This is a genomic window from Cellulophaga baltica, assembly GCF_900102165.1.
In the GTDB taxonomy this organism is placed as follows: Bacteria; Bacteroidota; Bacteroidia; order Flavobacteriales; family Flavobacteriaceae; genus Cellulophaga; species Cellulophaga baltica.
This window is the reverse complement of sequence record NZ_FNBD01000001.1, coordinates 1-57,671: the sequence shown is the minus strand read 5'-3', so window position 1 is coordinate 57,671 and position 57,671 is coordinate 1. Positions and strand designations below refer to the sequence as shown.

Sequence of the window (57,671 nt, the reverse complement as noted above, 5' to 3'; positions counted from 1 at the left end):
TGTTCCGGCTGCCATAAAAACAGACTCAACGGCTTTAGACAGCATAGCCACTACTTTACTAGATATCTTAAAGTAGAAGTGGTTACTCTCTATTTATATCAAAGATTTTACCGCTAGAATACATGGCGGTAATTTCTTGCTTAGAAAAGCCATAGACTACATCTGGGTAATTCTCAGGTTTATCTATTTTATAAATGCGTGAAGCTTTGCTGATTTCAAAATCGTTTAAAGCAATAAAGACGCTATCTGTATCTACTTCTATGACCTTCATGGTAGAAAATTGCTTGTTAGCAACTCTATATTCGTAAATGTCTCCTGCCATGGGTTGGTTTAGATATTCTTGTTCTAATTTCTTATTATTCTGACTAGCAAAGCCAGCAAAAACTAGAACGAAAAGTGCTATAAACATTCCAGAGAATTGCCAAATGGGACCTTTTACTTCCTTTTTTATTTTTTGATATTCGTGTTTTAAATGCTCTGGCATCTCACTAGAACGTAAGGCCTGCTTGCAATTTTTGCAATGCGAAGCTCCAGACTTCCCTAATGGGAAAATCGGAATCCAAAAAATGTGTGCGTGCTTTCTATATACACTGATGAGTAAAGATCCTTTTTCTTCGCAATTAGGACAAATAGGCGTTGTCTTTTGAACGGAATGTAAATGTGCAGAACGGGTACCGTAAATTATCATGATGAATAAATAAGAAGTTATTTACTTAATTTGATTGCTAGCTATTTCTTTCTGCTTAAAATATTTTAGATACTCATCTGTGGTAAATAGATTAGAAACCGTTTCTCTAATTTGAGCATCTTTTAAAGCGGAGTTTGCTGTTCTGTATTCTGGATTTAATAAGCGTGTAGTAGCAAGTGTATCGCAAAGTAATTCTTCACCTTTGTCATTGGTTACTTTTATAGTAGCGGTACTTTGTAAAAGGGATTTTCCGTTTATTAAAATGGTAAGGGTATCTGTATTATTCTGACCTGAGAATGGTTTTACGGCGCTGTTAGTTAACAGTAAATCTGATTTGATAATAGACGCTTGCTTTGACGTTTCTGTAGTTTTCTTATCGTTAGAGCAAGAGATAAATAAAGTAGTAAGTGCGATTAAAATAATAGAATGCTTCATAATTGTATTGTTGTTTGTTCAATACAAAGGTCAAGCGATTGCACTATCTTTTTTACACTTAAAAAAGTGAAATTGGCACCCCCTGTTTTCAGGGATGGCTAGATTATTGGCTTAAGAGCTGCTGTTATTTAATTAGATGTTATGCATCTAAAAGTCCCATTTTTAAAGCATGCTTGGTTAAACCGGCTAGGTTTTTTACGTTTAATTTGGAGATTAAGTTCTTTCGATAACTTTCTATCGTATGCTTGCTTAGAAATAATTTATCGGCAATTTCTTGAGTAGTATTTTCTTCGGCAATAAGTTTCAGTACTTCTTTCTCACGATCCGTCAATGAAATTTCTTCCATTTTTTTATTTTCGAACATCGCATCGGTATAGGCTTTCTTTATTTCTGGAGAGAAATATTTATCGCCTTTAATAATACTACGTATTGCAGTTAGTAATTCCTCTTTTTCTGCATTTTTAGGAACATAGCCATCTACATTATTTTTGATGAGTTTGTCTATCATCATCCCATCAATATGCATACTTACTACAAGCGTTTTTAAAGAAGGGTATTTGCTTTTAACGATCTTGTTTAACTCAATTCCATCCATTTCTGGCATCGTTAAATCTGTAATTAATAGATGAATATTATCAGCACCGTTTATACTCAAATATTTTTCAACTTGTGCACCGTTTTTTGCAGTAAGAATCACAGAAAATTCTGGAGCATCATTAAGAATACTGATAAGGCCATCAATGAACATTTTATGATCGTCGGCAATTATAAGATTATAGTTCATGTACTGTTTTTTTTAAATCAGGAATTTCTATGGCGATAACAGTTCCTCTATTTTCAGAAGAATCAATATGCAAGGTTCCTTTTAGTTTTTGAATTCTACTTGTAATGTTCTTTAAACCAATACCAGTTTCTTTTTCTAACGTATTAAATCCTATTCCATTATCCTCAAAGAGTAAAGATAGTTCGTCTCCTATAAGATTTAAATGAATATCTACATTTTTTGCTTTCGCATGCTTTAGGGTGTTGGTCATTAATTCTTGAAGAATTTTAAATAACTCTACCTGTATTTTTTCATCAATGTTATTAATAGTTTCTTTGGGATGAGGATAAAAAGCTACTTGAACAGCATTGGTCTTAGAAATTGAATTTGCAAATTGTTGGACCAAATCTGTAAATGCGTTTTGTTGAAATTTTTTAGGAATTAGTGTGTGAGATATGTCTCGCACTAATTGATACGTTTCATCTATTTGATTATTAATCGTTTTTAAAGCTTCAGAACCTTTAGCTAGACTAGAGAGCTGCAGCTTTATTCCAGCAAGGTTGCCGCCGATACTGTCATGTAGTTCTTGCGCAATACGTTTGCGCTCTTCATCTTGCCCTTCAATAGAAGCTTTTATTAGATTTAATTCTTGTTCCTGGATTAAGGATTTTACCTTCTGAGTATTTATTTCTTCTTGTTTTTTGGAAAGTTCACTTTGGGTTTGTAATTTCTGGTAGTATACAAATAGTAAGGCTATAATAGGAATTAAAATAATTAAGAAACCAATTAGAAAAGCATTCTTAATAGTTTTCTGTCTGCTTAATTGCGCCTCTTTTAAAAGCTTGTCTTCCTCTAGACTATTTATTTCCTTTTCTTTTTCTAAGGTTTCATATTGGACCTCAAGTTCCTTGATGATAGCTTGTTGTTGTTTTGTATTGATTTCGTTGATCACCCTAAAAAGTTGTGTCATCGAAGCATAGGCATTTTCAAAATCTCCTTGTTGTTGAAAGCTGCGTGATTGTAGAATTAAAGACTCTCTTTGAAATTGTAGATTGTCACTATCTATAGCGTTAATATATGCTGTAGTTAAACCCAATACTGCTATGTCATAAAAGCCTTGTTTGTAATATAGTCTTGCTACTAATAGAGAACCTTCAAAGTAAATGGCGTCAAAGCCTTTTTCCTTGGCTTCATTTCTTGTCTTTTCATATTCTGGAAAAGCCCCATCAAAATCGCCTTGAGCTTCTTTTAGTTTTGCGATTTCTAAACGAATCGTAAGTAATACTTCTTCGTCATCTAAGGATTTAGATAATTTTACCGCTTCATTACAATACACGTTAGCTTGCTCATAATTTTCATTAAAACGATAGGCTTTTCCTAGTAAAATATAATTTTGTGTTTTTAGAGAAGGGTGTTCAGGAGCAAATTCTGAAAGCGATTTTTCTAAAATGCCAATTGCTTTATCTGTATTGCCTTGAGAGATGTAACTTTTAGAGAGTCCAAGTTTATGTTTGTATTTGAATTCTGTAAAATTAGTTTCTTCAGCCTCCTTAAGACCTTCTAAAAACCATTTTATTGCGTTGTCATATAGCCCATTCATTAGGTTTCCTTTCCCTAAATAATAGTTGGCTTTTGAAGAGTATCTTTTTTTAATTTTTTCTGTTTGGCTCCAGTTATTTACTTCCTTCAAATATAGGTTAGCGTAATGTACAACAGAATCGGTATTTGTTTTTCGGATATGATATTCTAATAATTGGTCTATAATAGAAAACCGTTGTACACCATATTCGGCTGTTTTTAATTCCTTGTAGTAAGGCTCAAGAGATTTAGGAGTTGTTCTTTGTGACCATCCGAAGTATACCATCGGAGCAGTATTAGAGCTGTCTTTCTCTTTTCCTTGAGATAAACCTATCGCAGAAAATAAAAAGTATACATAGATAAATAATAGATAAGTCTTTTGGGTATAACTGAAATTCTGTAAATGCATATTTAAAAATTACTATTAAAAACCGAAATGAAATTTTCGACTTTTATAGACTATAAAATTACTACCTTTCTTTAAGACGTTGCTCCCTGAATTCCGTGATTCGCAACTAGTTAGTGGGCTCTTATTTTTTTAAGATAGTATCCATAATCATTTTTGCATGAATTCTAGAGTTTTCTATGAACCATTTATGGGTTTCCATACCACCGCAAATTACGCCAGCTAAAAATAAATTAGGAACATTGGTTTCCATAGTTTCTTGATCATAATTTGGCAACCTTTTTTCATCATTGGATAATGAAACACCAAGCTGTTCAAGAAATTCAAAATTAGGCTTGTAACCGGTAAGTGCTAGAACAAAATCGTTTTCAATAGTAGTAACTCCCTCAGGGGTGTCAATGACTAATTCCGTATGTTTTATTTCTTTTAGCGTAGCGTTGTAGAATACTTTTATACTGCCTTCTTCAATTCTATTTATGATATCAGGACGCACCCAGTACTTTACACGCTGACCAACTTCAGAACCTCTAATGATTAAGGTTACTTCAGCCCCTTTTCGGTAGCATTCTAAAGCTGCATCTATGGCGGAGTTACTAGCGCCAATTACGGCAACTTTTTGTTGTGCATAGTAATGGGGATTGTCATAATAGTGTTTTACTTTTTCCAAATCTTCCCCAGGAATATTTAGGGTATTCGGTAAATCATAAAATCCTGTGGCAATAACAACGTTTGTAGCAGTGTAGCTTTTTTTATTCGTGGTGATTTCAAAAGTAGAATCAGATTTGATCACACTTTGGACTTTTTCAAAAAGATGAATATTAAGGTGATTGCTCGTTACAATTCTACGGTAATATTCTAAGGCTTCATCTCTTTTTGGTTTTGGTTCTTTACTGATAAATGGAATTTCGTCTATTTCTAATTTTTCTGACGAAGAGAAAAATTGCATATTGCTAGGGTAGTGAAAGAGCGAGTTTACAATTGGGCCTTTCTCAATAATTAAATAGCTAAGACCTTTTTTTTTAGCTTCTAATCCACAGGCTATTCCTATAGGGCCTCCACCAACAATAACAACATCAAATTTTTTCATTATCCAGCAATATCTTTAAGTTCTTGAATACTTTCAACAGGGTTTTCGCTGTTAAAAACAAAGCTCCCGGCAACGAGTACATCTGCTCCGGCATCTTTCAACGCTTTTGCATTTGTTGCCGTAACACCGCCATCAATTTCTATAAGTGTACTGGCACCTTTACGCTCAATTAAAGCCTTCAAAGCTCTAATTTTGTCATAGGTGTTCTCAATGAAAGATTGTCCTCCAAAGCCAGGGTTTACGCTCATCATACAGACAACATCAATATCTTTGATGGTATCTTCAAGGAGCATAATATTGGTGTGTGGGTTTAAAGCTACTCCGGTTTTCATGCCTTCTGCTTTAATAGCTTGTAATGTGCGGTGCAAATGCGTACAAGCTTCATAGTGTACAGAGAGGTTGGTGGCGCCTAGCGCTGCAAATGTTTTAATATAACGGTCAGGGTCTACAATCATCAAATGCACATCAAGTGGTTTTGTTGCGTATTTTGCAATAGCTTTTACTACAGGCATTCCGTAAGAGATATTAGGAACAAAAACACCATCCATAACATCTATATGATGCCAATCTGCGTTGCTATTGTTTATCATTTCTACATCGCGCTGTAAGTTTCCAAAATCTGCCGCCAAAAGTGAGGGTGCAATCATTATATTTCCCATTTGAAATCTGTCCTTTTCTGTTTCTACAAAAATAGTGAATTTGGAGGGGAACTATAAAGTCAATCCTGTTTATAAACGATATGAGTTAATAGGTTTTGCAATTGTAACAATCTACAGGCTAAGTTGCCTAAGACCTTCATAGACAACAATGCTTACGGCATTTGCTAAATTAAGACTTCTAATATGATCACTGTGTAAAGGTATTTTGTACAAACTGTTGGTATTCTGTGCGGTTACTTCTTGTGGTAAGCCCTTAGATTCTTTTCCGAAAATTAGAAATAAATTGTCTTTAAAATTGATGTCCCAATGGGTTTTGGTTCCGTGACTAGAGAAATAGGCAAATTCTTTGTCAGAATTCTTTGAATAAAAGTCTTCAATGCTCTCGTAAATAGTCAAAGAAATGTGCTGCCAATAATCTAATCCTGCTCTTTTTACGCGTTTATCACTAAGTTCAAACCCAAAAGGTTTTACGAGGTGTAAATGACTCCCAGAGGCTAAACTAAGGCGGCCGATATTTCCTGTGTTATTAGGAATTTCTGGTTCAAATAAAACAATATGTAATGGCATTATTTTTTAATTGATTTTAAATATAAGTGCTCTACTTTTTCTCTAGCCCAAGGTGTTTTTCGTAAGAAGTTTAAACTAGATTTTATGGTTTGATTGCTTTTAAAACAATTAATATTTATTTGTAAAGACATTTCTTTCCAGCCATATTTTTCTACTAAAAACTCAAGGATATCTTTAAGCTTTACACCATGAAGTGGATTGTTGGGTTGTTCTTGCTTGTTTTCTGGTTGCATTAAAAAATTGAATATCAGTTAAGTGAAAACGTATTAAAATTAAAAACTCCGGTAATCAGCCGGAGTTTATTCATCAATCAAAAAACGAACAGTCATGATAACTGTTGTTATAATTCACAAATTACAATTTTTGTACCAAATTTCCAATTTAGGAAAACTTTTACGGCAATTTGTGCTCGGAGTATTATCCAAGATATGTTTTTAATATTTTACTTCTAGACGTATGCTTTAATCTACGAATTGCTTTTTCTTTAATTTGACGCACACGTTCTCTGGTAAGATCAAAAGTTTCACCAATTTCTTCAAGTGTCATAGAATGCTGACCTGCAAGTCCAAAATACAAACGAATAACATCTGCTTCTCTTGGCGTTAAGGTTTCTAAGGCTCTTTCTATTTCCGTACGTAAAGATTCATGCAATAATTCTCTATCAGGATTAGGAGACTCCCCACTACGCAATACATCGTAAAGGTTAGAATCTTCTCCATCAATTAAAGGGGCGTCCATAGAGACGTGACGACCAGAGTTTTTCAATGATTGCTTTACATCCTCAACAGTCATATCTAATTCTTTTGCAATTTCTTCAGGTGAAGGCTGGCGCTCATGCGCTTGCTCTAAAAATGCAAAGGTCTTATTAATCTTGTTTATAGATCCAATCTTGTTTAAAGGTAAACGAACAATACGAGACTGTTCTGCTAATGCTTGTAAGATAGATTGACGAATCCACCATACAGCGTAAGAGATAAATTTGAAACCACGTGTTTCATCAAAACGTTGTGCAGCTTTAATTAGACCAAGATTTCCTTCGTTAATTAAATCTGGAAGCGTAAGCCCTTGGTTTTGATATTGTTTTGCAACAGATACCACGAACCTTAAGTTTGCTTTGGTTAATTTTTCCAAAGCTACTTGATCACCTTTTTTAATTCGTTGTGCCAATTCTACTTCTTCATCGGCGGTAATTAAATCTACCTTACCAATTTCTTGTAAATATTTGTCTAACGAAGCGGTCTCCCTGTTGGTTACCTGTTTTGTAATCTTTAGCTGTCTCATCTAAATATTCCTTTCTAATATTATATTGTTATGCATTAGCTGCATTAGATTATACGTTGAAAAATAAAAAATGTTACAAACAATAGCTCTTATTTTACGTTTTTTGGTTAAAACACTGTTTTTTTAGGTTGAATTCTTTAAAATTATACATTTAGTTGGTAGTAAAGGATTGTAATTCCTTACCTCAAAGTTGACAAATATTGGTATATATTAGTGCGTTTATAAAAAAGGAGTGAACGTATGAAAGTACTATTACTTATTTGTGCAGTTTTTGTTTCTTTTTTGGGTTTGGCGCAACCCAGAAAGTTTAGAGCTCCCTTGTGGACCACGCATGATGCTAATGTGGATATTGTAGGAGCATCAATTGGGTTTATTCCAAGAGATTTTACATCTGATACCTCTTTGATTAGAACCTATGGGGTAAGGATAGAAGCTTTTCCATTATCCTTTATCTATTTTATGTCTCCTAAAAGTCCTCTGTCTAGCTCCAATGCGGCATATTTTGATAATTTAAAAGGTAATGCTTCACAGCTTATTAATGGTCTTAATATAGCTACGGGTTCATTTGAAGCTATAGATGTAAACGGAATTTCTACCACCATTTTTATGCATTACAGTAGAAAACATAATGGAATAGCACTTGCTGGAATTACGAATACTATTGAAAGAGGAAATGGATTAATGATTGCGTATGGGGGTAATGAAGTCTACCATGGCAATGGAATTATGGTAGGGACACTTTTTGGAAATTCAACCAATACATTTAACGGATTACAAATTAGTGCGGCTAATTTTATTTCCGAGAAGGGTAGTGGCTTGCAGATTGGTATATTTAATTCGGCTACTAATTTTAGAGGATTGCAATTAGGCCTTTGGAATAAAAATTCTAAAAGATCTTTACCAATACTTAATTGGCAGTTTAAAGGTTGAGCATGTGAAGTATTCTAAAAATCAACAGTCCAATATATGGTGTAATGGACTGTTGCTTTTGAATCAGGGTTCTACAATTTCATGCAGTGCTAGTGTTGGCTACATTATATTTTAGAGGTTATAAATGTTCCGTTGTTTTCTTGAGCTAAGGTTCTCATAAAATCTAAATCGGCATCATCTCCAAACGCAATGGTGTGAATGATAATGTTATTAGTATTTACTTTACGTATTTCATCAAGTACGGCTTCTGGACCGCTATTAGGCAAACCGTCACTCATTAATACAATTTCTTCTACCTCGTAAGTAGATAAGGCTTCTAAAAGCCCTTCAAGCGTATTTGTGCCTCCATTGGCTTTTAAATTCTTTACAAATATATTAGATGAGGTTCTAGTGGTGTTGTCTGCTATTCTAAAAGATGTAGCTTGTTTAGTTACCCCATTGTTAAAAGAAAAGACGACAAATTTTTTGCCGTCAGGAAGTCCCTTTATAGCAGGTATTAATTTGCGTTTCACAGCGCCTAATTTGGTAGCCTCTTTAGAAACTTGAGATCCTAAAATACTTCCTATTTTCCCGCCAATAGCTCTAGAGACTTGACTGCCTGCCGTGTCACCAACTTCTCTCATAACCTGATCTTTTACAGAGCCTTCATCTATACCTTCCATACTACCAGAAACATCAATAAGGTATAAGGTGTTGCGCGTAGATGTTTCGATACCGAAAAAGTCGTCAGATTTTTTAACTACATAACAAGAGTTAAGGAGTGCGCAAAAAAGTAATAGCGTTAAGCTTCTTAATGATTTTTTCATTTTGTTTGTGATTAGCGTTTAATGTTCGTGTTTTTTTATAACTAACAGCTCTAGTTCTCAATTGGTATGCGTTAGTTATGTTTAATTTTTATACTGATGTACGTTGAAGTGTAAAATGTAATTGCTATTTCTAGAATTTAAAATTAGACCTAATAGCGAAAACTATTTTCGACAATGAGAATTTGAGGGTGGTTATTTAGTAATACCCCTTAGTCAATGAGAAATTGTTTTGATGCGGTACATCGTATTACTGAAAATAGCTTTTTAAAAAAGTTTATCAATATAGCTAAGCAAGCTCTTCTTTTTGCTTTGAGCTACAGGAATAGCATGATGCTCATTTAAAATAACTTCTTCATTGCGTTTGTCAAAAGAGGTTATGTACGTTAAGTTAATTAAAAAGCTCTGATGTACTCGAAAAAAATTGTAATGGCTAAGTTTTTCGTCAAATGATTTAAGAGGCTTAGAAATTAGAATACTTTTTCCGTTCCTAAGGAGAAAAGAGGTGTAATTATTATCAGATTTAGCAAACAAGATATCTTCTATGGTAATAACATGGATAGCATCTGTATTTTTTAATACTAATTTTTTTGATTGGTCATTATGAGAAAAATTGTGGAGTAGGGTAGTTAGTTGCGATTGGTAATTAGTTTTACGGATGTCTGTAATTACTTTATCTACCGCTAAAATTAAATCTTTTTCTTCATAAGGTTTTAAGAGGTAGTCTATAGCACTAAATTTAAATGCTTCTATGGCATATTTAGCAAAGGAGGTGGTAAATATAATTTTGAAATTTATAGCATCAAACAATCTAAGAAATTCAAAAGCATTACCATCGGTAAGAAATACATCTAATAGTATAAAATCAGGTTTCAATTTTTTTATTAAAATAGAAGCTTCTTGGATACTATCAGAATGGCCAATTAGCGCTATATTTTTGTAGCTTTTCATAATAGACGAAGCATAGGCAAATGCTTGTGGGTCATCTTCTACAATAAAACAAGAGATAGCGCTCATAGGAGTTCAAATATACTGTATTTAAGTGGTAGTAAAGCCTAAAGTAACTTTTGTTCCTTTAGAAGAACTATCAATAGCTACAACTCCTTTAAAATTTTTAGAAGTTTTATTTAGGCTTCTTAATTGCTCTTGAATAATTTCCATACTCATAGATTTATGCAATCGTTTGGCATCTTCCTTTTTTATTTCAAAACCTTTTCCATTGTCGGTAATGGTTACCGATAAGGTGTCATTCTTTTTAAAATAGGTTACATTGATGCGCCCGTTTATACTGTCTTTCAATCCGTGTAGAATAGCGTTCTCTACAAAAGGTTGGGTAATTAATGTAGGAAGTACATCAAAATCTTCGGTGACAGAATCATCAATGCTTATCGTGTATGCAAATTTGTTATCATAGTTTAAGAGCTGTAAATTTAAGTAAGATTCTAAAGCTGTGGCGTCATCTTGAACCGAACTAAAGTCCTCATCAGATTTTTCTAAAACGAATCGGATCAATTTAGAATAACTTGTAAGGTATGCGCTAGATTTTTCTTTGTCATTTTGATGTATAAAGTTTTGTATGCTTTGTAATGCATTGAATAAGAAATGCGGATTTAACTGTGTTTTCCTTAAGCGTTGCTGCAGTAATACTTTATCTAATTGTTGCTGTATTTTATAATTCTTGAATCCAAAATACCCTAAAATAATAATAAGTAAAGAAAAAATAGCTATACCTAGAAGCAGATAATTCTGCTGTTGAATGGTAAGGGCTTGTAATTTATTCTTAGTGTCTAGTATGCTAATACGTTGTTCTTTTTTTTCAGATTCATATTTTTCCGTCAGTTCAGCAACGCTTTCCTTCTGTTGTTCGTTGGTAATAGAATCTTTGATGGCATCTTTTAAATCGGCATAATACAATGCTGTTTTATAATCCGCTGAACCTACATAAGATTCTTTAAGGTTGTAATAGATGTACGATTTTACAATTCCTTGTGCTCCAATTCTTGCGCTATCTAGGTAGCTAATGGCCTTGAGATATTCCTTTTTTTTAAGATATGCATGTCCTACATTATTATAAGTAATGTTAAGTGTATTCGTAGTGCTAAGTTCTTTTCTTAAGGCGATAGCTTTTTTGCCATACGTAGCCGCTAGGTCAAAATCAGAACCTTCATCGGTATAGTACATTGCTAAATTAGTATAGATGGTAGAAAGAGTGTTCTTAGAATCATGTTTTAACGCAATTTCTTCTGCTAGAAAAATAGATGAGGTATATTTTTCAAAAAGTTTTTGACTGAAATAAATGTTGGACAGGTTTACCAGGATTTGAAGCTTTATTACCTCGTTAAAATCGCTAAGTGCTAATGCTCTTTCTAAATAGAGCTGGGCATTTTTGTAATTTTTTAAAGAAGCATTTATCGCTCCAATATTAGAGTAGGTACTTACTAATTGTTGGTTGTTTTCTGTCTGCTCCAAAATTTTTGCAGCTTGTAAATAAAGGGTTAACGCTTTTTTAAAATCTTGTTTGTAATACTGTATAGTGCCAAGGTTGTGAAGTGTTAAGCCTTTTAGGTGTCTAGGTAGTTCTTTCTCTAAGTTTTCTTGTAAAAGAGCATCTGATTTATCGAACTCTTTTTTGAAAATATGGAGGTTACTTTTCTGTATGTTAGCTTTTGCTAGTAAAGTATCATTGTTAATTAATTTAGACGTTTGAATTGCTTTTTCAGCATAAAAGAAAGAACTGTCTAAGGCTGTTTGAGCTAATTTTTTAGATTTTTCTAATAAAATTTCTACCTGTTTGTGTTCAGCTCTTTCTTTTTGAGCCTGTGCTGTAAGGAGGTTGAGCCCTACTGTAAAGAACAAAAATAGATGGCGCAGTATACTGTTTATTAGTATTTTAAACGAGTGGTGGTGCATTGGTATGGTTATGAAATTAGTGCAATATAGAAAAAGCCTATGAAATCAAATTAGGAGATGCTACTATTTCTAAGGTAATTCTATTATAAAGAAATAAAGGTCTTTACTTTTCGTTGTGGTATGGTGCTAGGATTGTTAAAATTTAGCCCTATAATAATCATAAATTTTATATCGTATGAAATCCTTAAATTTTTCGTTTAAATCGCTATTTGCTATTTTGTTTGTTGCGTTTTTTAATTATTCATGCAGTAGTGATGAAAACACTACAATGGAGGAACCGATAGTGCAAGAGGAAGTAGAGGCAGAGGGTGGTGACACCACTACTGAGGATGATGATGTAGATGATACTGAGGCTATTTTTTTAACAGATAATCTTATTGTTGATGCTAGCAAAGCATTTGTAAATTATACGCTTCCGGCGGTAGACTATCAGAAATATATTAATGAAGAAGGCGATGTTCGGGATATTACTAAAGAGATTTATAATCATTTTAATGATGATTATGATTTAATTGTTATTCTAGCGGTAGAAACTCTAAAGCCAGAAGGTACCGCGTATGGTATTACTACTCCTGCTAAAAATAGTATTCAAGGACTAGGAGGCAGTGTATTTGATGCTACGTCTAGTTTTGGGTCTGATGGCAGGTTAAACGGGGTTGTTTTTATGCCTAGAACAGAATTTGTTCAATCTGGACCTTTCTTGCATGAAATTGCTCATTTATGGGCCAATAAAGGTTTTATAGGGACTACGGTTGGTGGTCATTGGGGTTATGCGAGTACTGGTGGTCAGTTAGGCGGTTTTGATACGCTTGAAGATTTAGGAAGCAATACGTATAAAGGAACTGTTGCAGGAAGAACATCTTTTGGAACTTTTGCTAATGGTGGTAATAGTATTCCTTATAGTAATGTAGAATTATATGTGATGGGATTAATTCCTGAAAGTGAGTTAGCGGCTATTCAAGTGGCTATTAATCCGGTTGCAGGAAATAGTGAGGGAGAATTTACAGCAGATGAGATTAAAACATATACAGCACAAGAATTAATAGCGGCAAATGGTAAGAGGATACCTTCCTATGAAGTTGCTCAAAAAGAATTTACTGCACTAACGGTAATTATTAGTCCAGAAAATGCTATAGAGGATACTAAAAAAGAGGCGATTGTAACCTCTCTAGAAGACTTTTTTAAGCAAGGTCCTAGCTCAGAAAGTACGTATAACTTTTGGACGGCTACAGGCGAAAGAGCACACTTTAGTAATGGGATTAATGCGTCGTCTATTCAATAACTTTAATAAATAGCGATTATAAAAAAACCTCATAGCTTTTAAGGCTATGAGGTTTTGTAATTATAGAGGTTAAAAAGAATTAATCTTCTTTTTTATCTTCTCTTGGTTTTCTATCATCGCGTCCACGATTGTCTCTACCTCTGTTATCACGTCCACCAGAACGTTTGTCATCTCTTGGTGGTCTAGCAACATAACCTTCAGGTTTTGGTAATAAAGCCTTACGAGATACTTTCTCTTTACGAGTTTTAGGATCTATACCAAAGTACTTCACTTCAAAAACATCACCCATATTAACAACATCAGAAACATTTTCTGTACGTTCCCAAGCTAGTTCAGATACATGTAATAAAACCTCGTTTCCTGGAGCAGCAGCATATTCTACAACAGCGCCAAAATCTAACATTTTAATTACTTTTACTTCGTAAGATTTACCAAGTTCAGGCTTAAATAAGATAGCATCTATTTTAGCTAAAACAGCATCAATACCTTCTTGTCCTACACCTAAGATCTCAACAATACCTTCTTCTGTAACAGGATCTTCGTTGATAACGATAGTTGTTCCAGTTTCCTTTTGCATTTCTTGAATAACTTTTCCACCAGGACCAATTAAAGCACCAATGAATTCGTTAGGAATACGTCTAGTTACCATTTTTGGAGCGTGAGATTTAACATCTTCAGCTGGAGCAGAAATAGTATCTGTAATTTTACCTAAAATATGTAAACGACCTTCACGTGCTTGTTTTAGTGCATTCACTAAAATCTCGTATGATAATCCTTTAATTTTAATATCCATTTGGCAAGCAGTAATTCCTTCAGAAGTACCAGTTACTTTAAAGTCCATATCTCCTAAGTGATCTTCATCACCTAATATATCAGACAATACAGCATAACGGTCACCGTCAGAAATTAGTCCCATGGCAATACCAGAAACAGGACGCTTCATTTTAACACCAGCATCCATTAAAGCCATTGTACCAGCACAAACAGTTGCCATAGAAGAAGAACCGTTAGATTCTAATACTTCAGAAACTACACGGACTGTATAAGGGCAATCTGCAGGAATCATTCCTTTTAAACCACGTTGCGCTAAGTTACCATGACCAACTTCTCTTCTAGAAGTTCCTCTAAGTGGTCTAGCTTCACCTGTACAAAAAGGAGGGAAGTTATAATGTAAATAGAAATTTTCTTCGCCTTCATAAGATGGCATATCTATTTTGTTAGCATCTCTAGAAGTACCTAAAGTTACAGTTGCTAATGCTTGTGTTTCTCCACGCGTAAAAATAGAAGAACCGTGTGTAGATGGTAAGTAATCTACCTCACACCAGATTGGTCTAATTTCATCAGTCTTACGACCATCTAAACGTAAGCCTTCGCTTAATGTTAATTCACGAACGGCTTCTTTTTCAGCTTTGCTGTAGTATCCGCTAACAAGATGGCCAAATTCTTCCATCTCTTCTTCTGTAAAAGAAGCTTTTACCTCTTCTTTTACTTCTGCAAATGCAGCAGTACGTTCTGCTTTGGAAGTTCCCTTTTTAGCAATAGCGTAACATTTATCGTAAGCTAAATCGTGTATTCTTTTTTGTAAATCTTCATTTACTTCGGCAGTTGTGTATTCACGAACTTCTTTTTTACCAAAAGCTTCAGCTAAACGCAACTGTGCAGCAATTTGTACTTTAATAGCTTCGTGAGCAAATTTTATAGCGTCAGCCATTTCTTCTTCAGAAATTTCATCCATCTCACCTTCAACCATCATTACAGAATCTGCAGAAGCACCAATCATCATCTCTAAGTCAGATTCTTCTAATTGTGCTCTTGTAGGGTTGATTACGAATTCGCCATTAATACGACCAACTCTTGCTTCAGAGATAGCGCATTCAAATGGGAAATCTGATAATTGGATAGCAGCAGAAGCAGCTAAACCAGCCATAGCTTCAGGCATAACATCATCATCATGAGACATTAACTGAATCATAACTTGTGTTTCTGCGTGATAATCTTTTGGGAATAATGGGCGTAAAACACGGTCTACTAAACGCATGGTTAATACCTCACCATCACTAGGTCTTGCTTCTCTTTTAAAGAAACCACCTGGGTAACGACCTGCAGCAGCAAATTTTTCTCTGTAATCTACAGTAAGTGGAAGAAAGTCCACATCGCTTTGTTTGTAATTGGAAACTACTGTACATAATAACATACAGTTTCCTGATTGAACAACAACCGAACCATGTGCCTGTTTTGCTAATTTTCCGGTTTCGATAGAAATTTCTCTACCGTCCCCAAGGTCTATAACCTCTCTAAATACTTTTGGAATCATAAAATTGATTTGCAACTTGTCTATGCAAGTTAGTTAAACTTTGATCTTTTTGTCTTTATTCAAGACGGACAGTTGTTGTGCTGTTGTAGTTAATAGGACCAATGAAAAACTATATGCAAGCTTTTTGTCTGCTGCCTCAAACGTAAATCTAAGGACTTTTTGTAAAAATACACTAAAAAGTAATGTAGTGTATAAAAAAAGGGGAGAGCTAAGCTTTCCCCTTTCGAAAATTATTTTCTAATACCTAATTCTTTAATTATTTCACGATATCTTACAATATCTTTCTTAATTAAGTAATCAAGTAAGCTTCTTCTTTTACCTACCAATTTTACTAATGAACGCTCTGTGTTGAAATCTTTACGATTTTTCTTCAAATGCTCAGTTAAGTGATTGATACGGTGTGTAAACAATGCTATTTGCCCTTCAGCAGAACCAGTGTTTTTTTCTTCACCACCGTGTTTTTTAAAAATGTCAGCCTTTACTTCTTTTGTTAAATACATTCCAATATTATTTAATGATTTTTATGTATATGATTGATTTTCAATCAGCGTGCAAATATATAACTATTTTATGATAATCATATTCTAGAAAACAGAAAATTTAAAGCTTCTATTTATTGTTAGATATAGATCATGTAAAAACAATTTTTAAGCAGATTTAGCTGCTTCTACACGTACAGGATTGTTTTCTATTAAATCAATGTATAAATTAATCTTCTTTTTTAAGTTTTTTCTATGCACGATAAAATCTAAAAAGCCATGTTCCATTACAAATTCTGCCGTTTGGAACCCTTCAGGTAATTCTTTTCCTGTAGCTTCTTTAACAACTCTAGGACCTGCAAAACCAATTAAAGCCCCTGGCTCAGAAATATTAATATCACCAAGCATAGCATAAGAAGCAGTAGTTCCTCCAGTAGTTGGGTCTGTACATAATGAAATGTAAGGTAAACCAGCTTCTGCTAACTGTGCTAATTTTGCAGATGTTTTTGCCAATTGCATTAAAGAAAGGGCTGCTTCCATCATACGTGCACCACCAGATTTTGAAATCATTACGAATGGTACTTTCTTTTTGATAGCATAATCAATACCACGAGCAATTTTTTCACCAACAACACTACCCATAGAACCTCCGATAAAAGCAAAATCCATACAAGAAACGACCATGTCTTTTCCGTAAGACTTACCTATTGCAGTTCGTACAGCATCATGTAAACCTGTTTTAGCTTGAGCAGCTTTTAAACGGTCCGCATATTTTTTAGTGTCTTCAAACTTTAAAGGATCTTTAGAAGTTAGCTTAATATCTAATTCTTTGAATTTATTATCATCAAATAGAATTTCAAAATATTCTTTACTTCCTATCCTTACATGGTAATCATCTTCAGGACTTACGTAAAAGTTTTTAGCTAATTCATCAGCTTCCACTATTTTACCTGTAGGTGATTTGTACCACAACCCTTTTGGGGTGTCTTTTTTTTGCTCCGTTGCGGTTTGTATTCCTTTTTCTTTTCTTTTAAACCAAGACGACATACATTGAATATTTAGTTAAACGGATATTTTTTGAGTTAGTTAGGCTGTGAAATTACAGTGTATTTACGTTGTTTAAATCAGCAAATGCTTTTTTCAAACGCTCAACAAATGTTTTTTCGCCTTCACGTAACCATACTCTTGGATCGTAAAATTTCTTGTTAGGCTCGTCAGCTCCATTAGGATTTCCTATTTGTGCTTGTAAGAACTCTTTTTTGTCTTGGATGTAATCACGAATACCTTCTAGGAAAGCATATTGTAAATCAGTATCAATATTCATTTTGATAACTCCGTAACTAATACCTTCTCTAATTTCTTCTACGGTAGATCCAGATCCACCATGGAAAACAAAATCAATATGATTTTTTTCTACATTGTATTTTTTGGTGATGAACTCCTGAGAGTTTTTCAAAATTTTCGGAGTTAATTTTACATTTCCAGGCTTGTAAACACCATGAACATTACCAAAGGCAGCTGCAATAGTAAATCTTGGACTTACCTTAGATAGTTCCTCATAAGCATAAGCAACTTCTTCTGGTTGTGTGTATAATTTAGAATCATCTACATCAGAGTTATCTACACCATCTTCTTCACCACCTGTAATCCCTAATTCAATCTCTAAAGTCATATCCATTTTTGCCATTCTAGCAAGGTATTCTTTACAGATTGCAATATTCTCTTCAAGAGGTTCTTCAGATAAATCAATCATATGAGAACTAAAAAGAGATTTTCCTGTTTCTTTATAATGTTGCTCACTAGCATCTAAAAGGCCATCAATCCAAGGTAATAATTTCTTAGCACAGTGGTCTGTATGTAAAATAACACTTGCACCATAAGCTTCTGCTAATTGGTGAATGTGTTTAGCTCCTGCAATTGCACCTTGTATAGCTGCCTTTTGACCATCGTTAGATAGACCTTTTCCTGCATTAAACTGTGCACCTCCATTTGAAAATTGAATGATTACGGGTGCGTTTAAACTTGCTGCCGTTTCAAGAACCGCATTAATAGTATCCGAACCAATAACATTTACTGCTGGTAAAGCAAATCCTTTTTCTTTTGCGTAGTTGAAAATTTCTTGTACTTGGTCTCCAGTTGCAACTCCTGGTTTAATATTATGAGCCATAATTATTATTTTCTTGAATTAGTAATTGAAATATTGAATAACAAAAGTAATAAATTATTTAAGAGAGTGTAGTGTTTTTAATTTCAAACAACTTACCGATACGCTTATTCGTTAGCGATAACGTTTTAGTTGTTATACACGTATTTTAAAAAGGATAATTAATACCGATTTGTAACACGGAGTTGGCAAAATTATAGTCTCTAAACCATCTTTTAGACATTTCTTCAGCAGGATTATAGGTTTTAAATCCTAAATCTACTCTAAAAACAAAGTAGGTGAAATCATATCTTATTCCAAAACCGGTTCCTAATGCGATGTCTTGCAAAGAGCTAATGCCGTTAAAGGTAGCATCGGTATTTTCTACATTGTCAAAAACATTCCAGATATTTCCTGCATCGGCAAAAAGTCCTCCTTTAATATTTCCAGCTATCGGGAAACGATATTCTAGATTAAAAGCTAGTTTAAGGTTTGCTTCATTAAAATCATTTAAATTATCGGTTCTTCCCGGACCTAAAGAGTATGGACTCCAAGCTCTGTTGTCATAAGATCCACCAGCAAAATAACTACGAGAAAACGGAATGCTATTAGAATTGCCGTAGGGAATAGCAATCCCCATAAAACTTCTAAAAGCTAATACTTTAGATTCGGATAAATCCCAGTGCTTAATATAGTCAAATTCTGTTTTTAAATATTGTGAGTAAGGAACGCTAAATACAAGTTTATTACCATCTTCATCTTCGTTAAAAGGAATACCAGTTGCGGCAAGTGACAATAAATTACCAGCGCCTTCTATTTTAAATTTAAATTGATGAAAGCTATTGTCTGTTAAACTCGTTTGATTATTTTTAGAAAAGGTATAATTAGTAGCAAAGATTAAGTTGTTTTGTGTTAAACGTTCGCGTCTTTCTTCAATACTACGTACTTCTTCAAAATCATCACTAGATGAGCTCACTTCACCGTCTAAAATAGCTTTAGTAAAACCTGTAGTTCCTTGCGGGATGGTCAGTCTAAAATCTCCATCTTCTCCAACAGGCTCATAGTTCTGCGATAAATTAGCATCTGTTTCGTAGATGTCTTGATCTGCAATTGTATTTAATCTAGAAAAAGAGCTTTGGTATACATAAAAATACCGGTCAATATTTACGTTTTTTACATATTGAATATTAAGGAGTTCAATGTTGTGCTTAAGTTGGGTGTTTGGTGACCAGCTATATCCTAAAACGCTATTTAATGTTTGCTTATCTAAACCAATATTCTGCTGAAAACTAGTTCCTATAGAGATTCTGGTTTTGGGGAGCATATAATAAGGTATGATTTTTTTAGTATCGATAAATGGGAACCAGATTCGTGGAAAATCTAAAGCAATATCACCCCCAAAGTCTTGTACGTTAAAAAAGGACTTGTCTAAGACATTTGGATCGCTAGATGCACCAATATTTGCGGTCGCGGAAATACTTAGATTCTCAGTACCTTTAAATATGTTTCTAATATTTAAAGCAGGAGTAAATGATAGACCAAAGAACTGAATGTTAGATCTACTTACATCCGTGTCAAAACTCAAGGAATATTTATCACGCGCTGTTAAATAAATGTTTGAAGTTAAGGATGCGTTGGTGCTATCGGCTATTATTTCAATATTAGGGTACTTAAAATTGTTCAGGTTGTTAATTTGCCGGTAGGTACGTAACCTATTTATATCTCTGTAAACGCTATCTTTTTCCATGAAAATAGCATCCGTAAGGGCTTTTGGTTTGTAATTAAGCTTATCCTTATAGTAAATGGTGAAACCTTTGAAATTTACAGAGTCTAATTCTTCCGGATTGTTAGCAAAAAGGTGGTCGGCAAAAATGTTCACTTTGCTAAATTTAAAAACCTTATAGGCTGTTTTAGTAGAATCTCCTCTTGTCTTTAAATTATCAATATTCAAAGCAACAATCATTTCTTGATCATCTTTAGCTGCTATGGTATCTGTAATGATGTCATAGCTAATAGAACTTTCTTGAAAATTGTATACACCTTGGTTTCTAAACAATTCTGTTAATCGTTCTCTTTCTTCCGTAAAGTTAGAAAGGTCAAATTGTTCTTTGTCTTTTACAGCAGTAGTTGTTGTGTTAAGTTGGTAGATAGAATCAATGGCTGGTGATGTAATGACGCTATATGTAGAGTCGATCATAAAGGGCTTACCTAGTTGTAAATCATAAGTTATGCCTGCTTTTTTCTTTCTTTTGGTACTGTCTATAGTGAAATTTCCAGTGGCATTGAAATAACCTCTATTCCCGTAATAAGCTTTTATTCTTTTTAGAGATTTAGAAGTCTTTGCAGTGTCTATAATAACAGGAGCTTCTCCTATTTTTTTAAACCACTCGCTGTATCCTTTGACGATGAAAGATTCGCCAAGGCTATCTAATTGTTTTTGTGAAATAAGTTTGCGCAATCTTTCTTCTCGCTTGTCTTTTTTATGAAGCCAAGCTTGGTAAGAGGAATCCGGATTTTGTTTGGCTAAGTTGTACAAGTTTAAGCGCAAAGGATAACCTGCCAAAGAACTGTTAGGTTTTTGAATAACAAGGCTTTTAACATTCTCGTCTTTAATTTTATCACCATCTGCCAAAATCGTGTTATCTATCAGTAAAAGCTCATCGTCTTCTACTCTTTTTAACGCATTACAAGACACGATGATTAAACCTAAAAATAATAAGACTATTTTTGTACTGTTATTTTTCAAACTTAATTCAGATTCTAAGAAAATCAAAAATACGTTATTTGTATGGTTGGTAAAAGCCAAATAAAACTTATAAAAAGTCTTCAGCTTAAAAAAAATAGAATTCAGCACCAATTGTTTGTCGTAGAAGGTTTAAAAACGATTCAGGAGCTTTTGAAATCTTCTTTTGAAGTCTATAAAGTGTTGAGTACAGATGAGGATTTTGTTACTGATCATGAGGAGGTTTCAGAATTAATCTCGTCGGCAGACCTAAAGAAAATAAGTTCCTTGAATACCCCCAATGGATATCTAGGGGTTTTTAAAATGGCAAAATTAGGTACTATTCAGCTCAATGATTGGATAGTTGCGGTAGATACGGTTCAGGACCCTGGTAATTTAGGGACCATCATAAGGTTGTGTGATTGGTTTGGAATTAAAAATTTAGTGTGTAGTACTACCACTGTAGATTGTTATAATCCAAAAGTCATTCAGGCAACTATGGGTTCTATAACGCGAGTGAATATTACGTATTTGAATTTAAGTGAGTTTTTACAAGCTTCAGAATTGCCTATTTATGGAGCCTTTATGGAGGGTGAAAAGGTATACAATTCAGCTATTTCTTCAAAAGGGATACTTGTGATGGGGAATGAAGCAAATGGAATTTCATCTGAGATAGCAGCCTTTATTACAAAAAAAATTAGCATACCACAATTTGGCGATCAAACCGCAGAGAGTTTAAATGTAGCAACGGCGACTGCTATTTTATTAAATGAAATAAGGAGAGCGTAACGCTTTTTTTATTCAAACGTAAAATTCACGAAAATTCCTCTTGTTCTTAACCCGGAAAGATTTCCAGTCCATGGGCTATCTGGGTCGTTATCAGGAATTAATTCATTATTCATAGCAAAAACACCACGAATAGACGGAGAGAATTTAAAATATTCGGTGTAGAAATCTATTCCAAAACCTACTTCCCAATTGTAATTGTTTTTGGTCATTCTAAAAGTACCGGTACTATTATCATCTAAGCTATCTTCATTACTTCCTAAATTTAAAGAGTAAGAAACACCGCCAATGACAAAAGGTTTCCAGTTTCCTATTCGTTTTGTACTTGCTTTAAGTAAAATAGGAAAACTTATATAGGTAGATTTTACATCTCTTAAGGCTTCATTTTCTGTAGTGAAACCTCTAAAGCCAATAGTTCTTTGGGTATAAAATAATCCAGGTTCAAATCTAAGGTCAAAAAATTGATTTAAACGTAATTCACTAATAAGACCAACGTTAAATCCTGTGCTTGTAGAAACTAGATGGTCGCCATCTTCAGGAACGTCAATGTAATCAAATTTAAAATCTAATGAGTTGAATCCCAAAAAATAGCCCCAATTCAAGAGTGCTTTATCTTCATTTTGAAGATTTAGTACAGGTCTTTCATTAAACTGAGCTTGCGTTGTTAGGCATATAAATAAACCTAAAAACAGAAAAAAAATATTTTTCATACCTTACTTTGTAGCTACATATATAGATGCTACCCCAAGTGTTTGGGGTTTGTCCTCTATATCTATAAACCCAATTTTCTGCAAAATATTGTTGAACTTTTTGCCATAAGGGAAAACTGCGGCAGATTCCGATAAATATTCGTAGGCAGAATTATCTTTTGAGAATAGTTTTCCAATCTTAGGCATGATTTGTTTTGTATAGAAATTATAGCCTTGTTTGAACGGAGTTTTTGTTGGTACAGATGTTTCTAAAATGGCCAAAGTGCCCCCTTTTTTAAGTACACGATATATTTCTGCAAGGCCCACCTCTAAATTTTCAAAATTTCGTACACCAAAAGCAACAGTGATGGCATCAAATGTATTTGCTTCAAAAGGTAAGTTCTCACTATCACCAACAATCATTTCAATTGTTTTGTCTAAATGTTTTTGTGTGACTTTCTTTTTTCCCACTGCTAACATGCCAGGGGAAATATCTAAACCTACTATTTTGGTAGCGCCAGTCTCTACAAGGTTAATGGCTAAATCTCCTGTGCCTGTAGCGATATCTAAGATAGAAGAAGGATTCTTTTTTTTAAGAATGGCAACAACCCTTTTTCGCCATTTTATATCTATTCCAAAAGATATTACTCTATTTAAACCATCATAATTGGTAGAGATCGTATCGAACATTTGGGTGACTTGTTCTTTTTTACCTAAATCAGAATCTTTATAAGGAGTAACTTTTTTACTCATGGCTGCAATTTTCTTGCAAAGATACAATTTCGAATTTGCTTTATCATAGCTAAATTGTACAATAAACTAGGTGTTATTCAGTTTTTTACTTAGATATTTTTAATTCCAACAAAATAAAATTATGTAATTTTGTACTTCGAATTTTGCGAACTTTTCAAAACATGGGCTATAAGAGTAATATTGCTTTTGTAGTATATTCCAAGACAGATAAATCCAACCGTAGCCAGGACTTGGGCCAAATTAATGGAAAATAACTTTTTTAATTCATGAAAATTATTATTGCAGGGGCTGGTGAAGTAGGATTTCATTTAGCAAAATTATTATCCTACGAATCTCAAGATATTACCCTAATAGATTCTGTAAAAGAAAGTTTGTCTTATGCAGATACGCATCTAGATATCCGTGTGCTAAAAGGGGATGCTACTTCTATTTCTGTATTGCAAGATGCGCAAGTAGGAAGATCGGATTTGGTGATTGGTGTTACTTCCTCGGAAACCACAAATATTACCTTGTGTTTAATGGCCAAGCAAATGGGGTGTAAAAGAACTATTGCTAGAATATCTAATACAGAATTTAAAAAATTTAGAGATGTTGTCGATTTTAAGAGGTTAGGAATAGACGAATTAATCTCTCCTGAAGAACTTGCAGCACAAGAGATTCAGTTATTATTAAATAAGTCAGCATTCAACGACACCTATGAGTTTGAGAATGGCGCTTTAATTATGGTAGGTGTTTCGCTGCCAAAAGCAGCTCCATTTGTAGGCAAGTCTGTAAAAGAGGCTGCTCAAATATTTCCAGAACTCCATTTTATGCCGATCGCCTTACAGCGTACAGGTACTCAGTACACATTAATACCTCGTGGTGATACGGTGTTTAAAGAAGGTGATCAAGTCTATTTTATTACCTGTAAAGATGGTGTAGATGAGCTTTATAAGCTTACGGGAATGGTTAAGCGTGACATAAAGAATGTAATGATTCTTGGTGGTAGTAAAGTGGGTTATAAAACAGCAAGGGATCTTTGTAGTAAAAAGTTTAATGTAAAGCTTATCGAGAAAAATAAAGATAAAGCTTTTGATCTCGCAGATGAATTACCAGATGCATTGATAATTAATGGAGACGGACGTAATGTGGAACTTTTGGAAGAAGAAAGTTTGGAGTCTATGGATGCTTTTATTGCTGTAACGGGCAACTCTGAAACGAATATTATGTCTTGTTTGGTGGCGAAATCAAAAAACATAAAAAAGACGATTGCTTTAGTAGAAAATATGGATTATTTTCAATTATCTCATTCTATCGGTATTGATACTTTGATTAATAAAAAATTACTTGCTGCTAATAATATATTTAGACATATTAGAAAAGGAGAAGTAGTAGCGCTTACCCGTCTGAACAATCTAAACGCAGAAATTTTAGAATTTATAGTTAAACCAGAATCTCTTGTAAATGGTAGAATTATTAAAGAATTAGACTTCCCTAGAGAAGCTACTATTGGTGGTGTGATAAAAAATGGAGAAGGAATTATTGCTTTAGGAGATTTTAAAATTCAACAAGGAGATAGGGTAGTGGTATGTTGTTTGCCAAGTTCTATTCCTAAAATTGAAAAAATGTTTCTTTAATGGGACTTAACTACAGGATTATTTTTCATCTAATGGGGCTTCTATTACTTTGTAATGGAGGGTTTATGATTATTGCTGCAGTTTTTAGCGGTATTTATGATGATGGGGCTACGTTAGATATCACTCTAGCGGCAATCGTTACTATGATCATTGGAACGTTGTCTATGTTTCTAACCCGTGGTCATAAAAAAGAAGTAAAGAAAAAAGAGGGGTATATAATTGTCACGGGTGGTTGGTTAGTCATGTCGCTCTCAGGAGTATTGCCGTATTTGTTTTCTGGTGCTATTCCTGATTTTACGAATGCTTTTTTTGAAACTATCTCAGGGTATACGACTACTGGAGCATCCATTCTTGATGATATAGAAGCTTTGCCAGAAGGTATTCTTTTTTGGAGGAGTCTTACTCATTGGATTGGGGGAATGGGGATTATCGTTTTAGCTATTGCAATTTTACCCCTTTTAGGAATTGGTGGAATGCAATTGTTTGCAGCGGAAGCTCCAGGGCCAAGTAGTGATAAATTGCATCCGCGTATTACAGATACAGCAAAAAGGTTATGGTTAATCTATTTTGGGTATACCGTGGCAGAAACAATCTTATTGAAACTGGCAGGGATGTCATTTTTTGATGCGATTAATCATTCTTTAGCAACCTTATCTACAGGTGGTTTTTCTACAAAGAACTTGAGCACGGCGTATTGGAATGACCAGCCTTTGATTCAGTATATTATCATCTTATTTATGTTCCTTGCTGGGAGTAACTTTGTATTAAGTTACTATGCTTTTAAAGGAAAAGTACAGAAGATTTTGTTTGATGAAGAATTTAAATTTTATACCATATTCGTAGTAGGTTTTACTATTGTCTCTGCTTTAGTGGTGTACTTTAAAGCGAATGTTTCTCTATCAGAATATCATCCAATGATATGGGGGGAGGCAGAAAGTGCTTTTAGACATTCTTTATTTCAGGTGTTATCGGTAATAACTACTACTGGTTTTGTTACGGCAGATTTTACAAATTGGACACACTTCTTAACCATCTTTTATTTTGGTTTATTCTTTCTTGGAGGATGTGCAGGTTCTACCTCTGGAGGTATAAAAGTGATGCGCCATTTGTTAATTATTAAAAACGGACTTTTAGAATTTAAACGTACGCTACATAGTAATGCTGTGATTCCTGTGCGTTATAATAATAAAACGGTACGCGAGCATATTGTATATAATATCATTGCATTCTTTGTGCTGTATATGCTAATGTTTATCATTGGCTCTTTAGTATTGGGAGCGCTAGGCTTAGATTTTGAATCTGCCGTTGGTGGTGCTGCGTCATCATTAGGAAATGTAGGTCCTGGTTTAGGGAGCTTAAATCCGTTAAGTAACTTTAATGATTTGCCTAACTTAGGAAAATGGTGGTGTGGATTTTTAATGCTATTAGGGCGTCTAGAACTCTTCACTGTTTTAATTCTCTTTACGCCATATTTCTGGAAAAAAATATAAAGCGCTACTAGTAAGGCTATTTCAATACATTCGATGCTTAACTTTCAAACGAAGTTGTAATGCCTCTGCTAAATGCGGTCTATATTAATTTGGCATATAAGATCATAAAAAAAGCGCCTCAATTTTCATTGAGGCGCTTTAACAATAAATAAAGGGTTTTATTAAGACACGGCTTTTTTAATTCTAGCTAGTGCTTCTGTAATTTGTGCTTCACTTGCTGCGTAAGAGATACGAATGCAATTATTGTTTCCAAAAGCATCACCTGCTACCGTAGCAACATTTGCAGTTTCTAATAAGTACATAGAGAAGTCAGATGAGTTATTGATTTTTACTCCGTTCAAAGTTTTTCCGAAATATGCAGTTACATCAGGGAAAACATAAAATGCCCCCTCTGGTTCGTTACATTTAAATCCAGGAATATCTTGTAATAAGCTTAAGATTAATTTTCTACGCTCTTTAAACTTGTCTACCATATATTGAATACGGCTTACAGGTTCAAGTAATGCGGTAATGACTGCTCTTTGTGCAATACAGCTAGCACCGCTAGTAACTTGTCCTTGCAGTTTGTTACAAGCTCTTGCGATATATGCCGGAGCTCCAATATAACCAATTCTCCATCCTGTCATGGCAAAAGCTTTAGCTACACCATTAACAGTCACGGTACGGTCAAACATATCAGGAAACTCAGCCATTGAAGCGTGAGCAGTAACTCCGTAATTGATGTGTTCGTAAATTTCATCACTTACCACAACAATTTGAGGGTGTTTTTGTAACACATCTGCCAAGGCTCTTAATTCTTCTTTACTGTATATAGAACCTGTTGGGTTACAAGGAGAACTATACCATAACATTTTTGTTTTTGGTGTAATCGCCGCTTCCAATTGCTCAGGCGTCATTTTAAAGTCTGTGTCTATAGATGTAGGAACTTCTACAGGTACTCCGTCTGCTAACTTAACGATATCACTATAGCTCACCCAGTAAGGGCAAGGTAATATTACTTCATCACCTTTGTTTAAACAAGCTTGAGCAACATTATATAAAGATTGCTTAGCTCCTGTAGAAACTACGATTTGTGGTAGTGTATAAGTAAGATTGTTATCTCTTTTGAACTTCGTGATAACTGCTTCTTTCAAATCTACATATCCATCTACTGGAGAGTAAGAATTGTAATTATCGTTTACAGCTTGTATCGCCGCATCCTTAATGTAATCAGGGGTGTTAAAATCTGGTTCTCCCAAACTAAGACCAATAATGTCTTTTCCCGCGGCTTTAAGTTCTCTTGCTTTTGCAGCCATTTCTAAAGTGGCTGATATTGCTAAGTTGTTAACTCTTTCAGATAAATGGTTACTCATTTTATATAATTTTCTAATACTGTATCGAAGGCTTTTTGCCTAGTTCTTTTAAATGACTAAAGTGCGAAATTATAGCTTTTCTCGTCGTCTTGTATTCGTTGTAAGGCAAATTAAACTCATTTGCAGTCTCTTTAACAATTTTAGCAATTTTTGTGTAATGAACATGACTAATATTAGGGAAAATATGATGTTCAACTTGGTGGTTTAGACCTCCTGTGAACCAATTTACTATTCTGTTTTTAGTTCCAAAATTAACCGTAGTGAACAGTTGGTGAATCGCCCATGTGTTTTTCATATTGCCATTTTCATCTGGTAATGGAGTGTCAGCATCTTCAACAACATGCGCTAATTGAAAGGTGACACTTAAGATTACACCAGCAACATAATGCATGATAAAGAATCCTATTAGAATTTTCCACCAAGCAATGCTTAAAATAAGCATCGGAAGAACAATCCAAATAGTTAAGTATATAATTTTTGTGATAACCAGTTTACTCCAGTTTACAAAAGGATTTGGTAATTCACCATAAGATAGCTTACGTTTTGTATAGCGGTACATTTGTTGAAAATCGGTAGTAATGGCCCAGTTAAACGTTAATAATCCGTATAAAAATACAGAATAGAAATGCTGAAATTTATGGTGTTTTCTCCATTCTGCATGCTTAGAGAATCTAAGAATTCTTCCGGCTTCTAAATCTTCATCGTGTTCATGAATATTGGTATATGTATGGTGTAGTACATTGTGTTGTACTTGCCAATTAAATACGTTACCTGCAAGAATGTAAATGCTACCACCCATTATTTTGTTTACCCATTTTTTGTTAGAGTAAGAACCATGATTTCCATCATGCATTACATTCATACCAACACCTGCCATACCTATTCCGATAAGAATGGTAAGTAATAAGTTAGCCCAGTTAGGTAGGTTTAAAGTAAGTATTAGAAAATAGGGTGCTAAAAATAAAGCGAACATTACAGCTGTTTTTAAGTGTAATCTCCAATCTCCTGTTTTTTTTATTTTATTCTCTTTGAAGTAATCGTTTACCCTCTTATTTAATGTTTTAAAGAATTGGGTAGAATCCTTTCTAGAAAATCGAACGGTTTCTTTAGTCATGATATTGTTTTTAACAAAGATAAGTTAATTCATTTTTGGTAATTCAAAATACCTTCTTAAAAATGAAATAATTATGATTTTTAAAGTGTTATTTTTGCATTAAAATTACTTTTTTATGGATGTTAATATATTAGTTAATCACTTTCCAGATTTAACTGAAGATCAGAAAAGACAGTTTGTGTTACTAGCAGATCTGTATAAGGACTGGAATATGAAGATTAATGTGGTTTCTAGGAAAGATATTGATGAATTGTATTTAAGGCACGTTTTACATTCTTTAGGTATTGCTAAAGTGCATCAGTTTCTACCAGGATCATCAGTAATTGATGTGGGTACCGGTGGCGGTTTCCCTGGAGTGCCTTTAGCTATTTTATTTCCAGAAACACATTTTACGCTTGTAGATGCTATAGGAAAAAAAATTAAAGTGGTAGATGAGGTTGTTGCGGGATTAGGTATCAAGAATGTAATTACTATAAATGACCGTGTAGAGAACGTTAAAGGAAAGTTTGACTTTATAGTGAGTAGGGCAGTAGCCGCTATGCCTACCTTTGTGCACTGGACAAAAGGAAAAATAAAGAAAGAATCTTTGCATGAACGCAAAAACGGAATCTTATATTTAAAAGGAGGAGATCTTTCTGAAGAGTTGCAGGGATATAAAACAGTAGAGCTCTTTGATTTGTCTGATTTCTATGATTATGAATTCTTTGAAACAAAAAAGGTGGTCTATCTTCCTTTAAAATACAGAGGATAAAAAAAGCTCGATTTATATACATATAAATCGAGCTTTTTTATTTAGCATTGGTGTAGTAGTGCTAAATACTTAATAGACTTAGATATGATTGTCTGCAAGTTTTAGCATAATTTTTCACGTATTCTGCAATACTTTCAAACGTAAATGTTTTTGATTTTTTTTGATTTTTTGAACTTCTATCTTTCATAATCCGCCGTTTTAAGAAGTGTAAAGGTACTATTTACACTGTTTGTTTACAATTAATTAACGTTAAATTTACATAGTTAGTATATGGAATGTCAATTATTTTAGCTGATTTTCAGGTTTTTACCACTTTTTTAATAGTTCATTGTTTAATTGAGTCTATGTATTTATATAAAAATAGCCGCTAACATTTGGTGTTAGCGGCTAGGTATTTTGAATGTATAGTGTTTTAGTTTAAGCTCCAAGGTGGTGTAACATTGTTAGATCTAGCGTAAGCAATCAACTGTCCTTTGTGTTCTCCATTGTGTTCCATGATGGCAAGAAGGCCTGCTAAGGTGCTCATTTTTGCGAATCCAAAATCTACTTCATCCGTTAGATTGTCATTTTTAACCATCAAAATAGAGGCAAGAACAAATTCATTAGATTTTTTTAGTGCAGCTATGATATTTTCTTTTCCTGTAATTTTAGTTAAGCCCATTACATCTACATCTTCTGGTGGAGCAAAGCCCATTTTTGAGGCTAAAAAGTAATTTCCGCCAGCGACGTGTAAAAGTGCTTCGCTAACAGAATTCACTCCATCCATAGGTCTCCAAGCATATTGTGCTTCTGAAAATGCTTCTGCCAATTGAATCACTTGTTTTTGATTTCCAATTAACACATCATGGATGGTAGTTTGTGTTAAATTTTCTATTGGACTTTCAAGGTTCTGTATTTTGGATGCTTTCTGCGCGTGAGAAAATGTTGCCATAAAAAATACTCCGAGTAGTGTTGCTAATTTAAGTGTCATCTGTTTTTTGTTTAAAGGGTTGGTTTCGAGTTTATTATTTGTAAAAATAAGGTTTTTTACAGCCACTATTTTGAAAATCTTATTGGACGCTCCCAACGTTTGTTTGTTCTGTTAAGTTTGGTGCAAAAAAAATCCCGAAAAATGCTTTCTTCGGGATTTAATACTGTTTACTATATTATTATCCTAAAAACGGATATCTGTAATCTACAGGAGTAACAAATGTTTCTTTAATTAGTCTAGGAGATACCCAGCGTAATAAATTTTGAGCAGATCCCGCTTTATCATTGGTGCCAGAAGCTCTTGCACCACCAAATGGTTGTTGTCCTACAACAGCACCAGTTGGCTTGTCATTAATATAAAAGTTACCTGCGCAATTTTGTAATGCTTTGGTTGCTTCTTCTATAACATAACGATCTGTAGCTAATACAGCTCCAGTAAGTGCATATTCAGAGGTGCTGTCTACTAATTTTAACGTTTCAGCCCAGTTTTCATCCTCATATATATATATGGTTACTACAGGTCCGAATAATTCCGTTTCCATAGTAGTGTATTTAGGATCTGTAGTTACGATAACAGTAGGCTCAATGAAGTACCCTTTAGACTTGTCGTAATTACCACCAGCAATAACTTCTGCGTTGTCATCTTTCTTAGCTTGGTCAATATACTTCGCTAATTTATCAAATGAACCTTCGTGAATAACAGCGGTCACAAAATTAGACATGTCTTCAGGAGAACCAGGTTTGTTAATCGATTTTAAATCAGCCTTAACGTTTTCTAATACTTCGTTAGCGATAGATTTAGGAAGGTATACTCTAGAAGCTGCGCTACATTTCTGACCTTGGAATTCAAAAGAGCCTCTTACAATTGCAGTAGAAACTTGACTAGGATTTGCAGTTTTGTGAGCTACAATAAAATCTTTACCTCCTGTTTCTCCAACAATTTTTGGATATGTTTTGTAAGTATGGATGTTGTTTCCAATTTGTTTCCATAATTCTTTGAAAACATGTGTAGATCCTGTGAAGTGGATTCCTGCAAAATCAGGACTATCTAAAACAGTTTCAGTGATCATTACTGGATCTCCGTAAACAACATTGATTACACCGTCTGGTAAACCTGCCTCTTTGAAAACATCAACAATAACTTTAGCTGAGAAGATTTGGCTGTCACTTGGTTTCCAAACAACAACATTTCCCATCATTGCTGCACTTGCTGGTAAATTACCTGCAATAGCTGTAAAGTTAAATGGTGTAATGGCATAAATGAAACCTTCTAAAGGTCTAAATTCAACACGGTTCCAAATACCAGGCGCAGATGCTGGCTGCTCTTGGTAAATTTCAGTCATGTACTGTACGTTAAAACGTAAAAAGTCAATAAACTCACAAGCAGCATCAATCTCTGCTTGATGTATAGTCTTAGATTGCGCTATCATTGTAGCGGCATTAATTTTTGCTCTATAAGGTCCTGCAAGTAATTCTGCAGCCTTTAAAAATATAGCAGCTCTTTGTTCCCAAGGAAGATTAGCCCAGGCGGTTCTAGAGGCTAAAGCATTATCTATAGCTTGGGTAACATGTTTTTTTTCTGCAACATGGTATGTTCCTACAATATGTTTATGGTCGTGAGGAGGAGACATTGTTCTTGTGTTTCCTGTTTTTATTTCTTCACTTCCAATATATAAAGGAACATCAACACTGCCGTTGAAATATGATTTGTATTGTTTTAAAACTTCTTCGCGCTCAGGAGATCCTGGTACGTATCCTTTTATAGGTTCGTTGATAGCTGTCGGAACTTTGAAAAATCCTTTACCCATTTGTCTTTATTTTTAAATTAAAATAGTGATGGTAAAGGTACTAAAAGTTGAGAGCTATAAAAAAAAGATAATGGTATTAGTTCAAGGTAAAAGGAGTACTAAATTTAAAAGTAGGTATGTATACTCTAAATTTTTCATTAGTGTTAAAATTAACCATATTGTAGTGACCTTTCATGGCACCTATTGTAGAGGTTAGTAAACAGCCAGAACTGTAGGTGTGAGATTCTCCAGGTAAAATAACTGGTTTTTTTCCAATCACTCCTTCGCCGTCAAGAACTTCTAACTCATTTAGAGAATCATATATTTTCCAATGACGAGAAGTTAGCTGTACAGAATCCTTGCTTTGGTTTTCTATGGTAATAGTGTATCCAAAGGCGTAGTGCGTTTTATAATTTTTAAAAAACGTACCTTCAAAACTTGTGCTTACAGAAATTTTTATCCCTTTTGTTATCTGAGTTGTCATTGCTTTCAAATGCTAAATTTGCTATTAGGATTACAGATTACTTTAGTCTTAAAATTAAGAAATAACTAACATAGAAACGAAACTTTAATAAAATTTTGACATTTCAAAAGATGTCGAAATTAGCTCAAAACCATGTTTTACGTCTTAATAATAAGCAAGGTATGAAAGTTTTTATTTTTTTTATAGTCTTAGCAAGGAACTTCGATGTAATTATGCTTTCGAAGGACATGAAGGACTTTTTTAATTGCTAATGTTTGCAGCGCTAGCTGATCCAATACCGATAATACTATCATATAAGTCTCCGAAATTTCTATAGTAGACTAAGACCAAATAATGATTTTCTGTGTTGTGAAAGTTTCCTGATATTTTGTTTAAATCTATCGTATCTCCTTGTTTGGTAGCATACTTGTAGTTGTAAAATCCTTGCTTCATTAAAATAGTAGCTTCTAAAAGTCCATTTTCAGCATTGAAAATCATTTTATTTTCATCTGTCAATGCGTAGTTGTTAAATTTTCCAAACACATAAACATCGTCCATATCAATCTGTGCTTTATAAGGAAGGCTAAAATGAATTTTGGTGTATTCTGCTTCTCTTGAAGAATCATCACCTTGTAATGTTCTTACGACAAAATCTCCATTAATATCGGGGAAATAGGTATAGGGTCTGTCATTTCTAAAGATATCCGTGAAAAGGTAATGGTTGTAAAGATCGGTGAGTTCTATAGAGGAGATGGCGGCTGTCGCGGATCTTAAATCCTTAGTGTCAAAATTTAAAAATTCATTTCCGGCATAAAAACTCGTTTCGCTATCATATTTGTAGACGAGTTCTGTGCCTAGTGTAAATTGGGGTTTAATGTTCTGTAAAGAAGTGGGCCAATAATAATTTTGAATAATTGCGAGTTTAACTTCTTTTTTAGGATTTACTAAGGAGAAGTTGCTGTAGTTGATGTTTATTTGAGTGATTTGCTTCTCAGTGATAAATTCAAAATCACGAGTTCTTTTCGGGGTAACTCCAACCGTGACTAAATCTTGATAGACCACAAACCTTCTTGAAAATACAATTTCGTAATTACTGTCATAAACTTCTAACATATAATTACCGCTAATTTTTAGCCTTACATTGTCATTGGGAATGGTGAGTTTGTAATTAGAATAGGGCTGTAAGGTATTATAGCTATTGTTGTAGTCTGTAATTCTTTGATCATCAATTCCGTTGAGGTATTGAGATTTTAGTAAGTCTGAAGGAGTCCAATCGTAGTTGCAGTGTGTAATTTTGTAATAGTAGTCATATTCACCTGCGGTGATATCATCAAATTCTAAATAAATAGGGTCTCCTAATAGCGCAATCGGGAATTGATCTTCGGTTTCTCCTTTAAAAACAATAGTTTTAATGTTTTCGGGAGCGTTTATTTCTTCTTGAATCTGAGCGCTAGCGCTTAAAAAACTAGCAAGTAGGAGTGATAATAAAAAGTATTTTTTCATTGTAAGCGGTTGTTTGGCAAAGATAAGCAAAAGTTGTGCCTAAAAAACGAGTAGTATTTTTGACTTCAGTATTATTTAGAATAAATATAAATAGTATATTCTTGGCGATTTTAGTAGCGAAATGTACTCTTAAAATTTTAAATTTGCATCAAATTTTGTTAACCTAAGGTCTACATTAATATGTCTAAAGACATCAGAATTAAGAAAGGCTTAAACATTAATTTAGTTGGTAAGGCTGAAACCGTTACGGTTAAAGCGCCAGATAGTAATGTTTATGTTATAAATTTACAGGATTTTCATGGGATTGCCCCTAAAATGCTTGTAAAAGAAGGCGCAGAAGTAAAAGCAGGTGAAGCGCTCTTCTACAACAAAAATCATGAGTCTATGCTTTTTGTTTCTCCTGTGAGTGGTCAATTGGCTGAAATTAAGCGAGGGGAAAGAAGAAAAATCCTATCACTTAAAATTACAGCTGGTAAAACTCAAGAATCTATAGAACATCAAGTTCCAAATCTAGGTAGTTCATCAGCTGCAGATATTAAAGCATTATTGCTTAAGTCTGGTAGTTGGCCGTTTATCAAACAACGACCTTATGATGTGATTGCAGATCCTGAAACGACACCAAAAGCAATTTTTGTGTCAGGATATGTAACCGCTCCCTTGGCAGCAGAACTGAACTATACTTTAAAAGGTAAAGAAAAAGAATTGCAAGCAGCTATTTCTGCAGTCTCTAAACTTACACCAGGTAAAGTACACGTTTCTTATGGTGATTCTAGTTCTCCATTGGCGGGACTTAAAGATGCAGAAATGCATCAAGTTTCTGGTCCGCATCCTGCGGGTCTTGTGGGTACACAAATCAATAAATTAGATCCTATTAATAAAGGAGAATTGGTTTGGGTAATAACCCCTCAAGATTTAGTAATTATCGGAGAGTTATTGTTGACGGGGAAATTTAATGCAGAGCGTATTGTTGCATTAGGAGGTTCATCTGTTAAAAAACCACAATATTATACGACTAAAATTGGATCTGAGATTGCTACTTTTCTTTATGCGAGTGGTGTTAATGGAGAAAAATTTAGAGTAATAAATGGTGATGTTTTAACAGGGTCTAAGTCTAGTCAAGATGGTTATTTAGGTTTTTATAACAACACGGTTACTGCTATTCCAGAAGGAGATGATTATGAATTTTTCGGTTGGAATAAACCAATTTTCAATAAGATTTCTACGACTAGAGCATTGACGTTCTCATGGTTAAGTCCTAAGAAAAAATATGATCTAACAACAAATACGAATGGCGAGCATAGAGCATTCGTAGTTACTGGTCAATATGAAGAGGTGTTTCCATTAGATATTTTTCCAATGCAATTACTTAAAGCGTGCATGGTCAAAGATTTAGATGAAATGGAACAACTAGGATTGTATGAAGTTGCCCCGGAAGATTTTTCATTGACAGAGTTTATCTGTATTTCTAAGCAGCCTCATCAGCAAATTATTCGTGAAGGATTAGATTTATTACAAAAAGAAATAGGATAACTATGAGCCTTAAAAATAAATTACACAATTTAAAAGAAGAGTATAAGGGCAAGAAAATGGCACCAGCCTTTAATGCAATACATACTTTTCTATATGCTCCTAATGAGACTACACATTCAGGTAGTCATGTTAGAGGTGCAGATGATTTAAAACGTACCATGAATACAGTAATCATGGCGCTTATACCAGTTTTATTATTCTCTATGTTTAATGCGGGTTATCAGCATTTTGCAGCCATAGATGCTGCTAATGGTGTGGTTCGTGAAGTTTCTGTATTTGGAAACTTTTTAACATGGGAAAATTTCTGGATTGGAATAATTAAAGTACTTCCGTTAGTAGTGGTTTCTTATGGTGTTGGACTTATAGTTGAATTCATATTTGCTGTTATTAAAGGACATGAAGTAGAAGAAGGGTACTTGGTGACAGGGATGTTAGTGCCACTTATCGTACCAATTGATACTCCACTTTGGATGTTGTCTATCGCCGTAATATTTGGTGTAGTTATTGGTAAGGAAGTTTTTGGTGGTACAGGAATGAATATCTTAAATCCTGCATTAACTATTAGGGCCTTTTTATTCTTTGCATATCCAACATGGATGAGTGGTGATAAAGTTTGGGTCTATGATGCTGTTAATTTAGCAGGTACGCCAGATGCTATATCAGGAGAAACAATTCTTGGTTACTTAGCACAAAATAAGGCTGCGGAAATGACCTATTCAATCTCGGACATGTTCTTTGGTTTTATACCAGGATCTGTAGGAGAAACTTCTACATTCTTAATTCTTTTAGGAGGCTTATTTTTGATTTTCAGTAAAATAGCAAGCTGGAGAATTATGTTGAGTGCCGTTCTTGGTGCTTTGGTAATGGGCTTAATGTTCAATGGAGTGGTAAGTTCTGGTTGGATTGGTGAGACTAGTAAATTTTATGGTCTTATGAGTTTTACTTTTTGGAAGCATCTAATCGTTGGTGGTCTTGCATTTGGTATTGTTTATATGGCTACTGATCCTGTTACAGGGTCTCAAACAAATAAAGGGAAATGGTTTTACGGTTTCTTTATCGGTTTTATTTCGGTAATGATTCGTGTATTCAACCCAGCGTATCCAGAAGGTGTTTTCTTAGCAATATTGTTAATGAATGTATTTGCACCTACAATAGATCATTACGTGATTCGTGGTAATGTTAAGAAGCGTTTAAAAAGATTAAAAAACGCAACCATCTTACCAAACGATAGCGCTAGTAAATCAGAAAAATTAAAAGCCGAAACAGTTTAATTATGGCAGTTAACACAGACAAAAATCTTTATACCGTTGTTTTTGCGGCTATAATGGTAGTAGTAGTTGGTTCTGTTTTAGCACTTACAGCTTCTGGCTTAAGTGATAAGATTAAGGAAAACGAACGATTCGAAAAACAACAGAATATTCTTTACGCTATGGGTGTAAATGAAAATGTTGATGAAGGAAGTGTAAATTTTATTCCTGCAGATAAGGTAGAAGAAGAATTTACAAAATATATTAAAGAGCAATTAGTTATTGTTGATGGGGAAGTGTCCAAAGATGATAATGCATATTTAATTGATGTTAAGAAGCAAATCGCTTTAGCAAAAAAAGGTGAAAAAGCTAAACTTCCATTGTTTATTGGGGAAAAAGATGGCAAGAAGTTCTATATCATACCTATGTATGGAAAAGGGCTTTGGGATGCTATTTGGGGTTTTATAGCCTTAGATGCTAATATGGTAGTTCAGGGAGTATACTTTGATCATAAAGGAGAAACTCCGGGATTAGGTGCGAACATTAAACAGCGTTATTTTATGGATGATTTCACAGGAGAAACCATTATGGCTGGTACGCGTTACAGTGGTATAAATGTAGCAAAAGGAAATAATGATCCTACGAACTTAACCAAAGATGATAACGAAGTTGATGCACTTGCGGGGGCAACAATTACAGGTAACGGCGTTTCTGCAATGATTTCAGAAACGATGAAGCTTTACGAAGATTATTTAAAAACTATTAGAGCTAATTAATTATGGGATTACTTTCAAAAAAAGATAGTGGACTGATTTTAGATCCTCTAGCAGATAATAACCCAATTACAATACAGGTACTAGGTATCTGTTCTGCATTGGCAATTACGGCAGAATTAAAAGCTTCCATAGTAATGGCAGTTTCAGTAATGTTTGTTTTAGGTATGGGTAACGTAGTTATTTCTTTAATGAGAAATATCATTCCTTCTAAAATTAGAATTATTGTGCAGCTTGTAGTGGTAGCCGCTTTAGTAATTATAGTAGATCAAGTGTTGAAAGCTTTTGCTTATGAATTGAGTAAAACACTTTCTGTATTCGTGGGACTTATTATTACAAACTGTATCATTATGGGGCGTTTTGAAGCTTTTGCTTTGGCAAACGGGCCTTGGAGATCATTCTTAGATGGTATAGGAAACTCTTTAGGATATGGTTTAATATTAATTATAATAGGCTTCTTTAGAGAGCTTTTAGGATCTGGTACGTTATTAGGTTTTAAAGTTTTAGGAGATCCAATTGCTAAGACTGGTTTGTATGCACTAGGATATGAGAACAACGGTTTTATGTTGCTTTCGCCAATGGCTTTAATTGTTGTTGGTATTATCATTTGGGTACAACGTTCAAGAAACCCAGCTTTAGTAGAAGAAAATTAAGTAGTCATTCCAAGAAAATAGTATTATGTTAGAAAATGTAGAATTATTCTTTAAATCCATATTTATTGACAATATGGTATTTGCCACATTCTTGGGGATGTGTTCTTATCTAGCGGTATCTAAAAAGGTTGCTACCGCGGTAGGACTAGGTGCTGCTGTAATTTTTGTATTAGCGGTGACAGTACCTTTAAACTGGTTGTTAGATCAGTATCTATTAAGAGATGGTGCTTTAGCTTGGTTAGGTCCAGAATACGCAGATTACAATCTAAGTTTTTTATCTTTTATTTTATTCATTGCTACCATTGCAACAATGGTACAATTAGTAGAAATAGTAGTAGAGAAATTTTCGCCTTCTTTATATAACTCATTGGGTATATTTTTACCATTAATTGCTGTAAACTGTGCAATTTTAGGAGGGTCTTTATTTATGCAATCTAGAGATATTCAAACCTTAGGTTTGGCTTTTAATTATGGTTTAGCTTCCGGTATTGGATGGTTTTTAGCCATTTTAGCGATTGCAGCAATTAGAGAGAAAATTAGGTATTCAAATGTGCCTGCACCATTAAGAGGTTTAGGAATTACATTTATTATTACAGGTTTAATGGCCATTGGCTTTATGAGTTTTGGTGGTATGCTTACTGGTGGTGGAGATGAAGCAGCTGCAGAAGAGCCAATACAAACAGCTGTAAAAGACGATAAGAAATTAAATAAGGAAATTTCAGAAAAAGAAGTTTCTTATAACGAAGTTTTAAATAAATAAGAATGATTTTAGCTACAAGTACAGGTGGAACAATAGCAATTACGGTGATTGCTTTTATGATTCTTTTATTAGTATTGGTTGCATTACTTTTATTTACAAAAGAAAAATTATCACCTTCAGGTCCCGTAACAATTACCATTAATGGTGAGAAGACAATTGAAGTTGGTTCAGGTGGATCGTTATTGTCTACATTAGGAAATCAAAAAATATTTTTACCATCTGCATGTGGTGGTGGTGGAACTTGTATTCAATGTGAATGTCACGTTCTTTCTGGTGGTGGTGAAGCTTTGCCAACAGAAACACCTCACTTCTCAAAAAAAGAACTTTTACATGGTGCTCGTTTAGCGTGTCAAGTAAAGGTAAAGCAGAATATGGATATTACTATTCCGGAAGAAGTATTCGGAATTAAGAAGTGGCCAGCAAAAGTGGTGCGTAATTATAACGTTGCTTCTTTTATTAAGGAATTTGTAGTAGAGATTCCTGAAGATATGAATTACAAAGCAGGGGGGTATATTCAAATTGAAATTCCTGAATGTGAAGTAAAATATGCTGACATTGATATTACAGCACACCCAGAAGAGCATGAAACGCCAGATAAGTTTCAAGCAGAATGGGATAAGTTTAATTTATGGCCTTTGGTAATGAAAAATCCAGAGACTGTAGAAAGAGCATATTCTATGGCTTCTTATCCTGCAGAAGGAAGAGAAATTATGCTTAACGTTCGTATTGCCACCCCGCCATGGGATAGAGCTAAAAACGGATGGATGGATGTAAATCCAGGTGTAGCTTCTTCTTACATTTTTAATTTAAAGCCAGGAGATGATGTAGTAATTTCAGGACCTTATGGAGAATTCTTTATTAATGAGTCCGATGCTGAAATGCTTTACGTTGGTGGTGGTGCAGGTATGGCTCCAATGAGATCTCATTTATACCATCTGTTCAGAACCTTAAAGACTGGTAGAAAAGTAACATATTGGTACGGTGGTCGTTCTAAGAGAGAATTGTTCTATTTAGATCATTTCTATAAATTAGAAAAAGATTTTCCAAACTTTAAATTCTATTTAGCACTTTCTGAGCCAGCACCAGAAGATAACTGGAAAGTTAAAGAAGATGTTGATGCGCCAGGAGATGGTTTTGTTGGATTTATTCACAACTGTGTAATTGATAATTATTTATCTAAGCATGAATCTCCAGAAGATATTGAGCTTTATTTCTGTGGTCCTCCATTAATGAACAAAGCTGTTCAGAAAATGGGTGAAGATTTTGGTATTCCAGATGAGCACATTAGATTCGATGATTTTGGCGGATAAACCATAATATATAGCTAATAATATTTTTATTTTTACTAAAAACCGATATTTTTATGTCGGTTTTTTTATTCCTAAACTTTCCTATGACAGCGCTTTCTGAACAAGAATTACATAACTTAGCTATGAATATTGTAGGTAAACAATTAGAAGCAGAAGGCTTTGAGTTTTTATCAGTAAATAGTACACTTAAAAAAAATCCGCAGTTTGTTTGTCTTAAAGAAAAAGAGCTTCATTTTGTTGTTGTGAAAGCTATTGTATTTCCTAATGATCCTAAAGATTTAGATATGGATAATCTGACGAAAATGAAAGATCATGCAGAGAAGTTTGAGGCGTTAACCTATTTCGCTGGTGTTGGTTTGGTCAATGCAAAAGATCATAACTTACCAGTTTATTTAAATGAAGATTACGTTGTTGATTATGATGGACTTGTTAAAATTTAGAGTGCCTGCGATTAGTGGGATAGTGGTACTAACCCTTTTTTTAAATTCTTGTGGGGATGTTTTTGTAGAGAATAGGCATACCGGCGCGGCGTTAGGTACTACCTATTCCATTTTATTTTATGATACTGAGGAACTTAATCTAGAAAAAGAAATTGATTCAGTTTTCGCTGCCATGAATCATTCAATGTCTACCTATATTCCAGATTCTGATATTTCTAAAATTAACCGAGGAGATAGTACAGTAGTAGTCGATGAGATGTTTCAAGACGTATTTCAACTATCTAAAGAGATTAATGCGCGTACAGAGGGCTATTTTGACCCTACCGTAGGGGTTTTAGTGAACTCTTGGGGATTTGGTCCTGGACAGCAAATTGAACTTGATAGCGCTAGGGTAGATAGCTTATTGAATTTTGTTGGATTTGGTAAAGTAAGGCTGAATGAGGATAATACCATTTCTAAAATGAACCCAAGTATTATTTTTGATTTTAATGCGATTGCTAAAGGTTATGCTGTAGATCGCTTAGGCGCTTTGCTTGATGCAAAAGGAATTGATAATTACTTGGTAGAAGTAGGAGGGGAGTTAGTGGCTAAAGGTGTGAATAAGATTAAAAATAAAGACTTTGTAGTGGGGATTGATGATCCTCAAGCAAATGATCGTTCTACTCCTATTGCTAAAATAAAACTAACGAATAAAGGTCTTGCTTCATCGGGTAATTACAGGCACTTTAGAGAAGATGCTTCAACAGGTGTAAAGTATGTGCATACTGTTGATCCTATTACCGGATATACTAAGAATTCTAATGTTTTAGGGGTGACTATTTTGGGGCCAACCTGTGCGGAAGCAGATGCGTATGCCACTGCTTTTATGGCGATGGATTTAGAGAAGTCTACTAGTTTAATTATAGATAGAGAAGGTTTTGAAGCGCTAATCTTATATATTGATGGTAAAGGTGATGTAAAACAATTTGTAACTAAAGGTTTTGAAAAACTCTATGTTAAATAAGTTTTCTAACTACAGGTAAAATTTCTCCTTTTGCTAAGCAGTACTTGTCGATGGTTTCAGGTGTTAGTTTTGACGTATAATCTACCTCATCTACATGAAATCCTATTTCCCTTAATTTGGTGAAATAATCACGGCCGTATATTCTAACATGGTCATATTGACCAAATATTTTTGCACGCTCTTTTCGGTCGGTTATGGTATCATCTTCAAAAGTGGTAGCTCTTTTTAAATCTTGCGGTATTTGTAAAATAGCCCATCCGTTAGGTTTTAATATCCTGTAGATTTCTTCCATGGCCTTGGTATCATCAGGGATATGTTCTAAAACGTGGTTGCAAAAAATAATATCAAAACTGTTATCGGCAAATGGAAGATCACAGATATCTGCTTTTATATCCGCAAGAGGTGAGTCTAGATCTGTGGTTGTGTAGTTTAAATTTTCTAAGGCTCTAAAACGCTTGTAAAAGGCTTGTTCTGGAGCAAAATGTAAAACCTTATACTTCTTAGTAAAGAAATCTGTTTCATCTTTTAAATACAGCCATAAGAGTCTGTGACGTTCTAATGATAACGTAGAGGGTGATAATACATTTTCTCTAGGACTTTCGTAACCATAAGGTAAGAAACGCTTAAAACTTTTTCCATCAATAGGATCTGTATACGTATCACCTTTCATGGAAAAAGCCAAAACAGGTCGTGCCAAATAACTTAATTTAATAAGTATTGGTCTTGGTATGGTGTTTAAAATATACTTGAAAATTTTTGACACTAATTTATGGGGTTTTCGCTAGTGAAAATGTAGGTGACGCTGCTATTTTTTAATGCGTTTAGATTTTTACTTGTCTAAACTCATCTTCTTCGTTGCTTTCAATACCTAAAGCCTCGTAAATATATTTGAAGGTAGATAAAAGCTCAGGCTTTCCGTTTACTAATGCAATATCATGTTCAAAATGTGCACTTGGCTTTCCATCGGCCGTTAAAATAGTCCAACCATCTTTCAGTTGTTTTATTCTATGTGTACCTAAATTTGTCATCGGTTCAATAGCGACAACCATTCCTTCTACAAACTTTTTACCACGTCCTCTTTTACCATAGTTTGGCATTTCTGGATCTTCGTGCATTTTACGACCTAAGCCGTGCCCTACTAATTCCCGTACTACACCATACCCGTGATCTTCCGTAAATTTTTGAATAGCATAGCCAACATCGCCAACGCGGTTACCTGCTTTAAATTCTCGGATACCTACATACAGCGATGCTTTGGTAACGTCCAATAATTTTTTTGTTTCAGGAGCTACTTCACCTACTTCAAAAGTATAGGCATGGTCTCCATGAAAATCGTTTTTAAAGGCACCACAGTCAATAGATATAATATCACCTTCTTCTAATGGCGTATTGTTTGGTATACCATGAACAATTTGAGCATTAGGGCTCATGCAAAGAGAATTTGGAAAATCATATAAGCCCAAGAATCCTGGAACAGCACCATGGTCGCGAATAAAAGTTTCTGCTAAAGCATCTAACTGTAAGGTTGTAACACCAGGTTTTACTTCACTGGCAAGCATTCCTAAAGTCTTTGAAACGATTAATGCGCTTTCGCGCATTAATTCTATTTCTTCTGTAGTTTTTACTATAATCATAGATTGCAAATATACATTTTTTGGTACATTTTATACCAATGGTTTCTGGGTCATTACGGCAGGTTGCGCAACACCCATTAGTTTTAAAATTGTAGGAGCAATATCTCCTAAAACACCATCACTAATTTTAATATGATCTTTATCTACCAATATTAATGGAACAGGATTGGTGGTGTGTGCGGTGTTAGGACTGCCATCTGGGTTAATCATAGTTTCGCAGTTTCCATGGTCTGCTATAACAATGCTAGAATATCCATTTTTTAAACCAGCGGTAACAACTGCTTCTGCGCAACTGTCTACTACCTCACAAGCTTTAATCGCGGCTTCCATAACTCCCGTATGGCCAACCATATCAGGATTAGCGAAATTCAAACATACAAAATCAGCATCACCTTTTTCTAACTCTGGAATAATAGCATCCCTAATTTCATAGGCACTCATTTCTGGTTGAAGATCATAAGTGGCAACTTTAGGAGATGGGCACAGTAATCTTTCTTCTCCTTCAAAAGGTGTTTCACGACCTCCATTAAAGAAAAATGTTACATGTGGGTATTTTTCTGTTTCAGCAATTCTAATTTGCTTTTTACCAGCTTCAGATAAAACCTCACCTAAAGTCTTTTCAATATTATCTTTATCATACACTACATGAATGTTTTTATAAGCATCATTGTAGTTTGTCATAGTTACATAGTATAAATCTAGCTTGTGCATGTTTTGTTCATGCATATCTACTTGACTAAGTACTTCTGTAAGTTCGCGACCACGGTCTGTTCTAAAGTTAAAAAAGATTAAAACATCGCCATTTTCAATTTTAGCAATTGGCGTATGATCCGCGTTGGTAGCTACAATTGGTTTGATAAACTCATCCGTAACATCAGCATCGTAATTTTTTTGCAATTCTGCTGCGATATCATTGGTTTTAGTACCAGTATTGTTAACTAAAAGGTCATAAGCTAATTTAATACGCTCCCAACGCTTATCTCTATCCATAGCATAATAACGTCCTATAACCGTCGCTATTTTTGCTTTTTTGTCTGCGCAAAATTCATTGATAGCAGTAACGTATCCTTTTCCACTTTTTGGATCTACATCTCTACCATCTGTAAAAGCATGAATAAATACCTTGTCAAGCGCATAGGCTTCACTCGCTTTTATCAATCCTTTTAAATGTGAGGTGTGGCTATGAACACCACCGTCACTTAGAAGACCTACGAAGTGTACAGGCTTGTTGTTTTCTTTTGCGTATAAAAAAGCCTCTTTTAATACTTTTTCATCCTTAAGCGTATCTTCTTTTACCGCTTTATTTATTTTGGCTAAATCTTGGTATACAATTCTACCTGCACCTAAATTCATATGACCAACTTCACTATTCCCCATTTGTCCCTCAGGAAGACCAACGTTCATACCGTCAGTAAGTAAGTTCGCATTGGAATATTCTTTTTGAATACGGTCTATAAAAGGAGTGTTTGCATTATCTACAGCTGAAACTTTTGGATTAGGAGATTTACCCCATCCATCCAAAATCATCAATATTACTTTCTTATTCATCGGACTAATTATTTGTTACCTCAAAAATAAGATGAAATGCCAGTATATACTAGAAAATAAAGCTTCTTTTTACACTGTTAAAATTGTCTAAAAGGAAGTGCTTTTAAAATGGGCAAATGTTAAATAATTGTTATTTAGGCTTTTGAGGTGAAACAATCTCCGTGCAACGTCGTCTATTCAGTATAATCAAAATATACATTCATCAATATCAAAAAATCAACATCATGAAAAAATCAATCGTAATTGCAGTGCTAGGTCTTACATTAATTAGTACAAGCGCTAAAGCAGAAACTATTTTAAATTCTTCTCCTGAGACAACTATTAACATTAAAAAAATTACAGGATTAAGTTCTTTTTGTAATGCTATTTTAAAGGGAGATATTCAAACCGTTAAAAGCATGATTTCTTTAGGGGAAGATGTAAACGAAAAATCATTAGGAATGACCCCTGCTATTTTTGCAGCACGTTACAATCGTGCTGATATTTTAGAAGTTCTTATTGAAAACGGAGCAGATATCACGGTGAAATGTGACAGAGGTAGAAGTATTAAAAAACACGCAGAGCAATCTGGAGCTATCGATGCTTTAGAGGTGATTGAAGCGCATTCGAAAAAGAAATAGCATACAGCTTAATTTCGAGAAAATTAAAAAGCCCTCTAAAATCTAATTTTAGAGGGCTTTTTTTAAGTTTACTTCTTCTAGTGTTCAAGTAAAAGAGCTGCTTTTTAAAATCTGAATCCGTTTATTGCACGATATGCAAATGCATAAAGGGCCATAGAGATCATTAATACAGAGAATAATGAATAGATCTTCAGTAAAACTACAATAAATATAGGTCTACAATTTTCAAAAGCTTCTAAGTAAACATTTCTGAAATGTAATAGTGTACCCATATAGTTTCATTTAAATGTTTATAAATCAAAGCTATAAGGATTAAGCGTAGTGTAAAAGTTTGGGTTTTACAAAGCTAATAAAATATTGCACAAATGCGTTGTTCTTTAAATATATTAGATGAAATGCACTATTCCTATTCTTGGTATTTTTCAATAGCCGCTTTTATCTTTTCAATTCTATTAGCCGGATCAGGGTGTGTACTTTGAAATTCAGGAACACGGTTTGGACCTCCAGCAGCTTTTAGAATTTCCATTACTTTTATCATTTCGTAAGGGTCATAACCTGCTTTGATCATGAAAAGCACTCCTAATTCATCACTTTCTAGTTCGTCATTTCTTCCGTTTTTTAGTAACGTGTTTTGTCCAATACTCCCCATAATACTACCCATATCTCCCGCACCTACTGTTGCACCCATTGTTGCGGTTTGCCAGGTCTGAGAATCTGCAATACGTTCTGCAGAATGGCGGCCAATTACATGACCAATTTCATGCCCCATAACACCAGCAAGTTGTGCTTCATTTAATTGTGAAAATAAGGCGTAGGTAATAAAACATTGTCCTCCAGGTAACGCAAAAGCGTTTATGGTTTGATCATCAGCAAGCAAGTGAAAGTCGTAATGATAAGGGGTGTCTTTAGCAATACTATTATTCACCAAGCGGTTTCCTACTTTTTTGACAAAGGTTTGTAATTTTTCATCAGGATATAGACCACCGTGCTGTTGCGCCATTCCCGGTGCGCTTTGTAATCCAATGGCAATTTCTTGATCGGAAGTCATCGTGATGTGTTGCTCTCTACCCGTATATGGATTCTCTTCTGTATTGCTGCATTTTTTTATAAATGCAAAGGCTACAATAGCTAAGCCTATGAATATTCTAATTTTCCAATTACCTCTTTTCATGGTTAGTGTTTTAGTAATTATTATAAGTTATGTAAATGCTAAAGAAGTTTAGAATTTATGTCTAGGACATTATCTGTTATGTACGTTCTTAGAAACCCAGAAGTGAAATGTTCGCTTCCAAGAAAATCCTCATCTTTATAAATTTGGAGTAAATTTTTACTACGGAAAGTTTCTAACATAGGTATAGAAATAGGGGCGTAGCTATAATGCCAAGGCTCATATTTAAATCCTCTTCTTTTTTTATCATCGGTATAGACCAAATAAAAACCAAATTTCTCTGAATTTTCATCCATCCACTTTTTAAAGTCTGCAAAAGGCTGTCCTTCGCCGTACTTTGAAGGGACTAAAACATCTCCGCTTACTTTTTGGTAACCATCAATTACATCAATGTCTGTACCCCAATGGTGTCTGCTAGTTCCTGGAATTGTTGAATATTCTATAATTTTAGATATTGCGTCAAGCGGCGCCATACCGGCATCCGTATACTTGATAAACTTGTTTTCGAAAATTACTTGTTGGCGATCAAAACTACGGTAGCTAGAGACAATTTTTAAATCGATACCGCCCGTATAAGCAGCTCTTTTCATTTCTATAAAGGCGTCATGAGCTTCTTTTCTTAAGTTAATGCCTTTACCGTACAGTTTTACATCACTTTTGCCCATTAATTCTAAAATAGAATATTCTACATCTATATCTTGAGCAAGCGTAATGGAAGGCACTAATGCTAAAGCAATGCCTGATGCTGTTGTTTTTTTTATAAATGATCTTCTCTGCATTTCTATATTTTTTTAAACATTACGTAATGTTCCCCTACTAAGGGTATTTCAAATATCGGACCAACTTTATGATATCCTAGATTGGTGTAGAACCCAACAGCCGAAACTCTTGCATTCATCCAAACGGTAGTTTTTTCTTTTTTCTTTAATAGTTCTTCTCCGGATAGTAATAACTGCTTGCCGAAACCATGACCGTGGTATTCGTCTAATACCGCCATTCCTCTTAATTGTGCAGTCTCAGTAAAATTATGATCTGCGTGGTTTGCATTGTAAAACGATGCAACAGCTACTAGCTTATCTTCTAAAAATCCGCCTACATGAAATGTATCTGACAATTCATCACCAGCTAATATACAAGTGGCAATAGGCCTCCCTTTTCTTAAAACGGGATGGCGTACCGGATAAGTCTCTTCTGCTGTTATCAATTTAGATACTAAAGTAGTAACGGTGTTTTTATCCATTATTGTCTTTTAGGAATGATAAATTAAAGATACAAGTTCTTATTTCAATACCCTAAAATTAATTATTTAAGTAAAGATATCCCTGGTGCGTAACTTCAATATCAAATAATTTTACAATATAGAAATAGATTCCATCAGGGAGTCCTTTGTCCTTACTGATAGTAAATTTGTTATTAGCAGTACCGTCAAATAGATTTTTGTAATTTTCTACGGTATATACGATGCGCCCCCATCGGTTATAAATTTCTATTTTGTTATTGGGAGAAAGGGCAACGGCGTCAATAACTAGGTAATCATTTACGCCATCATCATTGGGCGTAAGAATATAGTTGTCTAAGGTGATACTTTCTGTACTTAGGCTTTCACCAAAAGTGATCACCTCATACGCGTTCGGTAAAAATGTGGCAGAAGTAATGCTTCCTAATGTAAAATCTCCTGTAAGATTGGTGTTTCCTAAATCTACCCAAATACCATCGGTTTTGTCCCATCCTACGACTCTTAAGTCTTCAATTCTGTCAACAATATTAGGAATAGAGCTGTCTATATCCCAAGTAAGGATAACATTTGAAAGGATATCACTATCTAAATCCCAAAATTCATAGCTACTAATACGCAATAAAATATCGCTTTTTTGATTTGTATTAAAACTTGTGGTAAAGGTAGAAGGTACATTTGGGTCTTCATAGAAATAGGCGGCTTTTGCCAGAGCATTTACGCTACTTGATCTTAATTCTATGGGGCGTAACTTATCTGTAATTCCTGTAGGGAATAGAAAATTTTGTTTGTTGCTCAATGCCGCATAGCCATCTACTTTGGTGAGATCTGTCTCGCCAGTATAAAAAGCATCATTTATATAATCTAAAGTGATCGCTAATTGATTTCTTGGTGTAACTATGTTGCCAATAATAAAATTACTATTGTTTGAGATACCGACTCCGATTTCTAAATTTAAATGATCCGTAACGACTATTTCGGCATCCTTAAAAATAGGTCTAAAAGCTCCTGAAATGGTAAGGTCGCTTGTATTGTAAAAACCGACTAAGCCAGCATTTTCGTCAAAAGATCCATTGTTTATTAAATTGTCATGAAAGCCTAAACTTCCTTCTTCATGAATTTTTAAGCTTCCAAAATTTTGAGTTTGTTCCTGAGCGTTACTAGGTGCAATACCGAGTAACAAGCCACCTAAAAATACTACTATGTTTTGTTTCATAATCATGGTATTATTTTTAGAAGTCTAAGATTGTAAACATAAACTCAGAATCAAATCTTGCTCTATCTGTTCCACCGTTATCATTATCACCCATAATAACTTCAAAGGTATTTGTAGTTTGATTGGTATAGGCAATTCCTGGATCATCATTGCCGTCTCCTCCGCGTCCTGGTTGCGATATTTGTATGATGTAATTAGAGTCTGAAGTTGTTCCGGCAGGAAGGTTTACTTGGTAGTGTCCTACTCCTGTAAGTTTCGTTATCGTGATCCCTGCTGTTGCTTTTAAGATAGCACCATTAGCAGCTATCTTACCAAATGCTTTAATTGGACTTTCGTAAAATATTCCTGAATCTGTCCCTAATGAAACACTGTTGTTTACGTCAGTACTTACGGTTGCAGCAGGTGCAGGATCTATCCAGTCCGTTCCTGTCGCCGTAGTACTTAATACTTGGCCGGCAGTTCCCGCATCCCCATCCTTGTCCTCAAAAGATCCATCTAATCGCATGTTATTTGCGATATGTAAACTTTCGTCTGGAGTAGAAGTTCCAATACCTACATTCTGAGAAGCATCAATTCTTATTGCTTCGATACTCCCGGTAGAGAAACCTAATTGATCTGCGGCAGCTCTGAACATACCCGTATTAGCATCATCATTAAAACGATACGATGGAGAATTAGCGGTTCCATCAGCATTAGCAAATGAGGTAGCCCTTACTTGTCCGCTTACCTGTAATTTATGGGTTGGCGTATTTGTTCCAATTCCCAATCTATTAGTGCTACTATCCCAAAAGAGTTGATTGTTATCTTCCGCAGGGGCTCCTGATGCAGCGGCAAAAAATAAAGATCCTTCTGTACCTGTATGGTTTAAGGCATCTGCATCTACCCAAGTAACAGTACCTGTATTATCTGTAATTAATGATTGATTGTTACTTCCTGGTGCAATTTTGGTGGTGGTTACATTAGCATCTGTAATATTAATAGTTGTTACAGCAGCTGTAGCTAAATCATCTGTGGTCACTTCACCATTAGCAATTTTTGCAGTCGTAATAGTATTGTCTGCAATAGCTAAGCTTACGTTGGTAAAAGTAGCGTTTGCACCATTTGTTACCGTAATGTCTGTAGAGGATATTGTGCCACTAGATAAGTTGTCTACATAGTTTTTTGTTGCTGCATCTTGAGCATTGGTAGGATCATTTAAATTAGTGATGTTAAAATTCCCCATGGCTAAAGGTCCTACCATTGCATCGCCATTTGCATTTACATAGCGTGCATCGTTTGATGATAAATCTGTGGTAACTTCTTGCCATCCCGTCATATCATCAAATATAAAAGCGACACCATTACGATCTGCATTTGGAGCTACTTCCCCAGAAACAATATAAATATCAGAATCTACGGCTGTAGTAGGTATGTTCGTCTCTAGACCTGTACTGGTGCTTGATAAAATTACAGCAACATTACCATTAGAAGCAGGGGCTACGCCATTCACTGTTCTTACCATACTGGCGATATCATTAAAGCCACCAGCTTCATTGGTGAAACGAAGAATACTATCATCTCCAGGAGCTATACTTAATGAGGTTATGGTTTCATCAATTTCAACACTAGTACCATTTGTTTCTGTAATTGTGGCAATTCTATTTCCTGCAATTACATTGGTTACACTCAAAGCATCAACTTCTAACGCTCCTGTAGTTGCATTTTGGGAAAGTCCCGTTCCAGCAACGTCTGCGTTTATTTTTGCAGCGGTAATTACATCATTTTGAATAGTTAATAGACCTGTGTTACTCAGTATTGCATCACCATTTACGGTTACTTCTTGAGCTGTATTAGACCCGTCACCCATAAATATAGTGCCATTGTTTAAGGTACTTATGGTAGATATTTGATTGTCTACATAAGTTTTAACCGCTTGTTCTGTTGGAAAAAGTGTATCTGAATTGGTAATTAATGTACCGTCAGTAGATTTGTTAGCCGTATCTTCTTTATCAGTTTCTAAAGTCGTAATGTCACTGGCATTTGCTGTTTCTGCTGCCGTAGCTCTAGTTTCCTCGTCGCTAATGGCATCTGTGTTAGCTGTTTCTGCTGCCGTGGCTCTAATTTCTTCATTTGTTATTGCGGTGGTATTTGTTGCAATAGCAGCAGATTCTTCTAATGCTGCTAAATTAACAGTCACCGCCGAAGTCCCTTCAAAGATGGTTAATTGACTTGAACTATTTAAAACGGCTGATGTAATGTCGTCGTCTTGTCTAATTAAAATAAATTGATTGTCTACATAGGTTTTTACAGCTAATTCTGTTGGGAACAATACGTTGGTTGCATCTGCTAAAGTAATATCTGTTGATTTGTTAGCCGTGTCTTCTTTATCGTTTTGTAAATCTGTAATGTCGCCTGCATTTGCCGTTTCTGCAGCTGTTGCTCTTATTTCTTCATCGCTAATTGCCGTTGCGTTTGCAGTTTCGGCAGCTGTTGCTCTTGCCGTTTCAGTTGCTATGGCAGCAGAGTCATCTAAATCAGAAAGGTTCACATCAATAGAAGTAGCTGTACCTTCTTCAATTGTTAAGATGTTGGTGGTTGCGTCTAAAGTGGCCGCGGTAATATCATCATCTTGGTTAACAGCGCCTATTTGATTGTCCACATACGTTTTTACAGCAAGTTCTGTTGGGAACAATACATTGGTAGCATCTGCTAAAGTAATATCTGTTGATTTGTTAGCCATGTCTTCTTTGTCTGCCTGTAAATCTGTAATGTCATCGGCGTTCGCAGTTTCAGCGGCTGTTGCTCTTATTTCTTCATCGCTGATAGCTGTTGCGTTTGCAGTTTCGGCAGCTGTTGCTCTTGCCGTTTCAGTTGCTATGGCAGCAGAGTCATCTAAGTCAGAAAGGTTTACATCAATAGAAGTAGCTGTTCCTTCTTCTATAGTCAAGATGTTAGTGGTAGCGTCTAAAGTGGCCGCGGTAATATCATCATCTTGGTTAACAGCGCCTATTTGATTGTCCACATACGTTTTTACAGCAAGTTCTGTTGGAAACAATACATTGGTTGCATCTGCTAAAGTGACGTCGGTAGATTTGTTGGCCGTATCTTCTTTGTCGGTTTGTAAATCTGTAATGTCATCGGCGTTTGCAGTTTCTGCTAAGATTGCTCTTGCTTCTTCATCACTAATAGCGGTTGCATTTGCAGTTTCCGCGTTCGTTGCTCTGGTAACTTCATTGATAATCGCTGTTGTATTTGCGGTGATGTCTGCTGATTCTTCTAAACTTGATAGGTTCACATCTATAGAAGTGGTTGTACCTTCTTCAATAGTTAAGATGTTTGTTGCAGCATCTAAAGTAGCTGCGGTAATATCATCATCTTGATTGACAGCACCTATTTGATTGTCTACATATGTTTTCACAGCTAATTCTGTTGGGAACAATACGTTAGTAGCATCAGCTAAAGTGACGTCGGTAGATTTGTTGGCCGTATCTTCTTTGTCGGTTTGTAGATCTGTAATGTCATCTGCGTTTGCGGTTTCAGCCAAGATTGCTCTTGCTTCTTCATCACTAATAGCGGTTGCGTTTGCAGTTTCCGCATTCGTAGCTCTAGTGACTTCGTTGGTAATCGCTGTTGTATTTGCGGTGATGTCTGCTGATTCTTCTAAGCTGGATAGGTTCACATCTATAGAAGTAGCTGTACCTTCTTCAATAGTTAAGATGTTTGTAGCAGCATCTAAAGTGGCAGCGGTAATATCATCATCTTGTTCAATAGCTAATAGTTCTGTATCTACATAATTTTTTGTTGCTGCATCTTGCGCATTTGCAGGATCGCTTAGATTGGTAATGTTGTAGTTTCCCATTGCTAAGGGTCCTACCATAGCATCTCCATTAGCATTTACATAACGGGCATCACTGGTAGATAAATCAGTTGTAACCTCTTGCCAACCATTTACATCATCATAAATAAATGCGACGCCATTCCGGTCTGCATTTGGAGCAACTTCTCCCGATACAATATAGATATCAGAATCTACTGCGGTTGCTGGTCTGTCTAATTCGATACCTGTAGAAGTACTCGAAAGTATTACGGCTACATTACCGTTGGAAGCGGGTGTTACGCCATTAACACTCCGAACAATATTAGGGATATCATTAAACCCACCAGCTTCATTCGTAAAACGTAAGGTAGATTCGGCTCCTGCTTGCACAGAGAGAGATGTTATACTTTCGTCAATTTCTACAGAGGTTCCATTTGTTTCAGTTATAGTAGCAATTCTGTTTCCTGCAATAACATCGCTTACTTCTAAAGCATCAACTTCGAGAGCTCCAGTGGTTGCATTTTGAGAAAGACCTGTTCCTGCAACATCAGGATTTAAATTAGTTGCGTTTACTACATCATCAGAAATTGTGATGATTCCTGTATTGTCAATAGTAGCATCACCACTTACAATTACCTCTTGGGCTGTGTTGGTCCCATCGCCTAGGTAAATAGCGCCGTCTGCTAGTGTGTTTACGGCATCTACTTGGGTGTCTACGTATGTTTTTACTGCTAGTTCTGTCGGGAATTCAACATTGGTAGGATCAGATAAAGTAATATCGGTAGATTTGTTAGCCGTATCTTCTTTATCAGTTTGTAAATCTGTAATGTCATCTGCATTTGCTGTTTCTGCATTGGTAGCTCTAGTTACTTCATTGGAAATTGCAGTGGTATTTGCAGTGATGTCTGCTGATTCTTCTAAACTTGAAAGGTTGACATCTATTGAAGTTGCTGTACCTTCTTCAATGGTTAAGATATTTGTTGCAGCATCTAAAGTAGCAGCAGTGATATCATCATCCTGATTCACAGCGCCCACTTGCGCATCTACATAGGTCTTTACGGCCTGTTCCGTAGGGAAGTCTACATCAGAATTATCTGCCAAAGTACCATCCGTAGATTTGTTGGCGGTGTCTTCTTTAGCATCCAAAAGGGTGGTGAAATTGGTGGTATTTGTATTGATGTCATTTTGCAAAGCTGCAATGGCACTGTCAGTTTCTGTTTTTATGAAGTCAATAGCATCCTGCACATTGGATGCGGTGATTCCTGAAATACTATTGTTGTAGCTATTGCTGTCTGCAGCAGTATCTATTAAAAGTGTAGTAGTGCTATTACTGAAGGTATAGGTGCCGTCACTATTATCTACTAAGTTGGCTTTTTCTACGAGTACGTCAATACCTGCTTCATTGGTATAGGTAAACGTGCCATCGTTATTATCTGTAATAGTGGTGAGTGTTTGGCCGCCAGTAATATCAACACATAAACTAGTCCATGTATTATTTCTGTATTGATATAGGCAATCTTCATCTGTGTTGTAAGCTAGCGCTCCATTGATAGGGGTAATAGCGTTCATCTGCGTGTTTGTGATACGAGTAACTACTAAAACTTTAGAATTGCTTTCTAATTCAAGAATAGAATTGGGGTCTATACTATTAATATTATCTCCTACTTTTACTTGGCCGTAAGACATGCCAATGGATAGTAGCAGTACAGCTAGGGGGAATGTGATTTTCATAGCAATAATGGTGTGTGTTTCCGTAAAGTTAGAAACCACAGCTCATTAAGTCAAACAAATTGTTGTGAAACTTAGAAAATACACGGTATGCGTGTGAGAATATAGATTACAGCACACGTAAGATTAAACTTATATATATTTTTAAATCTCTTTATTAGAGTGCACTCCCAAGCTTTAAGTATTCTTTAAAATCAGTAAGAATTTATATGTTAAATTTTCTAAATTAGCTTCGTATTTATTTAAAATTTCTAATAAGTAGGCTGTGCTAAGTATAAGAAGCCTTGAAATTCATAGCCTAGATCATACATTTTTACAATGTAAAAGTAGATGCCTGAAGGTAAGCCTGCGTCTCTTTGAATCACATTATTATCTATATTAGAAATTCCAGCAAATTCATTGGTGTAATTTTCTTGTCTAAACACTAGAAGACCATTACGATCATATAATTTTAATTCATTCTGACTAGATAATTCTAACTCTTCTATGACTAATACATCATTAATACCATCGCCATTAGGGGATAAATAGAAATTATCAAGAGTTAAACGGTCTTGCGGCACCAATAAACTACCAATAGTAATAATCTCATAGTCGTCTGGTAGAAATTCTTCAGAAGTAATAATTCCGTTTTCACTATCACCACTTACTACGGTATTGCCTAGAATATCCCATTTTTGCTCAGCTTTGTTCCAGCCTACAACCAATAGGTTTTCAATAACTTCTGTTAAGGTGTTTATGGCACTTCTACTATTCCAAGAAATGGTAACGGTAGAAGGGACGCTACTTTCTAAACGCCAAAATTCTTGTGTATTGATTAAACTTAATTGTCGGTCTTTATCACCTGTGTCAAAAGTTTGTGTGAACGATAAAGGAGCATTAGGGTTTTCAAAAAAGTAGGCGCATTTTGCGGTTAAGTTTACGCTATTGCTATTTAAAATTAATGGACGCAATTGAAACTCGTCTCCAATAGGGAATTGATACGTTTGTTGATTGGTGATTAAAGCATATCCATTTACTTTAGACATATTGCTCTCACCATTGTGCATGGCATTATCTAAAAGTCCAAAATAGATATCTTCTAATGATTTTTGCGTTATAATGTTTCCTGAAACAAAATTTACATTATTGGTGGCATTGGTGGGAACTTCTAAAGTAACCCCATTATTAGCGAATATTTCAAAGTCATAGAAAATAGGAGACGTTGTGCCTCGGATGGTTAAAAAACGTGGTCCATAAAATCCTACCAAACCTAAGTTTTGATCAAAGGGGGCATTATTAATAAAGTTGGTATGGAATCCCACCTCGGCGCCATCATGCAATTGCATGCCACCGGTATGGTTTAATGCGGTTTGTGCATTACTGACCAAAACAACAAATAAAAATAGAACGTAGTGTAGGTACTTCATATTAAAAGTCTGTTACAGTAAAATACCAAGATGCATCCGCTGGTACCAAATTAGTTTCACTTTCAGCGATTGTAATGTCATGGGTGTGAGAATCTGAACCTCCAGTACTAGTTGTCAATGTAGGTGTGTTATTCGTATTTTGAATTTTAAATGTTTGAACAGTAAATCGAGTAAGATTAGGAGCATCTGCTAATGTAGGGGCGAATATTCTAATGACATCTGCACGTGATCCTAATAGAGATAATTGAATGTTATATAAAGGATCTGGTCTTGGATTTGTAAATGTAACTACATATTCTCCGACTCCTGATTTCGTTACCGTAGCACCTTTTAATTTCATAGGGGAAGCACTAGGATCTGCTAAAAAATTCACCATTCCAATTGCGGCTATGGTAGGCACAGATTGCCAATCTGTTCCTGTAGCGGTAGAGGTTAATACCTGTCCGTTAGTTCCTGTATCGCCATCTTTGTCTTTAAAGCTGCCATCTAACTGCATATTGTTTGCAACGTGTAAACTTTCATTAGGAGTCGCCGTACCGATACCTACGTTTTGGCTTGGATCAATTGTAACGGCTTCAACACCACCTGTTGAAAATCTTAAAAAATCAACATTGCCTCCTTGCCACATTCCCGTATTAGCATCATCTGAAAATCGGTATGAAGGTTGGCCTGTAGTTCCGGGTGAGTTGGTTAAACCAGAAGTTCTGATTGATCCGTCTACAGTAAGTTTATTTAATAAGCCCGTGTTTGTTCCAATACCAAATCTATTGTTTGTACTGTCCCAAAAAAGCTCTGTATTATTTTCTATTAAACCACTAGCTCCATCAGAGAAAAAGATAGAACCTGCAGTACCCATGGGTATACTGGTGGCAGGATCTTCCCAAGTAGCAACACCTGCGCCATCAGTGGTTAATATTTGTCCAGAGGTACCGTCTACATTGGTAATAGTATTTGCACCAATAGTTGCTGTACCTGTTGTGGTTAATGTTCCTGTAGTAGAAACGTTTTGGGCTCCGAAATCAGGATTAATTTTAGTTCCGGCTATATTAGCGGTTGGACTTACATCAGCGTTGATAATAGTACCGTCTAAAATTTTATTAGAAGAAACCGCACCATCAGTTATTTTAATGGAGGTAACTGCATTGTTAGCTAGTTCATTTGCTGTAATTCCTTCAGTAGCTACAGCTACAGTAAATTCATCACCAACAACTCCGGTTCCTGTACGAGTTAATGTAGTATTAGTTACATCAACAATTTCGTTTCCAATAATTCCATCAATTTC

52 protein-coding genes (1 of these 52 running past the window's edge) are annotated in these 57,671 nt (G+C 35.0%); 16 read left to right on the top strand and 36 right to left on the bottom strand.

From position 1 onward, the window contains the following. On the top strand, window positions 1-76 hold the end of the coding sequence (locus BLQ19_RS00255) for a transglycosylase domain-containing protein (RefSeq protein WP_074537049.1). 2,315 nt of this gene lie to the left of the window's left edge; 76 of the gene's 2,391 nt are visible here — the last part of the coding sequence; its start codon lies off the left edge, out of view; it ends in the stop codon at window positions 74-76. Window positions 77-82: 6 nt separating this feature from the next. Here the strand turns inward: BLQ19_RS00255 and BLQ19_RS00250 are convergent, their stop codons facing one another. From BLQ19_RS00250 to BLQ19_RS00210, 9 genes are all read right to left on the bottom strand, one after another. Next, the gene (locus BLQ19_RS00250) at window positions 83-688 is read right to left on the bottom strand and encodes a zinc ribbon domain-containing protein (RefSeq protein ID WP_025615835.1); all 606 of its coding nucleotides are present in this window, start codon (window positions 686-688) and stop codon (window positions 83-85) included. Window positions 689-709: 21 nt separating this feature from the next. Further along, window positions 710-1,123 carry a hypothetical protein gene (locus tag BLQ19_RS00245; protein ID WP_024481698.1) on the bottom strand — a complete coding sequence of 138 codons (414 nt, stop codon included), beginning with the start codon at window positions 1,121-1,123 and terminating at the stop codon, window positions 710-712. 139 nt (window positions 1,124-1,262) lie between these two features. Beyond that, on the bottom strand, window positions 1,263-1,907 hold the full coding sequence (locus tag BLQ19_RS00240) for a response regulator (protein ID WP_024481697.1): 645 nt from the start codon (window positions 1,905-1,907) through the stop codon (window positions 1,263-1,265). Beyond that, a complete protein-coding gene (locus BLQ19_RS00235; RefSeq protein ID WP_074537048.1) occupies window positions 1,897-3,873 on the bottom strand; it encodes a tetratricopeptide repeat-containing sensor histidine kinase in 1,977 nt (658 codons plus the stop codon). Before BLQ19_RS00235 ends, BLQ19_RS00240 begins: the two co-directional genes overlap by 11 nt. 121 nt (window positions 3,874-3,994) lie before the next feature. Continuing rightward, complete coding sequence (locus BLQ19_RS00230; RefSeq protein ID WP_074537047.1) at window positions 3,995-4,957, bottom strand: YpdA family putative bacillithiol disulfide reductase; 963 nt, start codon at window positions 4,955-4,957, stop codon at window positions 3,995-3,997. Further along, the gene (gene rpe, locus BLQ19_RS00225; protein ID WP_074537046.1) at window positions 4,957-5,616 is read right to left on the bottom strand and encodes a ribulose-phosphate 3-epimerase; all 660 of its coding nucleotides are present in this window, start codon (window positions 5,614-5,616) and stop codon (window positions 4,957-4,959) included. The genes BLQ19_RS00230 and rpe overlap by 1 nt, the downstream gene beginning before the upstream one ends. Before the next feature lie 111 nt (window positions 5,617-5,727). Then, on the bottom strand, window positions 5,728-6,183 hold the full coding sequence (locus tag BLQ19_RS00220; RefSeq protein ID WP_025615831.1) for a tRNA (cytidine(34)-2'-O)-methyltransferase: 456 nt from the start codon (window positions 6,181-6,183) through the stop codon (window positions 5,728-5,730). Further along, entirely contained in the window at window positions 6,183-6,416 is a 234-nt protein-coding gene (locus BLQ19_RS00215; RefSeq protein WP_029447040.1) for a VF530 family protein, read from the bottom strand. The genes BLQ19_RS00220 and BLQ19_RS00215 overlap by 1 nt, the downstream gene beginning before the upstream one ends. A 184-nt stretch (window positions 6,417-6,600) precedes the next feature. After that, window positions 6,601-7,464: a sigma-70 family RNA polymerase sigma factor gene (locus BLQ19_RS00210; RefSeq protein WP_024481691.1), complete on the bottom strand. Its 864-nt coding sequence runs from the start codon at window positions 7,462-7,464 to the stop codon at window positions 6,601-6,603. A gap of 240 nt (window positions 7,465-7,704) precedes the next feature. On the opposite strand from BLQ19_RS00210, the gene BLQ19_RS00205 reads away from it, so the two are divergent. Further along, window positions 7,705-8,394 (top strand): LA_2272 family surface repeat-containing protein, encoded by a 690-nt coding sequence (locus BLQ19_RS00205; RefSeq protein WP_024481690.1) that lies wholly within the window; start codon window positions 7,705-7,707, stop codon window positions 8,392-8,394. 104 nt (window positions 8,395-8,498) lie between these two features. On the opposite strand, the gene BLQ19_RS00200 is transcribed toward BLQ19_RS00205, so the two are convergent. The 3 genes from BLQ19_RS00200 to BLQ19_RS00190 form a co-directional block, all read right to left on the bottom strand. After that, a complete protein-coding gene (locus BLQ19_RS00200; RefSeq protein ID WP_024481689.1) occupies window positions 8,499-9,200 on the bottom strand; it encodes a VWA domain-containing protein in 702 nt (233 codons plus the stop codon). Between the two features lie 264 nt (window positions 9,201-9,464). Beyond that, window positions 9,465-10,214: a LytR/AlgR family response regulator transcription factor gene (locus BLQ19_RS00195; protein ID WP_074537045.1), complete on the bottom strand. Its 750-nt coding sequence runs from the start codon at window positions 10,212-10,214 to the stop codon at window positions 9,465-9,467. A gap of 21 nt (window positions 10,215-10,235) precedes the next feature. Beyond that, the gene (locus BLQ19_RS00190) at window positions 10,236-12,053 is read right to left on the bottom strand and encodes a histidine kinase (RefSeq protein WP_074537044.1); all 1,818 of its coding nucleotides are present in this window, start codon (window positions 12,051-12,053) and stop codon (window positions 10,236-10,238) included. Between the two features lie 229 nt (window positions 12,054-12,282). On the opposite strand from BLQ19_RS00190, the gene BLQ19_RS00185 reads away from it, so the two are divergent. After that, on the top strand, window positions 12,283-13,389 hold the full coding sequence (locus BLQ19_RS00185; RefSeq protein WP_074537043.1) for a hypothetical protein: 1,107 nt from the start codon (window positions 12,283-12,285) through the stop codon (window positions 13,387-13,389). A gap of 79 nt (window positions 13,390-13,468) precedes the next feature. Here the strand turns inward: BLQ19_RS00185 and BLQ19_RS00180 are convergent, their stop codons facing one another. From BLQ19_RS00180 to tamL, 5 genes are all read right to left on the bottom strand, one after another. After that, entirely contained in the window at window positions 13,469-15,703 is a 2,235-nt protein-coding gene (locus BLQ19_RS00180; RefSeq protein ID WP_025615825.1) for a polyribonucleotide nucleotidyltransferase, read from the bottom strand. A gap of 230 nt (window positions 15,704-15,933) precedes the next feature. After that, window positions 15,934-16,203: a 30S ribosomal protein S15 gene (gene rpsO / locus BLQ19_RS00175; RefSeq protein ID WP_024481684.1), complete on the bottom strand. Its 270-nt coding sequence runs from the start codon at window positions 16,201-16,203 to the stop codon at window positions 15,934-15,936. A gap of 147 nt (window positions 16,204-16,350) precedes the next feature. Then, window positions 16,351-17,229 carry an acetyl-CoA carboxylase, carboxyltransferase subunit beta gene (gene accD, locus BLQ19_RS00170; RefSeq protein WP_024481683.1) on the bottom strand — a complete coding sequence of 293 codons (879 nt, stop codon included), beginning with the start codon at window positions 17,227-17,229 and terminating at the stop codon, window positions 16,351-16,353. A gap of 52 nt (window positions 17,230-17,281) precedes the next feature. After that, window positions 17,282-18,349: a class II fructose-bisphosphate aldolase gene (gene fbaA, locus BLQ19_RS00165; RefSeq protein ID WP_074537042.1), complete on the bottom strand. Its 1,068-nt coding sequence runs from the start codon at window positions 18,347-18,349 to the stop codon at window positions 17,282-17,284. A 145-nt stretch (window positions 18,350-18,494) separates the two neighbouring features. Further along, window positions 18,495-21,071 carry a translocation and assembly module lipoprotein TamL gene (tamL, locus tag BLQ19_RS00160; RefSeq protein ID WP_074537353.1) on the bottom strand — a complete coding sequence of 859 codons (2,577 nt, stop codon included), beginning with the start codon at window positions 21,069-21,071 and terminating at the stop codon, window positions 18,495-18,497. A gap of 42 nt (window positions 21,072-21,113) precedes the next feature. On the opposite strand from tamL, the gene BLQ19_RS00155 reads away from it, so the two are divergent. After that, entirely contained in the window at window positions 21,114-21,836 is a 723-nt protein-coding gene (locus tag BLQ19_RS00155; protein ID WP_074537041.1) for a TrmH family RNA methyltransferase, read from the top strand. 8 nt (window positions 21,837-21,844) lie between these two features. Here BLQ19_RS00155 and porT read toward each other — a convergent pair whose 3' ends face one another. Together porT and ubiE are read right to left on the bottom strand one after the other, a co-directional pair. Then, complete coding sequence (gene porT, locus BLQ19_RS00150; RefSeq protein ID WP_074537040.1) at window positions 21,845-22,543, bottom strand: type IX secretion/gliding motility protein PorT/SprT; 699 nt, start codon at window positions 22,541-22,543, stop codon at window positions 21,845-21,847. A gap of 3 nt (window positions 22,544-22,546) precedes the next feature. Next, window positions 22,547-23,275 (bottom strand): bifunctional demethylmenaquinone methyltransferase/2-methoxy-6-polyprenyl-1,4-benzoquinol methylase UbiE, encoded by a 729-nt coding sequence (gene ubiE, locus BLQ19_RS00145; RefSeq protein WP_024481678.1) that lies wholly within the window; start codon window positions 23,273-23,275, stop codon window positions 22,547-22,549. Between the two features lie 266 nt (window positions 23,276-23,541). On the opposite strand from ubiE, the gene trkA reads away from it, so the two are divergent. Both trkA and BLQ19_RS00135 read left to right on the top strand, forming a co-directional pair. Next, window positions 23,542-24,891 carry a Trk system potassium transporter TrkA gene (gene trkA, locus BLQ19_RS00140; protein WP_074537039.1) on the top strand — a complete coding sequence of 450 codons (1,350 nt, stop codon included), beginning with the start codon at window positions 23,542-23,544 and terminating at the stop codon, window positions 24,889-24,891. Beyond that, window positions 24,891-26,381: a TrkH family potassium uptake protein gene (locus BLQ19_RS00135; RefSeq protein WP_074537038.1), complete on the top strand. Its 1,491-nt coding sequence runs from the start codon at window positions 24,891-24,893 to the stop codon at window positions 26,379-26,381. The genes trkA and BLQ19_RS00135 overlap by 1 nt, the downstream gene beginning before the upstream one ends. A 161-nt stretch (window positions 26,382-26,542) precedes the next feature. On the opposite strand, the gene BLQ19_RS00130 is transcribed toward BLQ19_RS00135, so the two are convergent. Further along, a complete protein-coding gene (locus tag BLQ19_RS00130; protein ID WP_074537037.1) occupies window positions 26,543-27,733 on the bottom strand; it encodes a pyridoxal phosphate-dependent aminotransferase in 1,191 nt (396 codons plus the stop codon). Window positions 27,734-27,746: 13 nt separating this feature from the next. Then, window positions 27,747-28,847 carry a fatty acid desaturase family protein gene (locus tag BLQ19_RS00125; RefSeq protein ID WP_074537036.1) on the bottom strand — a complete coding sequence of 367 codons (1,101 nt, stop codon included), beginning with the start codon at window positions 28,845-28,847 and terminating at the stop codon, window positions 27,747-27,749. Between the two features lie 115 nt (window positions 28,848-28,962). On the opposite strand from BLQ19_RS00125, the gene rsmG reads away from it, so the two are divergent. Continuing rightward, window positions 28,963-29,598, top strand: coding sequence for a 16S rRNA (guanine(527)-N(7))-methyltransferase RsmG (rsmG, locus tag BLQ19_RS00120; protein ID WP_074537035.1), 636 nt, complete (start codon window positions 28,963-28,965; stop codon window positions 29,596-29,598). Between the two features lie 412 nt (window positions 29,599-30,010). Here rsmG and BLQ19_RS00115 read toward each other — a convergent pair whose 3' ends face one another. The 4 genes from BLQ19_RS00115 to BLQ19_RS00100 form a co-directional block, all read right to left on the bottom strand. Then, complete coding sequence (locus BLQ19_RS00115; protein WP_034665439.1) at window positions 30,011-30,568, bottom strand: DinB family protein; 558 nt, start codon at window positions 30,566-30,568, stop codon at window positions 30,011-30,013. 178 nt (window positions 30,569-30,746) lie between these two features. Further along, window positions 30,747-32,375: an L-glutamate gamma-semialdehyde dehydrogenase gene (gene pruA / locus BLQ19_RS00110; RefSeq protein ID WP_074537034.1), complete on the bottom strand. Its 1,629-nt coding sequence runs from the start codon at window positions 32,373-32,375 to the stop codon at window positions 30,747-30,749. Window positions 32,376-32,451: 76 nt separating this feature from the next. Then, the gene (gene apaG, locus BLQ19_RS00105) at window positions 32,452-32,838 is read right to left on the bottom strand and encodes a Co2+/Mg2+ efflux facilitator ApaG/CorD (RefSeq protein WP_029447028.1); all 387 of its coding nucleotides are present in this window, start codon (window positions 32,836-32,838) and stop codon (window positions 32,452-32,454) included. Between the two features lie 240 nt (window positions 32,839-33,078). Next, window positions 33,079-34,320: a type IX secretion system plug protein gene (locus BLQ19_RS00100; protein ID WP_074537033.1), complete on the bottom strand. Its 1,242-nt coding sequence runs from the start codon at window positions 34,318-34,320 to the stop codon at window positions 33,079-33,081. Window positions 34,321-34,500: 180 nt separating this feature from the next. On the opposite strand from BLQ19_RS00100, the gene BLQ19_RS00095 reads away from it, so the two are divergent. From BLQ19_RS00095 to BLQ19_RS00060, 8 genes are all read left to right on the top strand, one after another. Then, window positions 34,501-35,850: a Na(+)-translocating NADH-quinone reductase subunit A gene (locus tag BLQ19_RS00095; RefSeq protein WP_074537032.1), complete on the top strand. Its 1,350-nt coding sequence runs from the start codon at window positions 34,501-34,503 to the stop codon at window positions 35,848-35,850. A gap of 2 nt (window positions 35,851-35,852) precedes the next feature. Beyond that, the gene (locus BLQ19_RS00090) at window positions 35,853-37,121 is read left to right on the top strand and encodes an NADH:ubiquinone reductase (Na(+)-transporting) subunit B (protein ID WP_024481667.1); all 1,269 of its coding nucleotides are present in this window, start codon (window positions 35,853-35,855) and stop codon (window positions 37,119-37,121) included. A 2-nt stretch (window positions 37,122-37,123) separates the two neighbouring features. Then, window positions 37,124-37,873 (top strand): Na(+)-translocating NADH-quinone reductase subunit C, encoded by a 750-nt coding sequence (locus BLQ19_RS00085; protein WP_024481666.1) that lies wholly within the window; start codon window positions 37,124-37,126, stop codon window positions 37,871-37,873. Window positions 37,874-37,875: 2 nt separating this feature from the next. Next, a complete protein-coding gene (locus BLQ19_RS00080) occupies window positions 37,876-38,523 on the top strand; it encodes an NADH:ubiquinone reductase (Na(+)-transporting) subunit D (protein ID WP_024481665.1) in 648 nt (215 codons plus the stop codon). Window positions 38,524-38,548: 25 nt separating this feature from the next. After that, a complete protein-coding gene (gene nqrE, locus BLQ19_RS00075) occupies window positions 38,549-39,283 on the top strand; it encodes an NADH:ubiquinone reductase (Na(+)-transporting) subunit E (RefSeq protein ID WP_074537031.1) in 735 nt (244 codons plus the stop codon). A gap of 2 nt (window positions 39,284-39,285) precedes the next feature. Then, window positions 39,286-40,593 (top strand): NADH:ubiquinone reductase (Na(+)-transporting) subunit F, encoded by a 1,308-nt coding sequence (gene nqrF / locus BLQ19_RS00070; protein ID WP_074537030.1) that lies wholly within the window; start codon window positions 39,286-39,288, stop codon window positions 40,591-40,593. Window positions 40,594-40,676: 83 nt separating this feature from the next. Then, window positions 40,677-41,033: a DUF8840 domain-containing protein gene (locus tag BLQ19_RS00065; protein WP_074537352.1), complete on the top strand. Its 357-nt coding sequence runs from the start codon at window positions 40,677-40,679 to the stop codon at window positions 41,031-41,033. Then, complete coding sequence (locus tag BLQ19_RS00060) at window positions 40,990-42,036, top strand: FAD:protein FMN transferase (RefSeq protein WP_254788161.1); 1,047 nt, start codon at window positions 40,990-40,992, stop codon at window positions 42,034-42,036. Before BLQ19_RS00065 ends, BLQ19_RS00060 begins: the two co-directional genes overlap by 44 nt. Here the strand turns inward: BLQ19_RS00060 and BLQ19_RS00055 are convergent. Genes BLQ19_RS00055 through gpmI form a run of 3 tightly spaced genes read right to left on the bottom strand, consistent with a single transcriptional unit; the run spans window position 42,029 to window position 45,218 of the window. After that, the gene (locus BLQ19_RS00055; protein ID WP_074537028.1) at window positions 42,029-42,799 is read right to left on the bottom strand and encodes a class I SAM-dependent methyltransferase; all 771 of its coding nucleotides are present in this window, start codon (window positions 42,797-42,799) and stop codon (window positions 42,029-42,031) included. The two genes, BLQ19_RS00060 and BLQ19_RS00055, sit on opposite strands and share 8 nt — an antisense overlap. 58 nt (window positions 42,800-42,857) lie before the next feature. Next, entirely contained in the window at window positions 42,858-43,670 is an 813-nt protein-coding gene (map, locus tag BLQ19_RS00050) for a type I methionyl aminopeptidase (RefSeq protein WP_025615812.1), read from the bottom strand. A 30-nt stretch (window positions 43,671-43,700) separates the two neighbouring features. Further along, window positions 43,701-45,218 carry a 2,3-bisphosphoglycerate-independent phosphoglycerate mutase gene (gpmI, locus tag BLQ19_RS00045; protein ID WP_074537027.1) on the bottom strand — a complete coding sequence of 506 codons (1,518 nt, stop codon included), beginning with the start codon at window positions 45,216-45,218 and terminating at the stop codon, window positions 43,701-43,703. Between the two features lie 224 nt (window positions 45,219-45,442). On the opposite strand from gpmI, the gene BLQ19_RS00040 reads away from it, so the two are divergent. Continuing rightward, window positions 45,443-45,838: an ankyrin repeat domain-containing protein gene (locus BLQ19_RS00040; protein ID WP_074537026.1), complete on the top strand. Its 396-nt coding sequence runs from the start codon at window positions 45,443-45,445 to the stop codon at window positions 45,836-45,838. Between the two features lie 104 nt (window positions 45,839-45,942). Here BLQ19_RS00040 and BLQ19_RS21745 read toward each other — a convergent pair whose 3' ends face one another. From BLQ19_RS21745 to BLQ19_RS21140, 8 genes are all read right to left on the bottom strand, one after another. After that, entirely contained in the window at window positions 45,943-46,110 is a 168-nt protein-coding gene (locus BLQ19_RS21745; RefSeq protein WP_306413732.1) for a DUF6747 family protein, read from the bottom strand. A gap of 134 nt (window positions 46,111-46,244) precedes the next feature. Next, window positions 46,245-47,009, bottom strand: a complete 765-nt coding sequence (locus BLQ19_RS00035) for a M48 family metalloprotease (protein ID WP_074537025.1) — start codon at window positions 47,007-47,009, stop codon at window positions 46,245-46,247. Between the two features lie 38 nt (window positions 47,010-47,047). Next, on the bottom strand, window positions 47,048-47,785 hold the full coding sequence (locus tag BLQ19_RS00030; RefSeq protein ID WP_074537024.1) for a M15 family metallopeptidase: 738 nt from the start codon (window positions 47,783-47,785) through the stop codon (window positions 47,048-47,050). A 2-nt stretch (window positions 47,786-47,787) separates the two neighbouring features. Then, window positions 47,788-48,246, bottom strand: a complete 459-nt coding sequence (locus BLQ19_RS00025; RefSeq protein ID WP_074537023.1) for a GNAT family N-acetyltransferase — start codon at window positions 48,244-48,246, stop codon at window positions 47,788-47,790. A 58-nt stretch (window positions 48,247-48,304) separates the two neighbouring features. After that, the gene (locus tag BLQ19_RS00020) at window positions 48,305-49,456 is read right to left on the bottom strand and encodes a T9SS type B sorting domain-containing protein (protein WP_074537351.1); all 1,152 of its coding nucleotides are present in this window, start codon (window positions 49,454-49,456) and stop codon (window positions 48,305-48,307) included. Window positions 49,457-49,472: 16 nt separating this feature from the next. Beyond that, the gene (locus BLQ19_RS00015; RefSeq protein WP_139150180.1) at window positions 49,473-54,983 is read right to left on the bottom strand and encodes a beta strand repeat-containing protein; all 5,511 of its coding nucleotides are present in this window, start codon (window positions 54,981-54,983) and stop codon (window positions 49,473-49,475) included. A 248-nt stretch (window positions 54,984-55,231) separates the two neighbouring features. Further along, a complete protein-coding gene (locus BLQ19_RS00010; protein WP_074537021.1) occupies window positions 55,232-56,389 on the bottom strand; it encodes a T9SS type B sorting domain-containing protein in 1,158 nt (385 codons plus the stop codon). A 1-nt stretch (window position 56,390) separates the two neighbouring features. Then, window positions 56,391-57,671: hypothetical protein (locus BLQ19_RS21140; RefSeq protein WP_175444384.1), on the bottom strand; the 1,281-nt coding region annotated here is incomplete at its 5' end.

Coding starts and splice junctions, on each gene's coding strand:
- BLQ19_RS00250 (WP_025615835.1), bottom strand. CDS start 688: ATGATAATTTACGGTACCCGTTCTGCACATTTACATTCCGTTCAAAAG.
- BLQ19_RS00245 (WP_024481698.1), bottom strand. CDS start 1,123: ATGAAGCATTCTATTATTTTAATCGCACTTACTACTTTATTTATCTCT.
- BLQ19_RS00240 (WP_024481697.1), bottom strand. CDS start 1,907: ATGAACTATAATCTTATAATTGCCGACGATCATAAAATGTTCATTGAT.
- BLQ19_RS00235 (WP_074537048.1), bottom strand. CDS start 3,873: ATGCATTTACAGAATTTCAGTTATACCCAAAAGACTTATCTATTATTT.
- BLQ19_RS00230 (WP_074537047.1), bottom strand. CDS start 4,957: ATGAAAAAATTTGATGTTGTTATTGTTGGTGGAGGCCCTATAGGAATA.
- rpe (WP_074537046.1), bottom strand. CDS start 5,616: ATGGGAAATATAATGATTGCACCCTCACTTTTGGCGGCAGATTTTGGA.
- BLQ19_RS00220 (WP_025615831.1), bottom strand. CDS start 6,183: ATGCCATTACATATTGTTTTATTTGAACCAGAAATTCCTAATAACACA.
- BLQ19_RS00215 (WP_029447040.1), bottom strand. CDS start 6,416: ATGCAACCAGAAAACAAGCAAGAACAACCCAACAATCCACTTCATGGT.
- BLQ19_RS00210 (WP_024481691.1), bottom strand. CDS start 7,464: ATGAGACAGCTAAAGATTACAAAACAGGTAACCAACAGGGAGACCGCT.
- BLQ19_RS00205 (WP_024481690.1), top strand. CDS start 7,705: ATGAAAGTACTATTACTTATTTGTGCAGTTTTTGTTTCTTTTTTGGGT.
- BLQ19_RS00200 (WP_024481689.1), bottom strand. CDS start 9,200: ATGAAAAAATCATTAAGAAGCTTAACGCTATTACTTTTTTGCGCACTC.
- BLQ19_RS00195 (WP_074537045.1), bottom strand. CDS start 10,214: ATGAGCGCTATCTCTTGTTTTATTGTAGAAGATGACCCACAAGCATTT.
- BLQ19_RS00185 (WP_074537043.1), top strand. CDS start 12,283: ATGAAATCCTTAAATTTTTCGTTTAAATCGCTATTTGCTATTTTGTTT.
- BLQ19_RS00180 (WP_025615825.1), bottom strand. CDS start 15,703: ATGATTCCAAAAGTATTTAGAGAGGTTATAGACCTTGGGGACGGTAGA.
- rpsO (WP_024481684.1), bottom strand. CDS start 16,203: ATGTATTTAACAAAAGAAGTAAAGGCTGACATTTTTAAAAAACACGGT.
- accD (WP_024481683.1), bottom strand. CDS start 17,229: ATGTCGTCTTGGTTTAAAAGAAAAGAAAAAGGAATACAAACCGCAACG.
- fbaA (WP_074537042.1), bottom strand. CDS start 18,349: ATGGCTCATAATATTAAACCAGGAGTTGCAACTGGAGACCAAGTACAA.
- BLQ19_RS00155 (WP_074537041.1), top strand. CDS start 21,114: ATGGTTGGTAAAAGCCAAATAAAACTTATAAAAAGTCTTCAGCTTAAA.
- porT (WP_074537040.1), bottom strand. CDS start 22,543: ATGAAAAATATTTTTTTTCTGTTTTTAGGTTTATTTATATGCCTAACA.
- ubiE (WP_024481678.1), bottom strand. CDS start 23,275: ATGAGTAAAAAAGTTACTCCTTATAAAGATTCTGATTTAGGTAAAAAA.
- trkA (WP_074537039.1), top strand. CDS start 23,542: ATGAAAATTATTATTGCAGGGGCTGGTGAAGTAGGATTTCATTTAGCA.
- BLQ19_RS00135 (WP_074537038.1), top strand. CDS start 24,891: ATGGGACTTAACTACAGGATTATTTTTCATCTAATGGGGCTTCTATTA.
- BLQ19_RS00130 (WP_074537037.1), bottom strand. CDS start 27,733: ATGAGTAACCATTTATCTGAAAGAGTTAACAACTTAGCAATATCAGCC.
- BLQ19_RS00125 (WP_074537036.1), bottom strand. CDS start 28,847: ATGACTAAAGAAACCGTTCGATTTTCTAGAAAGGATTCTACCCAATTC.
- rsmG (WP_074537035.1), top strand. CDS start 28,963: ATGGATGTTAATATATTAGTTAATCACTTTCCAGATTTAACTGAAGAT.
- BLQ19_RS00115 (WP_034665439.1), bottom strand. CDS start 30,568: ATGACACTTAAATTAGCAACACTACTCGGAGTATTTTTTATGGCAACA.
- pruA (WP_074537034.1), bottom strand. CDS start 32,375: ATGGGTAAAGGATTTTTCAAAGTTCCGACAGCTATCAACGAACCTATA.
- apaG (WP_029447028.1), bottom strand. CDS start 32,838: ATGACAACTCAGATAACAAAAGGGATAAAAATTTCTGTAAGCACAAGT.
- BLQ19_RS00100 (WP_074537033.1), bottom strand. CDS start 34,320: ATGAAAAAATACTTTTTATTATCACTCCTACTTGCTAGTTTTTTAAGC.
- BLQ19_RS00095 (WP_074537032.1), top strand. CDS start 34,501: ATGTCTAAAGACATCAGAATTAAGAAAGGCTTAAACATTAATTTAGTT.
- BLQ19_RS00090 (WP_024481667.1), top strand. CDS start 35,853: ATGAGCCTTAAAAATAAATTACACAATTTAAAAGAAGAGTATAAGGGC.
- BLQ19_RS00085 (WP_024481666.1), top strand. CDS start 37,124: ATGGCAGTTAACACAGACAAAAATCTTTATACCGTTGTTTTTGCGGCT.
- BLQ19_RS00080 (WP_024481665.1), top strand. CDS start 37,876: ATGGGATTACTTTCAAAAAAAGATAGTGGACTGATTTTAGATCCTCTA.
- nqrE (WP_074537031.1), top strand. CDS start 38,549: ATGTTAGAAAATGTAGAATTATTCTTTAAATCCATATTTATTGACAAT.
- nqrF (WP_074537030.1), top strand. CDS start 39,286: ATGATTTTAGCTACAAGTACAGGTGGAACAATAGCAATTACGGTGATT.
- BLQ19_RS00065 (WP_074537352.1), top strand. CDS start 40,677: ATGACAGCGCTTTCTGAACAAGAATTACATAACTTAGCTATGAATATT.
- BLQ19_RS00060 (WP_254788161.1), top strand. CDS start 40,990: ATGAAGATTACGTTGTTGATTATGATGGACTTGTTAAAATTTAGAGTG.
- map (WP_025615812.1), bottom strand. CDS start 43,670: ATGATTATAGTAAAAACTACAGAAGAAATAGAATTAATGCGCGAAAGC.
- gpmI (WP_074537027.1), bottom strand. CDS start 45,218: ATGAATAAGAAAGTAATATTGATGATTTTGGATGGATGGGGTAAATCT.
- BLQ19_RS00040 (WP_074537026.1), top strand. CDS start 45,443: ATGAAAAAATCAATCGTAATTGCAGTGCTAGGTCTTACATTAATTAGT.
- BLQ19_RS21745 (WP_306413732.1), bottom strand. CDS start 46,110: ATGGGTACACTATTACATTTCAGAAATGTTTACTTAGAAGCTTTTGAA.
- BLQ19_RS00035 (WP_074537025.1), bottom strand. CDS start 47,009: ATGAAAAGAGGTAATTGGAAAATTAGAATATTCATAGGCTTAGCTATT.
- BLQ19_RS00030 (WP_074537024.1), bottom strand. CDS start 47,785: ATGCAGAGAAGATCATTTATAAAAAAAACAACAGCATCAGGCATTGCT.
- BLQ19_RS00025 (WP_074537023.1), bottom strand. CDS start 48,246: ATGGATAAAAACACCGTTACTACTTTAGTATCTAAATTGATAACAGCA.
- BLQ19_RS00020 (WP_074537351.1), bottom strand. CDS start 49,456: ATGAAACAAAACATAGTAGTATTTTTAGGTGGCTTGTTACTCGGTATT.
- BLQ19_RS00015 (WP_139150180.1), bottom strand. CDS start 54,983: ATGAAAATCACATTCCCCCTAGCTGTACTGCTACTATCCATTGGCATG.
- BLQ19_RS00010 (WP_074537021.1), bottom strand. CDS start 56,389: ATGAAGTACCTACACTACGTTCTATTTTTATTTGTTGTTTTGGTCAGT.